This window comes from Streptomyces sp. NPDC090442 (assembly GCF_044769405.1).
Lineage (GTDB): Bacteria > Actinomycetota > Actinomycetes > Streptomycetales > Streptomycetaceae > Streptomyces.
Window position 1 is genome coordinate 115,344 of the sequence record NZ_JBIVXW010000007.1, and the last position, 54,899, is coordinate 170,242.

48 protein-coding genes and 1 tRNA gene (1 of these 49 only partly in view) are annotated in these 54,899 nt (G+C 73.3%); 12 read left to right on the forward strand and 37 right to left on the reverse strand.

What is annotated here, in order from left to right:
* Window positions 1-901, forward strand: the 3' portion of a protein-coding gene (locus ACIQU6_RS07865; protein WP_403480745.1) for an acyl-CoA dehydrogenase family protein. It extends 356 nt beyond the left edge of the window; 901 of the gene's 1,257 nt are visible here — the last part of the coding sequence; its start codon lies off the left edge, out of view; its stop codon occupies window positions 899-901.
* A 57-nt stretch (window positions 902-958) separates the two neighbouring features.
* Here ACIQU6_RS07865 and ACIQU6_RS07870 read toward each other — a convergent pair whose 3' ends face one another.
* The 7 genes from ACIQU6_RS07870 to ACIQU6_RS07900 all read right to left on the reverse strand — a co-directional run bounded on the left by ACIQU6_RS07870 (window position 959) and on the right by ACIQU6_RS07900 (window position 8,205).
* A complete protein-coding gene (locus ACIQU6_RS07870; protein ID WP_403480746.1) occupies window positions 959-1,618 on the reverse strand; it encodes a GAF domain-containing protein in 660 nt (219 codons plus the stop codon).
* On the reverse strand, window positions 1,615-2,238 hold the full coding sequence (locus ACIQU6_RS07875) for a GTP-binding protein (protein WP_403480747.1): 624 nt from the start codon (window positions 2,236-2,238) through the stop codon (window positions 1,615-1,617). Before ACIQU6_RS07875 ends, ACIQU6_RS07870 begins: the two co-directional genes overlap by 4 nt.
* Entirely contained in the window at window positions 2,216-2,629 is a 414-nt protein-coding gene (locus ACIQU6_RS07880) for a DUF742 domain-containing protein (protein ID WP_403480748.1), read from the reverse strand. The genes ACIQU6_RS07875 and ACIQU6_RS07880 overlap by 23 nt, the downstream gene beginning before the upstream one ends.
* The gene (locus ACIQU6_RS07885; RefSeq protein ID WP_403480749.1) at window positions 2,626-3,075 is read right to left on the reverse strand and encodes a roadblock/LC7 domain-containing protein; all 450 of its coding nucleotides are present in this window, start codon (window positions 3,073-3,075) and stop codon (window positions 2,626-2,628) included. Before ACIQU6_RS07885 ends, ACIQU6_RS07880 begins: the two co-directional genes overlap by 4 nt.
* Window positions 3,065-5,026, reverse strand: coding sequence for an ATP-binding protein (locus ACIQU6_RS07890; protein WP_403480750.1), 1,962 nt, complete (start codon window positions 5,024-5,026; stop codon window positions 3,065-3,067). The genes ACIQU6_RS07885 and ACIQU6_RS07890 overlap by 11 nt, the downstream gene beginning before the upstream one ends.
* Window positions 5,027-5,239: 213 nt before the next feature.
* Window positions 5,240-6,448 carry an MBL fold metallo-hydrolase gene (locus ACIQU6_RS07895; RefSeq protein ID WP_403480751.1) on the reverse strand — a complete coding sequence of 403 codons (1,209 nt, stop codon included), beginning with the start codon at window positions 6,446-6,448 and terminating at the stop codon, window positions 5,240-5,242.
* 365 nt (window positions 6,449-6,813) lie between these two features.
* Window positions 6,814-8,205 (reverse strand): NAD(P)/FAD-dependent oxidoreductase, encoded by a 1,392-nt coding sequence (locus tag ACIQU6_RS07900; RefSeq protein WP_403480752.1) that lies wholly within the window; start codon window positions 8,203-8,205, stop codon window positions 6,814-6,816.
* Window positions 8,206-8,600: 395 nt separating this feature from the next.
* Between ACIQU6_RS07900 and ACIQU6_RS07905 the strand changes: the two genes are divergently transcribed.
* Complete coding sequence (locus tag ACIQU6_RS07905; protein WP_403480753.1) at window positions 8,601-9,575, forward strand: carbohydrate kinase family protein; 975 nt, start codon at window positions 8,601-8,603, stop codon at window positions 9,573-9,575.
* 140 nt (window positions 9,576-9,715) lie between these two features.
* Here the strand turns inward: ACIQU6_RS07905 and ACIQU6_RS07910 are convergent, their stop codons facing one another.
* The 3 genes from ACIQU6_RS07910 to ACIQU6_RS07920 are packed head-to-tail and all read right to left on the reverse strand — an operon-like array spanning window position 9,716 to window position 11,766.
* On the reverse strand, window positions 9,716-10,618 hold the full coding sequence (locus ACIQU6_RS07910; protein WP_403480754.1) for an SAM-dependent methyltransferase: 903 nt from the start codon (window positions 10,616-10,618) through the stop codon (window positions 9,716-9,718).
* Window positions 10,619-10,628: 10 nt separating this feature from the next.
* A complete protein-coding gene (locus tag ACIQU6_RS07915; protein WP_274912262.1) occupies window positions 10,629-10,892 on the reverse strand; it encodes a DUF397 domain-containing protein in 264 nt (87 codons plus the stop codon).
* Between the two features lie 7 nt (window positions 10,893-10,899).
* Window positions 10,900-11,766 carry a helix-turn-helix domain-containing protein gene (locus ACIQU6_RS07920; protein ID WP_403480755.1) on the reverse strand — a complete coding sequence of 289 codons (867 nt, stop codon included), beginning with the start codon at window positions 11,764-11,766 and terminating at the stop codon, window positions 10,900-10,902.
* Window positions 11,767-11,902: 136 nt separating this feature from the next.
* Here ACIQU6_RS07920 and ACIQU6_RS07925 point away from each other — a divergent pair, with 136 nt between their 5' ends.
* Window positions 11,903-12,364, forward strand: a complete 462-nt coding sequence (locus tag ACIQU6_RS07925; RefSeq protein WP_403480756.1) for an ATP-binding protein — start codon at window positions 11,903-11,905, stop codon at window positions 12,362-12,364.
* Between the two features lie 52 nt (window positions 12,365-12,416).
* Here ACIQU6_RS07925 and ACIQU6_RS07930 read toward each other — a convergent pair whose 3' ends face one another.
* Window positions 12,417-13,217: an SGNH/GDSL hydrolase family protein gene (locus tag ACIQU6_RS07930; RefSeq protein ID WP_403480757.1), complete on the reverse strand. Its 801-nt coding sequence runs from the start codon at window positions 13,215-13,217 to the stop codon at window positions 12,417-12,419.
* Window positions 13,218-13,493: 276 nt separating this feature from the next.
* Between ACIQU6_RS07930 and ACIQU6_RS07935 the strand changes: the two genes are divergently transcribed.
* The gene (locus tag ACIQU6_RS07935) at window positions 13,494-14,303 is read left to right on the forward strand and encodes a tyrosine-protein phosphatase (protein WP_403480758.1); all 810 of its coding nucleotides are present in this window, start codon (window positions 13,494-13,496) and stop codon (window positions 14,301-14,303) included.
* A 144-nt stretch (window positions 14,304-14,447) separates the two neighbouring features.
* Here the strand turns inward: ACIQU6_RS07935 and ACIQU6_RS07940 are convergent, their stop codons facing one another.
* From ACIQU6_RS07940 to ACIQU6_RS08010, 15 genes are all read right to left on the reverse strand, one after another.
* Window positions 14,448-15,830, reverse strand: a complete 1,383-nt coding sequence (locus tag ACIQU6_RS07940; RefSeq protein WP_403480759.1) for an aspartate aminotransferase family protein — start codon at window positions 15,828-15,830, stop codon at window positions 14,448-14,450.
* Between the two features lie 80 nt (window positions 15,831-15,910).
* Window positions 15,911-16,936 carry an adenosyl-hopene transferase HpnH gene (gene hpnH / locus ACIQU6_RS07945; RefSeq protein ID WP_403480760.1) on the reverse strand — a complete coding sequence of 342 codons (1,026 nt, stop codon included), beginning with the start codon at window positions 16,934-16,936 and terminating at the stop codon, window positions 15,911-15,913.
* 5 nt (window positions 16,937-16,941) lie between these two features.
* Window positions 16,942-17,598, reverse strand: a complete 657-nt coding sequence (locus tag ACIQU6_RS07950; RefSeq protein WP_403480761.1) for a 1-hydroxy-2-methyl-2-butenyl 4-diphosphate reductase — start codon at window positions 17,596-17,598, stop codon at window positions 16,942-16,944.
* On the reverse strand, window positions 17,598-19,655 hold the full coding sequence (shc, locus tag ACIQU6_RS07955; RefSeq protein WP_403480762.1) for a squalene--hopene cyclase: 2,058 nt from the start codon (window positions 19,653-19,655) through the stop codon (window positions 17,598-17,600). Before shc ends, ACIQU6_RS07950 begins: the two co-directional genes overlap by 1 nt.
* A gap of 107 nt (window positions 19,656-19,762) precedes the next feature.
* Window positions 19,763-20,878 (reverse strand): polyprenyl synthetase family protein, encoded by a 1,116-nt coding sequence (locus tag ACIQU6_RS07960; protein WP_403480763.1) that lies wholly within the window; start codon window positions 20,876-20,878, stop codon window positions 19,763-19,765.
* On the reverse strand, window positions 20,875-22,332 hold the full coding sequence (gene hpnE / locus ACIQU6_RS07965; RefSeq protein WP_403480764.1) for a hydroxysqualene dehydroxylase HpnE: 1,458 nt from the start codon (window positions 22,330-22,332) through the stop codon (window positions 20,875-20,877). Before hpnE ends, ACIQU6_RS07960 begins: the two co-directional genes overlap by 4 nt.
* A gap of 100 nt (window positions 22,333-22,432) precedes the next feature.
* Window positions 22,433-23,356, reverse strand: coding sequence for a presqualene diphosphate synthase HpnD (gene hpnD / locus ACIQU6_RS07970; RefSeq protein WP_403480796.1), 924 nt, complete (start codon window positions 23,354-23,356; stop codon window positions 22,433-22,435).
* Window positions 23,357-23,382: 26 nt separating this feature from the next.
* The gene (gene hpnC / locus ACIQU6_RS07975) at window positions 23,383-24,249 is read right to left on the reverse strand and encodes a squalene synthase HpnC (protein ID WP_403480765.1); all 867 of its coding nucleotides are present in this window, start codon (window positions 24,247-24,249) and stop codon (window positions 23,383-23,385) included.
* Between the two features lie 487 nt (window positions 24,250-24,736).
* On the reverse strand, window positions 24,737-25,528 hold the full coding sequence (locus ACIQU6_RS07980; RefSeq protein WP_403480797.1) for an ABC transporter ATP-binding protein: 792 nt from the start codon (window positions 25,526-25,528) through the stop codon (window positions 24,737-24,739).
* Between the two features lie 4 nt (window positions 25,529-25,532).
* Window positions 25,533-26,462 (reverse strand): ABC transporter permease, encoded by a 930-nt coding sequence (locus ACIQU6_RS07985; RefSeq protein ID WP_403480766.1) that lies wholly within the window; start codon window positions 26,460-26,462, stop codon window positions 25,533-25,535.
* Between the two features lie 76 nt (window positions 26,463-26,538).
* On the reverse strand, window positions 26,539-27,438 hold the full coding sequence (locus tag ACIQU6_RS07990; RefSeq protein WP_403480767.1) for a glycosyltransferase family 2 protein: 900 nt from the start codon (window positions 27,436-27,438) through the stop codon (window positions 26,539-26,541).
* Window positions 27,435-28,214 carry a CDP-alcohol phosphatidyltransferase family protein gene (locus tag ACIQU6_RS07995; protein ID WP_403480768.1) on the reverse strand — a complete coding sequence of 260 codons (780 nt, stop codon included), beginning with the start codon at window positions 28,212-28,214 and terminating at the stop codon, window positions 27,435-27,437. The genes ACIQU6_RS07990 and ACIQU6_RS07995 overlap by 4 nt, the downstream gene beginning before the upstream one ends.
* Window positions 28,192-29,253, reverse strand: coding sequence for an iron-containing alcohol dehydrogenase family protein (locus ACIQU6_RS08000; RefSeq protein ID WP_403480769.1), 1,062 nt, complete (start codon window positions 29,251-29,253; stop codon window positions 28,192-28,194). Before ACIQU6_RS08000 ends, ACIQU6_RS07995 begins: the two co-directional genes overlap by 23 nt.
* Window positions 29,241-29,984 (reverse strand): sugar phosphate nucleotidyltransferase, encoded by a 744-nt coding sequence (locus ACIQU6_RS08005; protein ID WP_403480770.1) that lies wholly within the window; start codon window positions 29,982-29,984, stop codon window positions 29,241-29,243. Before ACIQU6_RS08005 ends, ACIQU6_RS08000 begins: the two co-directional genes overlap by 13 nt.
* On the reverse strand, window positions 29,981-31,801 hold the full coding sequence (locus ACIQU6_RS08010) for a DUF5941 domain-containing protein (protein WP_403480798.1): 1,821 nt from the start codon (window positions 31,799-31,801) through the stop codon (window positions 29,981-29,983). Before ACIQU6_RS08010 ends, ACIQU6_RS08005 begins: the two co-directional genes overlap by 4 nt.
* A 407-nt stretch (window positions 31,802-32,208) precedes the next feature.
* Between ACIQU6_RS08010 and idi the strand changes: the two genes are divergently transcribed.
* Window positions 32,209-32,820 (forward strand): isopentenyl-diphosphate Delta-isomerase, encoded by a 612-nt coding sequence (idi, locus tag ACIQU6_RS08015; RefSeq protein WP_274912279.1) that lies wholly within the window; start codon window positions 32,209-32,211, stop codon window positions 32,818-32,820.
* Here idi and ACIQU6_RS08020 read toward each other — a convergent pair.
* The 4 genes from ACIQU6_RS08020 to ACIQU6_RS08035 all read right to left on the reverse strand — a co-directional run bounded on the left by ACIQU6_RS08020 (window position 32,795) and on the right by ACIQU6_RS08035 (window position 36,012).
* On the reverse strand, window positions 32,795-33,286 hold the full coding sequence (locus ACIQU6_RS08020) for an ATP-binding protein (protein ID WP_403480771.1): 492 nt from the start codon (window positions 33,284-33,286) through the stop codon (window positions 32,795-32,797). The genes idi and ACIQU6_RS08020 overlap by 26 nt on opposite strands.
* Window positions 33,287-33,487: 201 nt before the next feature.
* The gene (locus tag ACIQU6_RS08025; RefSeq protein ID WP_403480772.1) at window positions 33,488-34,075 is read right to left on the reverse strand and encodes an HdeD family acid-resistance protein; all 588 of its coding nucleotides are present in this window, start codon (window positions 34,073-34,075) and stop codon (window positions 33,488-33,490) included.
* A 139-nt stretch (window positions 34,076-34,214) separates the two neighbouring features.
* Window positions 34,215-34,288 (reverse strand) — tRNA-Met (locus tag ACIQU6_RS08030).
* 71 nt (window positions 34,289-34,359) lie between these two features.
* Entirely contained in the window at window positions 34,360-36,012 is a 1,653-nt protein-coding gene (locus ACIQU6_RS08035; RefSeq protein WP_403480773.1) for an ABC-F family ATP-binding cassette domain-containing protein, read from the reverse strand.
* Between the two features lie 54 nt (window positions 36,013-36,066).
* Here ACIQU6_RS08035 and ACIQU6_RS08040 point away from each other — a divergent pair, with 54 nt between their 5' ends.
* Window positions 36,067-36,837 (forward strand): enoyl-CoA hydratase/isomerase family protein, encoded by a 771-nt coding sequence (locus ACIQU6_RS08040; protein WP_403480774.1) that lies wholly within the window; start codon window positions 36,067-36,069, stop codon window positions 36,835-36,837.
* 34 nt (window positions 36,838-36,871) lie between these two features.
* Here the strand turns inward: ACIQU6_RS08040 and ACIQU6_RS08045 are convergent, their stop codons facing one another.
* Both ACIQU6_RS08045 and ACIQU6_RS08050 read right to left on the reverse strand, forming a co-directional pair.
* The gene (locus ACIQU6_RS08045; protein ID WP_403480775.1) at window positions 36,872-37,543 is read right to left on the reverse strand and encodes a DJ-1/PfpI family protein; all 672 of its coding nucleotides are present in this window, start codon (window positions 37,541-37,543) and stop codon (window positions 36,872-36,874) included.
* A 56-nt stretch (window positions 37,544-37,599) separates the two neighbouring features.
* Window positions 37,600-38,562, reverse strand: coding sequence for a GlxA family transcriptional regulator (locus ACIQU6_RS08050; RefSeq protein ID WP_403480776.1), 963 nt, complete (start codon window positions 38,560-38,562; stop codon window positions 37,600-37,602).
* Between the two features lie 134 nt (window positions 38,563-38,696).
* Here ACIQU6_RS08050 and ACIQU6_RS08055 point away from each other — a divergent pair, with 134 nt between their 5' ends.
* The 3 genes from ACIQU6_RS08055 (at window position 38,697) to ACIQU6_RS08065 (ending at window position 43,820) form a co-directional block, all read left to right on the forward strand.
* The gene (locus ACIQU6_RS08055; protein ID WP_403480777.1) at window positions 38,697-39,569 is read left to right on the forward strand and encodes a hypothetical protein; all 873 of its coding nucleotides are present in this window, start codon (window positions 38,697-38,699) and stop codon (window positions 39,567-39,569) included.
* Between the two features lie 133 nt (window positions 39,570-39,702).
* Window positions 39,703-42,141, forward strand: a complete 2,439-nt coding sequence (locus tag ACIQU6_RS08060; protein WP_403480778.1) for a Tex family protein — start codon at window positions 39,703-39,705, stop codon at window positions 42,139-42,141.
* Between the two features lie 437 nt (window positions 42,142-42,578).
* Window positions 42,579-43,820 carry a Cmx/CmrA family chloramphenicol efflux MFS transporter gene (locus ACIQU6_RS08065; protein WP_403480779.1) on the forward strand — a complete coding sequence of 414 codons (1,242 nt, stop codon included), beginning with the start codon at window positions 42,579-42,581 and terminating at the stop codon, window positions 43,818-43,820.
* A 127-nt stretch (window positions 43,821-43,947) separates the two neighbouring features.
* On the opposite strand, the gene ACIQU6_RS08070 is transcribed toward ACIQU6_RS08065, so the two are convergent.
* Window positions 43,948-45,891, reverse strand: coding sequence for an FUSC family protein (locus ACIQU6_RS08070; protein WP_403480780.1), 1,944 nt, complete (start codon window positions 45,889-45,891; stop codon window positions 43,948-43,950).
* A 259-nt stretch (window positions 45,892-46,150) separates the two neighbouring features.
* Here ACIQU6_RS08070 and ACIQU6_RS08075 point away from each other — a divergent pair, with 259 nt between their 5' ends.
* Entirely contained in the window at window positions 46,151-47,146 is a 996-nt protein-coding gene (locus ACIQU6_RS08075; protein ID WP_403480781.1) for an FAD-dependent oxidoreductase, read from the forward strand.
* A 13-nt stretch (window positions 47,147-47,159) separates the two neighbouring features.
* Here the strand turns inward: ACIQU6_RS08075 and ACIQU6_RS08080 are convergent, their stop codons facing one another.
* The gene (locus tag ACIQU6_RS08080) at window positions 47,160-48,488 is read right to left on the reverse strand and encodes a M14 family zinc carboxypeptidase (protein ID WP_403480782.1); all 1,329 of its coding nucleotides are present in this window, start codon (window positions 48,486-48,488) and stop codon (window positions 47,160-47,162) included.
* A gap of 85 nt (window positions 48,489-48,573) precedes the next feature.
* Window positions 48,574-50,535, reverse strand: a complete 1,962-nt coding sequence (locus tag ACIQU6_RS08085; protein ID WP_403480783.1) for a Xaa-Pro dipeptidyl-peptidase — start codon at window positions 50,533-50,535, stop codon at window positions 48,574-48,576.
* 164 nt (window positions 50,536-50,699) lie between these two features.
* On the opposite strand from ACIQU6_RS08085, the gene ACIQU6_RS08090 reads away from it, so the two are divergent.
* Window positions 50,700-52,187: a M1 family metallopeptidase gene (locus ACIQU6_RS08090; RefSeq protein WP_403480784.1), complete on the forward strand. Its 1,488-nt coding sequence runs from the start codon at window positions 50,700-50,702 to the stop codon at window positions 52,185-52,187.
* 87 nt (window positions 52,188-52,274) lie between these two features.
* Here the strand turns inward: ACIQU6_RS08090 and ACIQU6_RS08095 are convergent, their stop codons facing one another.
* Both ACIQU6_RS08095 and ACIQU6_RS08100 read right to left on the reverse strand, forming a co-directional pair.
* Entirely contained in the window at window positions 52,275-53,150 is an 876-nt protein-coding gene (locus ACIQU6_RS08095; protein ID WP_403480785.1) for an oxygenase MpaB family protein, read from the reverse strand.
* 11 nt (window positions 53,151-53,161) lie between these two features.
* The gene (locus tag ACIQU6_RS08100; RefSeq protein WP_403480786.1) at window positions 53,162-54,079 is read right to left on the reverse strand and encodes an oxygenase MpaB family protein; all 918 of its coding nucleotides are present in this window, start codon (window positions 54,077-54,079) and stop codon (window positions 53,162-53,164) included.
* A gap of 109 nt (window positions 54,080-54,188) precedes the next feature.
* Here ACIQU6_RS08100 and ACIQU6_RS08105 point away from each other — a divergent pair, with 109 nt between their 5' ends.
* Window positions 54,189-54,809 (forward strand): DUF6230 family protein, encoded by a 621-nt coding sequence (locus tag ACIQU6_RS08105; protein ID WP_403480787.1) that lies wholly within the window; start codon window positions 54,189-54,191, stop codon window positions 54,807-54,809.
* The last annotated feature ends 90 nt before the right edge of the window (window positions 54,810-54,899 follow it).

The window sequence follows — 54,899 nt, forward strand, 5'->3', positions numbered from 1 at the left end:
CCTGCCGACCATCGCGGTCACCGAACCGCACTCCGGCGGCCATGTGTTGGGGATGGCCTCCACCGCGGTCCGCGACGGCGACGACTACGTCCTCAGCGGCCGGAAGACCTACGTCGGCAACAGCCACATCGGCGATCTGCACGGCGTGGTGGTCCGCACCGGCGAGGGCTCCAAGGGCCTGTCGGCGTTCCTCGTCGAGTCCGGCACCCCCGGCTTCCGGGTCGGGCCGCAGCAGCCGGCGATGGGCCTGCACGGCTTCAGCTTCGGCGAGTTGTTCTTCGACGAGTGTCGGGTCCCGGCCGCCAACCTGCTGGGCCGGGAGGGCGACGGACTGTCCGTGGCGTACTCCTCCAGCGTGCTGTACGGGCGGCCGAACCTGACGGCGGTCTCGCTCGGCATCCACCAGGCCGTCCTGGACGAGACCACCGCGTTCTGCACCGAACGTCGCCGCTACGGGGAGCCGCTCGCCGAACTCCCCACCATCAAGCTGAAGTTGGGCCGTATCCAGTCCCGGCTGCTGCTCGCCCGGCTGGCCGCGTACCACGCCGTGCACCTGTTGGACCAGGGGCTGCCGTGCGATGCGGAGCTGATGAACGCCAAGCTGGTGAACGTGGAGTCGGCACTGGAGTCGGCGCGGGACGCGATGGACATCCACGCCGCCTGCGGGCTGTTCACCGACCGGCCGGTGGAGCGCTTCCTGCGCGATGCGCACCACATCTTCGCGCCGGCCGGCACCTCCGACGTCCAACTGCTGCGGCTGGGCGAACTGGCGCTGGGGCAGGGCAAGGGCGAGTGGTCGGACCGGCTGGCGGGACTGCTGCGGACGCCCTCGGACGCTTCCGAGCCCCCCGGGTCGGACGGACTTCCGGGCGGCCGTGGGGCGTTGGCCGGGGTGCTCTGAGGCGCCGGCGGGCGCGGCCCCGACCGGCTCCCGGCCCGGGGCCGCCGGCCCGCCCGGTCAGGGGGCGCCGGTCTCCTGCTGCCGCTGCTCCATCTCGTGGATCTGCTCGACGAGTTCGGCGGCGAACGCCTTGATGGTGTGCAACCCCTCGCGCCCCCAGGGGCGGGGCTCGCGGTCGATGACGCAGACGGTGCCCAGGGTCGTGCCGGTGCGGTCGATCAGCGGGGCCCCGAGGTAGGTGCGGATGCCGAGCTCGTCGACGACGGGGTTGCCGGCGAACCGCGGGTAGTCGCAGACGTCCTCCAGCACCAGTGCCTTGCGCCGCACCACGACGTACGGGCAGTAGCCGTGGTCGCGGGCCATGATCCGCTCCGGGCGGCCGCTGGGCGGCGCCGGGCCCAGCTCGACGGCGGTGTCCAGGTCCGGCGCGTACAGGCCGGCGAAGTACTGCTCCCGCTCGTCGATGAAGTTGACCATCGCGTAGGGGGTGTTGGTGGTCCGGGCCAGCTTGCGGGCGAACGCGTCGAAGGCGGGGAGCGGGTTCTTGCCGATCCCCAGCTCGCGTAGTCGGGTGACCCGGGCCGGCGCCTCGTGGTCCTCCGGCGTGATCAGCAGGCGACGCGTCAGATCCTCGGTGAGATGGGGTAGTTGCGAGGACGGATAGCGCCAGGACGGATAGCGGGAGGGGAACGGGAAGCGTGCGGAGGGGACGTTCATGGCAGCTCCGGGGTGGCGGTGAGGACGGGAAAGGTGAGCAGGTGCGCGACGAGGGACACCAGCACCTGGGTGCCGGACGCGCACTGGCGGGCGTCGCAGGGGACGACGGGGACCTGTGGGTCGAGGTCCAGGGCGGCCCGGATCTCGTCGGGCGCGTAGCGGTGCGACCCGTCGAACTCGTTGACCGCGACGACGAAGTGGATGCCCCGCCCCTCGAAGAAGTCGACCGCGGCGAAGCACTGGTCGAGCCGTCGGGTGTCGGCGAGCACCACCGCGCCGAGCGCGCCGTGGGACAGCTCGTCCCACAGGAACCAGAAGCGGTGCTGCCCCGGCGTGCCGAAGAGGTACAGGACGTGGTCCGGACCGAGGGTGATCCGGCCGAAGTCCATCGCGACGGTCGTGGTGGCCTTGTCCTCGACGCCGGTCAGGTCGTCGGTGGCGGCGCTGATCTGGGTGATGAGCTCTTCGGTGCTGAGCGGTTCGATCTCGCTGACCGCACCGACGAAGGTGGTCTTGCCGACCCCGAACCCGCCCGCGACCAGGACCTTCAGCGCGGTCGGGAAGTGATCGGACGACGGGTCCGCCAAGGTGTGGGGGTCAGAGTCGTTGGCGAAGTCCATGCAGCACCGCCTCCAGCAGGGCGCGGTCGGGACGGGGGGCGGGGGCGGCCGAGACGGCCGAGGGAGTACGCGCGGCGAGCGCCCCGCAGTCGACGAGGTCGGCCAGGAGCACCTTGGTGACGACGGCGGGCAGCCGGATGTGGGCGGCGATCTCGGCGACCGGGACGGTCCGCCCGTCGCACAGCCCCAGGACCCGGTCGTAGTCGGGTCCTTGCAGCCCGGCGGGCCGCCGGCCGGTGGCCCGCACCATGGTCATCAGGTCGAAGTCCGCCGTGGGGTGGGTGCGGCCCCTGCTGACGGTGAACGGGCGGACCAGGGGGCCCGCCACGTCGTCGACCCACGGGGCGTCCGGTCCGAACGGCCGCTGCCGGTGGGGCAGGGCCACGGTCAACGGCCACCCGCCGGACCCAGGGTGCGCGGGGCCGCCGACAGATACGGCCGGACGCTCTTGACCAGCATCCCCATCTCGTAGCCGAGCACGCCCGCGTCGGCCTCGCGGCCGGCGAGCACGGCCAGGCAGGCGCCGGAGCCGGCGGCGGCGACGAACAGGAAGCTCTCCTGCATCTCGACGACCACCTGGAGGATGTCGCTGCCCTCCCCGAAGCGCGAACCGGCGCTCCGGGCAAGGGAGTACAGGCCGGAGGAGAGCGCCGCCATGTGGTCGGCGACGTCCGGTTCGAAGCCGTGGCACGCCTTGACGAGGCCGTCGGCGGACAGGAGGACGGCGCTTCGGGTGTGGGGCACCCGCTGGACGAGTCCGGTCAGCAGCCAGGAAAGGTCGGTGTGCTGATTGCCGCGGAACTCCGCGTGCCGCTGTGCGCGCACATCACTCACCATGGTCGGGTTCGTCTCCTCGGGGGCGGGCCGTCGGGGCGTCGTGGTCAAGGGGAAGGAGCAGATCGGGGTCTACGGCGCGGCCGGTCCCGCCGTCCTGGCCCGGGGTGGTGGCAGGAACGGGGCTGGGACGGCCGGCGGCGGCCAGGCCGGCCGCGTAGCTGGGGTCGCCGCGGCTGAAGCCGCGTTGGTAGGCGGCCATCAGATGGGGGTCGTGGAGTCGTTCGGGGTCGGTGCGCTGCGGCGGCTGGACCGGCGCGTCGCGCAACTGGGGGGCGATGTGGGCCTGCTTGATGCGGCGCGGCAGCCGGGGGCGGTCGAGCTCGTCCAGGGGGAGCGGCGGGGGCGGCAGGACGACCGGGCCCGGGTCGGCGGGGCGGGTGGGGGCCGGGCGGGCGCCGGTGGGGCGTTGGTCGGCGGGGTGGCCGCCGCCCGGCAGCGCGCCGGGCGGGACGCCGGCCGGGCCGGAGGCGTGCTGCGGCGCGGTCGCGGCGGCCTCGACGCTGGCGGCGGTGGTCTGTGCGGGGGTGCGGACGATGCGACGGCGGGTGGGGAGGCCGTCGGATCCGGTGGTGGGCAGCGCCGGCAGGGCCCGGGGCGTGGGCCCGGCGGACGGCTCGCGGCGGTCGAGGGCGTAGTGGAAGCGGTCGCCGTGCGCCCGTTGGCCGCGCGCCGGGGCCGGTGCGGGCTCCTCGTCCTCCATCCCGTCCGGGAACTCCTCGCGGATCTCGGCCGAGTTGGCGCCCAGCAGCTCCGGCGGCACGATCACGACGGCCTGCACGCCGCCGTAGATGTTGCCCTGGAGCCGGACCAGCAGGCCGTGCCGCTGGGCGAGCGCGGAGACGACGTAGAGGCCGATCCGGCCGTCGTCGAGGAGTTCGGTGAGGTCGATCCGCTCGGGGTCGGTGAGCAGCCGGTTCATCTGCTCCTGCTCGCCCCCGGCCATGCCCAGGCCGCGGTCCTCGACCTCGACGGCGAGGCCCGCGGTGACGTGCCGCGCGCGGACCGTGACCGGCGTCTCCGGGTCGGAGAACTCGGTGGCGTTCTCGACGAGTTCGGCGAGCAGGTGGACGACATCGGCGACGGCGTGCCCGCGCAGGGTGCCCTCGAAGGGCGAGACCAGCTTGATCCGGGTGTACTGCTCGACCTCGGCGGTGGAGGAGCGCACCACCTCGGTCATGGTGATCGGGCGGGTCCACTGGCGGCGGGTGATGGCGCCGCCGAGGACGGCGAGGTTCTCGGCGTGCCGGCGGATGCGGGTGGCCAGGTGGTCGATGACGAACAGGCCCTTGAGCAGGTCCGGGTCCTCGACCTGGTACTCCATCTCGTCCAGGGTGAGGATCTGGCGGTGGACGAGGGACTGGAGCCGCCGGGCGAGGTTGACGAAGACCTCCAGCTTCTGCTCGTTGCCGGTGGCGTCGCTGCGGACGATGCCCACCGCCTCGATGAGCGCGGCCTCCGCGGCCCGGCCGGTGACGGCGATGTCGTGGGCGACCTGGCCGAGGGGGTCGCCGCCGGGCTCCGCCAGCGGCTCCCGGTCGTCGCGGGGCCGCAGCCACTCGTCGTGGCGGACCCGGTCGAGGAGGTCGACGAGATCGGCCTGGGCGCGGGCGCACGCCTGGCGCAGCCGCGTGCAGCGGTGCGCCTGGGCGCGCGCCTCGGCGTTCCCGACCAGCGCGCCGATCAGGACGATGACGCAGACCGCGGCGAGGCCGCCGGCCAGCACCGTCCACTCGCGCTCGGTGATCCGCGCGCCACCGCTGCTGACCACGAACGCGGCGACGCCGGCGCAGACGACGGCCACCGACAGGGCGGGGATGGCGGCGAGCCGGACCAGGCGGGACCGCAGCGCCGCATCGGCCACCGGCTCGGGGAACGCCGCCCGGCCGTGCCGGCCCCCAGGGGAACCGGCAGCCTCCTGGGACCTCTCGGTCCTCGGCGTTGCGGTACGCATCGGCGCCCTCCGGATCGGCCGTTGGCAGTTCACGGAGCACGCACGCTAGTTGTTGCGGGGGTGGGGTTCGGACCGTCTTCGGGGTTTCGCTACCCCACGCCACCTACTTGGGTATGCATGGCCCGCACGGGCGCGCGATAAGATCCGAACTCCCGTACAAACAGGGGCGGTTGAGTAGCACACCAGCACCCCAGCCGCCCCAACGGCCCCGCCTCACCGCGGGAGTTCGACGGCGGCGGGGTCCGCCTCTCCCTCCACCGCGACGGCGGCCCGCGCCCCCGGGCCCACCGGCGGCCAGCTCGGCCAACCCTGGACCGGCGGCACCGCGACCGCCCGCCACCACGGCTCCACGACCTGCGCCTCGGCGGGCTCGAACGGCCGGCCCGGCGGCGGCACCGCGACCTCGACCCCGGCCCGGTACGCCGCGGCGACCGTGCGCTCGGCGGGCTCGGCCCACGGGTGCGGGGCGAGGTTGAAGGTGCCCCAGTGGATCGGCAGCAGCACCCCGCGCGGCCGCCCGCCCTGGAGGTCGAGCTGCGCCCGCAGCCCCTCCTCCGGCGTCATGTGCACGTCCGGCCAGAAGTCGGAGTAGGCCCCTATCTGGACCATCGTGGCGTCGAACGGGCCGTGCTCCGCGCCGATTTGGGCGAAACCGGGGAAGTAGCCGGTGTCACCGCTGTGGTAAATGCGGTGCTCGGGGCCGGCGACGACCCACGAGGCCCACAGCGTGTGCTGTGCACCGCGCAGCCCGCGGCCGCAGAAGTGCTGCGCCGGGGTGGCGGTGAGGGTGAGCCCGCCGACCCGGGTCGACTCGTGCCAGTCCAACTCGGTGATCCGGCCCGGGGGCACGCCCCAGAACTCCAGGTCGGCGCCGACGCCCAGCGGCACGACGAAGACCGCGCCGGAGGCCGCCAGTTGCTTGATGGTCGGCATGTCGAGGTGGTCGTAGTGGTCGTGCGAGATCACCACCGCGTCGACCGGCGTCAGCTCCGCCAGCTCCACCGGCACCGGGTGCATCCGCTTGGGCCCGGCCCAGCGCAGCGGCGAGCAGCGCTCGCCCCAGACCGGGTCGAAGAGCACCCGGTGCCCGTCGATCTCGGCGAACACGCTGGAGTGCCCCATCCACGTCAGCCGCAGCCCGGAGGCGGGCGGGCGGACCCAGTCCGCGGCGGTGGGCCGGTGCACCGGGATCCGCCCCACCGGCGCCCTGCGCAGCCGCCCCTCGCGGCTGAGCTGGGTGCGGGCCATCGGCAGCGCGGCGCCGCGGAGCAACTGCCGGGTGGGCGTCGGGTTGCGGAACTGCCCGTCCACGAACTGTGGCGACCTGCGCATCCTCGCCAGCCGCTCCCCCGTCGGCTCGGCGCCGAAGCTGGCGGGGCGCAGCGCGGTCAGTGGTCTCGGGCGGGGACGGGATGCGGTCACGGCACCTCCATGGTCGGGGCAGTCGCGAAGTGAACGGACCGCACGAACGGTGGGTTCCGACGACCGCCCGACCGCCGCACCGCGGCCCCGACTGCGCCACCGGCACCCTCCGTGGGCAACGACCCGGCCGCCCGCCGCATTCCCGAACCGGCGAAGCGACATCTCGACGAGTCGACCGGCGGGCGGGCCGACGGACGGACGAACCCGCAGTCAGGCCCGTACTTCGTCGTACGACGGGGTGAGCGACGGCGCCACGCGGACTCCCCCGATCGAGTGAATCCGGAACGGGGTCGCGGCCCCGGCACGAGCGGCGCACACCCCGTCCCGCCGAACCGCCGACCGCTCCCCTCCCCCTCCTCGCCCCCTCAGGTCGTCTCCACCGTGCCGGGTGGCCTGGGCAGCCCCGGGCGGCGGGGCAGGAAGACCGTGCGCAGGAGGACCCGCGGGGCCATGAGGCGGGCGGGTGGGGCGGTGAGGCAGAAGACGTCCCGGAAGGCGCCGCCGACGACCCGGTCGACGGCGGCGCGGGCGGCCAGCCGGTCGAGGTACCACGACATCAGGCGCTCGCCGGGGCCCGCCTTGGCTTCGGTGCCGTGCGCATAGGGGCGGTCGGCGCCGACCGCCGCCATCCAGGCGGACTCCGCGGCCCGGCCGACCGCCCGCTGTGCCCGGGCGAGGACGCCGGGACCCGGGCCGCCGGCGGCGTCGAGGGTGTCCCGCAGGGCCACCGCGCCGAGCGCGGCCACCGACATGCCCTGGCCGTAGACCGGGTTGAAGGTGCAGTTGGCGTCCCCGAGGACCAGCAGGCCCTCGGGGAGGGCGCCCGGGTGGTCGTAGTGCCGGCGGCGGTTGCGGGTGTCGCGGAAGCCGTGCACCGGCGAGACCGGCTCGGCGCGGGTGAGGAGTTCGTGGACGTAGGGGTCGCCGATGGTGGCGCTGAACGCGGCGAACTCCGCCTCGTCCGTGGGTGGGTGGTGCCCCGTCACCCCGGACAGGGTCAGCAGCCAGTTGCCGCCCTCCACCGGGAGGTAGGCGGCGCCCCGGGGGCACTCCGGCCAGCCGGGGACGTTGACGGCGGTCTCGGGTTCGCCGTCCTCGTCGGTGGGCCGGTACATCCGGGTCGCGTAGGCGAGGCCGGAGTCGACGGTCTCCTCCCGTGGTGCCTCGCGGCCGAGTTCGGCGTACCACTGGGGCGTGCGGGAGCCGCGTCCCGAGGCGTCGACGACCAGGTCGGCGGGGAGCGGGCGAGAGGTGCCGGTGGCGCGGTCGCGGACCGTGACGCCGGCGACCCGCCGGGCGTCGCCGAGGAGGCCGACGGCCTCGGTCGCCTCCAGGACCTCGACGCGGGTGGTCGGTCCGAGGGCACGCAGGGCCCGTTCGCGGACGACGGCGTCGAGCACCGGCCGGGTGACGCTGAGCGTGGGGTGCCGGCGCTCGTCGAAGCGGCGCTGCCAGCCGGTGGGGGTACGGGTGAGCAGGTCGCGCGGGAGGTAGAGGCTGCGAGCCCCGGCGTCGGTGAGCGCGGCGACCGTGCCGGGCAGCAGCCGCTCCAGTGCGCGCTGCCCGCCGCTGAGCAGGATGTGCAGGTGGTGGGCCTGCGGGACGCCCTTGCGGAAGGCGTGGCCGGCCGGATAGCGGTCCCGTTCGACGACCGTGATCGTCTCGACGTGCCCGCGCAGGGCGACGACGGCGAGCATCCCGGCGAGCCCGCCGCCGATCACGACCGCGGTGCGCCCGCGGGCGGTGTGCTCCGGCATGCGTTCTCCTTCTCCGCGCAACGGGCCGGCCCGCCGGTCCGTTGGTCAGCGCCGCCGGGAGCCGATCACTGTCGGGCCTCAGACTCAGGCGCCCGCCGGGCCGGTGTCAACGACCCGTTCCCGGCCGTGACCGGTTCGACGGCCGCTCGACAACTCCCGTCCCGCGCTTCCTCCTGACGCGCGGCGTCCGGCGCCCGGCCCGCCCGTCGGCGCCCCGGCCTCGGGGTGTGAGCAGCGACTTCTCGGCGCCCCTTCCCCCTGCGCGTCACGCCAGTCCCTAACATCCCGATATGAGGCGAGTGTGCGTCTAGACTCCCGTCGGCGGGCGCACCGCGGCCGCGGCCGCTCCCACCAGCACGGGACTCGTCGCACCAGCAAGGGATTCAGGGACGCTTGTGACCTTCCAGCAGGTATCTGAGCCATATGACGTACTCGTCGTCGGCGGATCGGGCGTGGACACCATCGTGCGGGTCAGCGCGCTGCCCGTGCCGTCCGCCGACAGACACCGGGTGCCGCCCATCCACGAGGAGGCCGGGCACACCGGTACCGGTGTCGCGCTCGGCTGCGCGGCGCTGGGACTGACCACGGGGTTCGTGGACTTCCTCGGCGACGACCCACCGGGCGCCCTGGTCCGCGAGCGGCTGGCCGGCAGCGGGGTCGACTTCCGCCCGCTGGCCTCCCCGCACGGCACCCGACGGGCCGTCAACCTCATCTCGCCGGACGGCCGTCGGACGTCCTTCCACGACGCCCGCGAGCCGCTCGATCTGCGCATGCCGCCCGAGCACTACCTCCCCCTGCTGCGCCGCACCCGGCACGTCCATCTGTCGATCACCCACTTCGCCCGGCACCTCTTCGACGACATCGAGGCGCTGGGCCTCCCCGTCTCCACGGACCTGCACGACTGGGACGGCCTGACGGAGCATCATCGCGAGTTCGCGTTCCGCTCGGAGCTGGTCTTCCTCAGCACGGCGGGCGCCGGCGAGCGGATCGGTTCGATCATGCGGGAGATCGTCCACGAGGGGCGCGCCGAGGCCGTGATCGCCACCGCCGGCGCGGGCGGCGCCTATCTCCTCACGCCCGAGGACCGCACCCCTCGACTGGTGCCCGCGGCCGTGCCGCCCCGCCCGGTCGTCGACAACAACGGCGCCGGCGACGCCTTCACCTGCGGCTTCCTCTACGGCCGGCTGACGGGCCAGGACCTGGAGGAGTGCGCCCGACTGGGCGCCGTCGCGGGCGCCCACGCCTGCACGGCCGAGGGCGCGCACACCGCCCTCGCCCGGCCCGACGACCTGCGCGCCGCGCAGACCCCGCCGCCCCCACTGGCTCCGGTGGCCGCCGTCGAGGCCCAGGTCTCCCGCACCGGGGCGTAGCGCTCCGCGCCGAGCCCGCAGGCCCGGGCGACGCCGTCCCGCGCCGCCCGGCCCCGGACGGTCGACCGCCGTCTCAAGTGCCGTGCCACGCACCGGACTTGGCACCGCTTCGCGCCACCGCCCGGGCGGGCGGGTGCGGTTCAGCCCTTGCGGCCCACCGCCCCGTAGAAGATGGTGTTGTTGAGCTCCTCCGGGCCGGGCACGGGCTCGTCCGGCCGCCACAGGGGCACCCTCACGACGCCCGGTTCCAGCGGGGTGAACCGCCCGAGGAGGGCGGCGACCTCGTCCTTGGTGCGCAGGGCGAGCGGGGTGGTGGCGCTCTTGTAGACCTCCTCGACGTGGGCGCGGGCGGCCTCGTCGACCCGGCCCTGCGCGTAGCCCTCGTACGGCTCGTAGGTGCCGTTCGAGAGGATCAGGTGGCTGCCGGCGGCCAGCGCGGCGCCGAACGCGGCGAGCAGCGCGGCGGGGTGGTCCTCGTCGCCGAGGAAGTCGAGCACGCCGCCGACCAGGAGGCCCACCGGCCGTTCGAGGTCGATGAGTTCGCGGACCGTCGGGTCCTCCAGGACCGCCTTGGGGTCGCGGATGTCGCCGAGCGCGAAGGCGGTGCCGGGCGCGTTGGCGAGGCGGGCCCGGGCGTGGGTGGCCACGATCGGGTCGCTGTCCACGTAGACCACCCGGGTCTCGGGGGCGGTCTCGCGGGCCACCTCGTGGGCGTTGGGCGAGGTGGGGATGCCGATGCCGAGGACGAGGAACTGCCGGACCCCGGCGGCCGCCACGGCGCGGACCGCGCGCCGGCGGAAGGCGCCGTTGGCGCGGACGCTGTCGCGCACCTTGGGGTGGAGTTCGATGACGCGGTCCGCGGCGACCCGGTCGACCTCGTAGTTGTCCCAGCCGCCGAGGAAGTAGTCGTACATCCGGGCCGGGTGCGGCCGGCTGGTGTCGATCTCCTCGGCGGCGAAGCCCAGATGGTCCGGGCCGGGCGGGTAGGGCCCGATCGCCCAGGCCCCCGGGTCACAACCGGGAGGACCGTGCTGCTCGTTCATGACTCCCCCCTCAGTGCGCCGGGCACGACGCGGCGGAGAGCAGGAAGTCGGCGTGGCCGGCCTTCGCGCCCTCGATGAAGCTGACCATCTCGCGGTGGGTGTAGATCAGCGCGGGACCGTCCGGGTCGGTGGACTGGCGCAGGGCGACCCGGCCGTCGCGCAGGCGCAGGGCCTCGACGCACTCGCCGCCGTTTCCGCCGCTCCACGGCTTGTGCCAGCCGTCGCTGCCCAGTTCGCTGGCGGGCATCCCGTTGTAGATACGTATGCGGTCCATGGGGGGTTCAGATCTCCTTGCGAAAGCCGCCCAGGATGGCCTCGGTCGCGTGTGCCGGCGCGGCCTGCGCACACATCCGGTCCAGGGCCTCCAGGAACTGCGAGACGTCGTTGCGCTGGTCGAAGTACACGGCTCCGACGAGGCTTTCCGCGTACGCGATGTCCGGGAGCTCCGGGATCGGGAAGCGGAAGATGTGGAACGGCCCGTACATGGCGGGGTGCGGACCCGCGGCGAACGGCATCACCTGGAGCCGGACGTTCGGCATCGAGGCGGCCTCCATCAGCCGGGCGATCTGATCGCGCATCACCTTGGGTCCGCCGATGGGTCGCCGCAGCACGGTCTCGTCCATGACCGACCACAGCATCGGGGCGTTCTCGCGGGTCAACAGCGCCTGGCGTTCCATGCGCAGGGCCACGATGCGGTCGATGTCGGCCGGGGCGGCGTGCGGCATTCCGGCGCGCAGCACGGCGGCGGCGTAGTCCTCGGTCTGCAACAGGCCGGGGACGTAGTGTGGTTGGTAGGAACGGACCAGGTTGGCTTCGCTCTCCAGGCTGACGAAGGCGCTGAACCACTCGGGGAGGACATCGCGGAAGCGGTGCCACCAGCCGGGGCGGTTGGCCTCGCGGGCCAGGGAGACGAAGCCGTCGATCTCCTCCTGGTCGGTGACGCCGTAGGTCGCCAACAGCTTTTCCACGTACGGGAGTTTGAGGCCGACCTCGGCCTTCTCCATGCGCCGTATCGTGGCGTGCGTCACATCGAGCGCGGCGGCGGCGCGCTCGAAGGAGAGCCCCGCCCCCTCCCTCAGGTCCTGCAGTCGCTTGCCGAGCACCACCCGCAGGACGGTCGGTGCACCTGCAGACCGTGGGTCCGCCACGTCCGATCCCCTCCAACCAGCTTCAGTGCTCAGCAGTGTGTCATGCCGTCATCAGCTCGAACAGACTGCACTTTCAATTCTGCAAATTACAGACTGATCCTTGCCAACGGTGAGCAACATCGCACATAGTTAAGTCGTGGCTTCCTACAAAAACGCTCCGTCGTTAGGGCGATGCGGCGGCTTCGCCGCCCCGAGCCCGCAGGACGCGTTCCACTTGCCGGCGCTGCGCACGTCCGTTCCCGAGGCGCGCAGGCGCGTCAGCACGCTGCTGTGCGAGTGGGGCGCGGATCAACAGGTGCGCGACGACGTGGAGTTGGTGGTCACCGAGCTGTTCACCAACGCGGTGCGGCACACCGACAGCGAGAAGGTCGGCTGCGAGATAGCGGTCGTCGGCGCGCACATCCGCATAGAGATCACCGACGAGGGCGGACCGGGCACCTCCGCACCGCACGCCCTGCCCGGCAGTCTCGATCAGGAGGGCGGCCGGGGGCTGTTCCTGGTGGGTGCGCTCTCCGAGAGCTGGGGCACCCGACCCGACGACGGCGGCCGGGGCCAAGTGGTCTGGGCGGACCTGCCGTATCGGGCGACGGCGCACTGAAGGCCCCGTTCCGCCGCGGGGCGGGCACGGGGCCTTCAGCGTGCCGTGGGGGTTACAGCGGAAGCAGGTCGGGCCGCTTGGGCTCGACGTCGTCACCGGAGGAGACGCCGCGCAGCCGGCGCCCGATCCACGGCACCAGGTGCTCGCGCGCCCAGTGGATGTTGTCCCGCCGCGCCTCGGCGGCGGTCCGCTCCGCCTCCTGCGGCCATGCCTGGTCCGGGTCGGCCGGCACCTCAAGTCCCAACACCTGCGCGGCGCGCAGCGCCACCCGGGTGTGCCCGTCGGCCGACAGGTGCAGCCGGTCCTCGCTCCACGCCCGCCGGTCCTGCACGGACTTCAGCGACCACAGGTCGAGCACCGGGCAGTCGTGCCGGTCGGCGATGGCCCGCACATGGGCGGTGTACGTGGCGATCTTGCCGCGCAGGTGCTTGAGGACCGGCATGCCCCGGGTGTCAAAGCCGGTGCACAGCAGCACCGTCGGGACCGTCTCGCGCAGCGCGGCCACGGCCGCCTCGTAGCGCTCGGCCACCGCGTCCGGGTCCGAGCCCGGCCGCAGGATGTCATTGCCGCCGGCGCAGAACGTCACCAGCTCGGGGGCGAGCTGCTGCGCCCGGGGTACCTGCTCCTCGATGATCCGGTCCAGAAGCCGCCCCCGCACAGCGAGGTTCGCATAGCGGAAGTCCCCCTCGTTCCGCTGGTCGGCGAGGAGGACCGCAAGGCGGTCCGCCCAACCGATGTACGCCCCGTCCGGACCGGGATCCCCGACCCCCTCGGTAAAGCTGTCCCCGACGGCTGCGTACGACCCGATGGCGCTGATCGCGCCGTTGCTGATGTTCTTCGAATCGTCTGCCACGTCAGGACATACTTCACCGCGAGAAGTGACCTACGCCACCGTAACCAGGGGTTGACGAGGGGTGATTAATACCACCAAGTCAAATTCTGTCCAAGTGGGAATAATGATCGATCAGGAAGTGCTGCCCCACCGCCATGTATGGGGGATGATGCGCGCCGTTGCACCGGTGTTGCACCCCGTTGCCACCTGATTGCCGCAGGCATCGGTGTCGTATCGTCGGGAGAAGCCCCCGCCTCGCCGACGAGCAGCGTCGGCGACCGACCCCGAGGAGCGCCCGTGACGCAGCAGACGCCGCAGGTCCCCCAGTCCCAGCCGGAACTCGCGGAGGTCCGCAACTTCCGCGACGTGGGCGGGCTGCCGACCGTCGACGGGCGTCGCATCCGACACGGGCGGCTCTTCCGCAGCGGTCACCTCGCGCACGCCACCGAGGCGGACGCCGCGTTCCTCGCCGGCCTCGGGCTGCACACCGTCTTCGACTTCCGCAACGCCGCGGACATCAAGCTGGAGGGCCCCGACGTCGCCCTCCCCGGCGTGCGGAACGTCAACATCCCGCTCACCGACCCCGCCGACGGCGCGGAGTTCTGGGCGATGGTCCGGGACGGCGAGTTGGACCAGCTCCGGATCGCGCTCGGCGACGGCAAGGCCGCGGGCCGGATGGCCAGCACCTACCGCGAGATCATCACCACCCGCACCGAGGACCACAGCCGGCTGCTGCACGCCCTCGCCGAGGACAGCGTCCCGGCGCTGATGCACTGCGCCGCCGGCAAGGACCGCGCCGGTCTGTCCATCGCGGTCACCCTGCTCGCGGTCGGCGTGGAGCGGGACGCCATCGAGGTGGACTACCTCAAGTCCAACGACCCCAGCCGGCGCTACAAGGTCCGCCGCTCGGACAGCTCGGCGGCCGGGATGTCGCCGGAGGTCATGGAGCTGTTGTCGCCGTTGTTCGGCGCGCACATCGACTACCTCACGGCCGCCTTCGAGGCGATCGACGAGACCTGGGGCGGGGTCGAGTCCTACCTCGCCGACGGCCTCAAGCTCTCCCCCGCCACCCGCGAGCAGCTCCGTGAGCGCCTGCTGACGGACTGAGCCCCGCCCCGACGCTGCACCGCTCGGCGACGCTCCCGGCCGCCGTCACCAGCCGCGTCGCGCGGTGCACCGCGAGAAGGCCGAACGGCCGCTCGTGGTGCACCGCGGCGCGCACCGTCGCCCCTGCCGTCCCCCGTGTGCCGGTCAGCGGTTGGCGACCGCCTGTTTGACCAGCGTCCGCCCGAAGTCCCACATCAGGCCGCCGCCGCTGTGGGCGTCGTCCATGACGGCCGTGAACGCCTCGACGAAGCGGTCCACCTCCCGTTCGCCGATGATCAACGGCGGAATCAGCTTGATGACCTCCAGGTGGTCGCCGGAGACCTGGGTCAGGATGCGGTGCCGCTGCAACAGCGGCACCACGACCATCTGCGCGAACAGGCCCTTCCGGGCGGCCTGCAGCATCGTCCAACGGCTGCGCAGCCCCAGCGACTTGGGCCGTCCGAACTCGATGCCGATCATCAGGCCGCGGCCGCGCACCTCGTGCAGCAGCTCGTAGCGGTCGACCAGCCCCGCCAGCCGGGAGCGCAGCAGCTCGCCGGTGTGCCGGGCGTTGGCGACGACCTGCTCGTCCTCCATGACCGAGAGCACCGCCAAACCGGCCGCCATCGCCTGGGCGTTGGCGCCGAAGCTGGCGGAGTGCACCAGCACCCGGTCCATGGACGAGTAGACCTTCTTGAAGATCCAGTCCTTGCCCAGGGTGGCGCTGACCGGGACGTAGCCGCCGGAGAGCGCCTTGGCGACGCAGACCAGGTCCGGCTCCACGCTCTCCTCGTGCTGGAAGGCGAAGAAGTCGCCGGTGCGGCCGAGGCCGGTCTGCACCTCGTCGACGATCAGCAGCGCCTTGTGCCGGTGCAGCAACTCCTGGGCGGCGCGCAGGAATCCGGGCGGCGCGGCGGTGACGCCCTTGCCCTGAACGGGCTCGACGACGAAGGCCGCCACGTCCCCGCGCCGCAACTCCCGCTCCAGCGCGTCCAGATCGCCCAGCTCGACGGCGGTGTCCGGCAGCAGCGGGGCGAAGCCGTCCCGGAAGCCGTCCTCGCCGTTGACGGAGAGCGCGCCGGTGGTCAGGCCGTGGAAGCCGTGCGTGCAGTAGACGACGCGCGGGCGGCCGGTGACGTAGCGGGCGAACTTCAGGGCGGTCTCGACGGCCTCGGTGCCGCTGTTGCCGAAGAACACCCGGTCCAGGTGGGGCGCGTGGCCCAGCAGCTTCTCGGCGAGCAGCCCGGGCAGCGGCGGGCAGTCGAAGCGGGTGAGGTCGGCGAGTTGGGCGTCGAGGACGTCGTGCAGCGCCCGGCGGACGACCGGGTGGTGCCGGCCCAGGCCCATCACGCCGAAGCCGGCGAGCATGTCGAGGTAGTCCCGGCCGTCGGCGTCGTAGAAGTAGGCGCCTTCGGCGCGTTCGTAGACCTTGTCGAAGCCGATGGTGTGCAGCATCCGCGGGAGCTGGTGGTTGAGGTGGCGGCCGTGCAGGTCGTAGCGCTCGCCGCCGCGTTCGGCGAGCAGCTCGGTGAGGTCGAATCCGGTCACGGTGATCTCCTTACGGGCGGGCGGCGAAGACGGGTCGGGGGCGCCGGGGCCCGGTGGCCCCGGCGCCCCCGTTCACCGGGTCACCCGCGGTTGCCCGCGACGGTCTCCTTGGCCGCCCGGAGGGACTCCTTCAGCGAGCCCATGGTGGCCAGCACGGCGGTGGGCTCGTAGCCGCAGTGCGCCATGCAGTTGGCGCACCGCGGGTCCTTGCCGCGGCCGTACTTCTCCCAGTCGGTCTCCTCGATCAGCTCCCGGTACGTCGGGACGTAGCCGTCGCTCATCAGGTAGCAGGGACGCTGCCAGCCGAAGAGCGAGTAGTTGGGGATCGCCCAGGCCGTGCACGGGAAGTCCGCCTTGCCCTCCAGGAAGTCCAGGAAGAGCGGGCTGTGGTTGAGCCGCCAGCGCCGCCGGTTGCCGCCGGCGAACGCCTTGCGGAACAGCTCCCTGGTCTGTTCCACGCCGAGGAAGTGCTCCTGGTCGGGGGCCTTTTCGTAGGCGTAGGCGGGCGAGAGCATCATCTCGTCGACCTTCAGGTCGTCGTTGAGGAAGTTGAGGACCTCGATGATGGTCTGCGGGGTGTCGGTGTTGAAGAAGGTGGAATTGGTGGTGACCCGGAAGCCGCGCCGCTTGGCCTCCTTGATGGCCGCCACCGCCTCGTCGAACACGCCCTCCTTCGCGACGGATTCGTCGTGCCGCTCCCGCATCCCGTCGATGTGCACCGCGAAGGCGAAGTACGGCGAGGGCGTGAACTTCTCCATCTTCTTGCGCAGCAGCATCGCGTTGGTGCACAGGAAGACGTACTTCCGGCGGGCCACCAACTGCCGGACGATCTCGTCGATCTGAGGGTGCATCAGGGGCTCGCCGCCGGCGATGGAGACCATCGGGGCGCCGGATTCCAGCACCGCTCCCACCGCCTGGGCCACCGGCATCCGCTGCTTCAGAACTCCGGCCGGGTGCTGGATCTTTCCGCAGCCCTCGCACTTCAGGTTGCAGGCGAAGAGCGGCTCCAGCTCGACAATGAGCGGGAACTTCTCCCGCTTGCGCAGCACCCTCTGTTCAAACAGATAGGTCCCGACCCGGATGGTTTGGCGAAGCGGCATGGCCATCTGGCTCACCTCCTGGGGAGCGGCAAAGAACGGTGCCAGTCAAAGAGAACGGGGAATACCGAGCGCAGCACACAGAAGGCCGATATTCCCCCGCGTACCGTCCCGATGCGCACGAGTTCGTGTTCCGGGGAGTCCACGACCACCCGGACGGCCGCAACCGCGGGGCTGCCGCACCGCACCGCCGTCCGCAGCGTCGCGGCGGACTCCATGTCCACCGCGATCGCGCCCTCGGCGTGCAACGCGGCCCGCTCCGCACCCCGTACGACGTGGTCGGAGCCGCGCAACAGTCCGGTGTGCACCCGCAGATCGCGCGCCCGCAGGGCGCGCACCAGGGGGCCGTTGTCGCGACACGGCACGTCCGGGACGCCGCTTTGGTGGTCCCGGGTGGCCTCGGCGACGATCACGTCCCCGGGCCGCATTCCCGGGGCCAGCCCCGCGCAGAAGCCGCTGGCCACCACCGGCGAGCCCGCGGTGGGCGCGCCCTCCCCCAGCGCGTTCGCCAGGGCGCGCTCCGCCGCCTGCGGCCCCATGCCGGTCCGCAGCATGACCGCGGGCGCCCCGGCGGGCCCCGGGTCACCGCCCCGCAGCGCGAACCGTTCGATGCCGAGCGCACAGGCGACCAGCAGTGGCGGCTCCGCGTCCTGCGGGGGGCGTCTTGGCATCAGTCCCCCACCGGTGCCCCGGCGGTGGGGCCGGTGGCCGGTCCGCCGTGGACGTAGCGGCCGAGGGCGGTCAGCGGGAAGACCTGGCGGTAGAGGTGGTAGTTGATGGAGAAGTCCCAGGGGAAGCCGGTGCCGGTGAAGTACGGCTCGTCCCAGGAGCCGTCCGGCAGTTGACTCTCCACCAGCCAGCGCACCCCGCTGCGCACCGCCTCGCCGTCCCGCTCGCCGACCGCGAGCAGCGCCATCAGCGCCCAGGCGGTCTGCGAGGCGGTGGAGGCGCCGCGCCCGGCCCAGCCGTCCCGGTCCCGGTACGAGCGCTGGTCCTCGCCCCAGCCGCCGTCCGCGTTCTGCACCCGCTCCAGCCAGCCGACGGCGCGGCGGACAGCGGGGTGCTCGGCGGGGATGCCGACCGCGGCCAGGGCGGGCAGCACCGAGCCGGTGCCGTAGACGTAGTTGGTGCCCCAGCGCCCGAACCAGGCGCCGCACGGCTCCTGTTCGGCCAGCAGCCAGGCGACGCCGCGGCGGGCGCGCGGGTCGTGGCCGCGCCCGACCTCGGCGAACATCTCCACGACGTGCGCGGTGACGTCGGCCGACGGCGGGTCGATCACCTCGCCGAAGTCGCAGAACGGCAGCCGGTTGGGGAACGGGCTGGTGTTGTCGGCGTCGAAGGCGCCCCAGGCGCCGTTCCTCGACTGCATCCCGGCGTTCCAGCGCACCGCCCGGTCGATCGACTCCCGCACCCGCTGCGGGTCGGGGTGCCGCACCCGGCGCAGCGCCAGGACCACCTCGGCGGTGTCGTCGATGTCCGGGTAGTTGCCGTTGTGGAACTCGAACGCCCAACCGCCGGAGGGGAGTTGGGGGCGGCGCACGGACCAGTCGCCGGGCCGGTCGATCTGTTCGCCCAGCATCCAGTCGGCGGCCCTGACCAACTGCGGGTGGTCGGCGGGCACTCCGGCGTCGGCCAGCGCGATGGTGGCCAGGCAGGTGTCCCAGACCGGTGACTGGCAGGCTTCGACCATCCGGACGCCGTCCGCGCGCCAGACCGCGAACCGCTCCAGGGATTCCAGGCCGGCCCGCAGCACGGGGTGGTCGAGGTCGTAGCCGAGCAGGTGCAGGGCGATGAGGGAGTAGACGGCGGGGGGCTGGATGCCGCCCCAGCAGCCGTCGTTCTCCTGCCGCTCGACGATCCAGCGGGCGGCCGAGCGCATCGCCGCGGCCCGCGGCCGGCGCAGGGCGACCTTGTGGTAGAGGTGCAGCGCCTTGTCCAGGCGCTGGAAGAGGCCGTCCCAGCTCGTGGTGCGGGCGAGCGGGCGCGGCGGGTTGGGGACGGCGGGGTCGGTGTGCAGCTCGTCGAGGGCGAACGGCGCCGGACGGACCGGGCGGGTGGCCGAGACGATGGTGAGCGGCACGATGGTCTGCCGGGCCCAGCAGCCGAAGGCGTAGATGCTGAGCGGGAACCACTTGGGGAAGTAGATGAGTTCCGGGGGGAGTTGGGGCAGGTCGTTCCAGTTCCACCAGCCGAAGAGGGCGAGCCAGATCCGGGTGAAGACCCGGGAGGCGGCGATGCCGCCCTGCTCGCGGATCCAGGCGGACGCGGTGGCCATGTGCGGGGCGCCCGGGGCGTCGCCGGCCAGCCGCAGCGCCACGTACGCCTCGATGGTGGTGGAGAGATCGCCGGGCCCGCCGTAGAAGGTGGCCCAGGTGCCGTCCGGGCGCTGCTCGCCGCGGATGTGCCGGGCGGCGGCCTCGGTGAGCTTCGGGTCCTGGATGCCCAGGAACTGACGGAGCAGCAGATCCTCTGCGTCCATCGTGACGTTGGTTTCCAGGTCGCCCTTCCACCAGCCGGCGGGGTCCTGGACGGAGAGCAGGTAGTCGGTGGCGCGGGCGGTCGCCTCGCGCGCGGCGTCCGCCGTGCCCTGCAGCACGGCGGTGCGTTGTCTGCCGGCCGGGTCGGCCTGCTCGGCCGTGTCGGTCACGGTCTTCTCGGTGTCGGCTTCGTTGGCCGAGGGGGCCCCGGGCGCCAGCGCCCCGGTGCTTCCGTCGGTCGTCGCTGTCATGGCTTCCCCTTCGTGCAGTGAACTGTCAATGCGTGACCAGGGATTCCGTCGGCCGGCGCCGGGAGGGCGCCGGCCGGCGACTGCGAGCTAGTTCGTGTTGATGGTCATCATCTCTCTCGTACGACGACGAAGTCCGCGAGCGCGACGAGCTGCGCACGGATCCGTTCGGGCATGTCGATCTCGTCCAGGGCGGCGATGGCGGTGGCGTGCTGACGGCGGGCCTCCTCGGAGGTCCACTCGCGGCCGCCGGCCTCCTCGATCAACGCCGCGCGGGAGGCGAACTCTTCCTCGGTGAAGTCGGCGATCTCGGTCTCGGTCTTCTTGGCGTCGGCGGCCAGGATGCCGGCGAGCCGCTCCGAGGCGGGCCCGCCGGCCGCGAGCGCGGCGACGACGGGCAGCGACTTCTTGCGCTGCCGCAGGTCGCTCCAGGTCTGCTTGCCGGTGGCGTCCGGGTCGCCCCAGATGCCCAACAGGTCGTCGACGGCCTGGAAGGCGAGGCCGAGGTGGTAGCCGTAGCGCTCCAGGATGTCCGCGGTCCGGTCGTCGGCGCCGCCGAGGACGGCACCGATGGAGACCGCGCAGGCCAGCAGCGCGCCGGTCTTGTTGCCCTCCATCTCCAGGCACTCCTCGACGGTGACCCGCTCGCGGTGCTCGTAGGAGATGTCCTGGGCCTGACCGTCGATCAACTTGCGGGTGGCCACGGTGAGTCGACGCGTGGCGCGGCCCGCGTCGACGGTGCCTAGCTCCAGCAGTATTTCGTTGGCCAGCGCGAACAGCGCGTCGCCGACGAGGATGGCCTGGGCCGGACCGTGCACCTTCCAGACGGTGTCGCGGTGCCGGCGCTGCTCGTCGCCGTCCATCAGGTCGTCGTGCAGCAGCGAGAAGTTGTGCACCAGCTCGACGGCGACCGCGCCGGGAACGCCGACCTCGGGGCCCTTGCCCGCGACCTCGGCGGAGAGCAGGGCGAGCGCGGGCCGCACGGCCTTGCCGCTGTCACCGTCGCTGGGGTTGCCCTCCGCGTCGATCCACCCGAAGTGGTAGGCGGCGACGGTGTCCATGGGAGGGGCGAGCCTGGATACGGCGGCACGCAGCACGGGAGTGGCGAGCGTCCGCCCGCGCTCCAGCAGCGCGGTGACGCTCGCGGTGTCGATAGCCGGGGAAGCCACGGTTTCTCCTCTGTTTCCGATGCTTGTGCTCGTGCGGGCACGCAGATGCGTCGTCATGCCGCCTCCTGAGGCAACTGGGCCTGCGGGACGCCGAGTTCGGAGAGTGCCTCACGGGCGGCTGTGGTGCCGCTGCGGATGGCGCCCTCCATGGACGCGGGCCACCCGGTGGCGGTCCACGCACCGGCCAGGAAGAGGCCGGGGGCTTGGGTACGGGCGGACGGGCGGAGCCGGCCGACGCCGGGGACGGGCGCGAAGGTCGCGGTGCGCTCGCGGGTGACGAAGAAGTCGAGGATCCGGGCGCCCCGGGCGGCCGGCAACAGTCGTTCCAACTCGGGGAGGTAGCGGGCGCGGAGCTTGGCGACCGGTTGGTCGATCTCCTCCTGCGCGGCGGACTGCGACAGGGCCAGGTACTGACTGCGTTCGTGGCCTGCGGTGCGGGCCAGCCCCGAGGCGTCGGTGCGGTCGAAGACCCACTGCACCGGCGAGCCGATCGCCGCGAAGAACGGGCGGCGCACCACCTTGCGGTCGTAGATGACGTGGACGTTGAGGATCGGTGCGGTGCCGATGCCCAGCAGCCGGTCCCGCTCGGGCAGCGCGCCGTCCGGCAGCAGGGCGTGCGCCTCGCGCTGCGGCACGGCGAGCACGACCGTGTCCGCGGCGAGCGTCTCGGTGCCGTGCGGGCCGTTCTCCACCGCGACCCGCCAGCCGGCGCCGTCGCGGGTGACGGCCGCGGCCCGGGTGCGCAGGGCGGTGCGGACGCCGGCCTTGTCCAGTGCGGCGGCGGCGCGGGTGTGGTGGAGTTCGCCGAGCGGGGTCCGGGCCCAGCCGATGTCGGCGGCACCGGGGTCGGAGAGCAGTCCGGTCTTGAAGACCTTGGCGGCCAGGCCCAACGAGACGTCCCCGGCGGGGGCGTTGAGGGTGGCGACACCCACGAGGTCCCACAGCGCCTCGATGGCGCGCGGGCTCTGGCCGTGCCGGCGCAGCCAACTGCCGAAGTCGGTGGCATCCAACTCCGGGTCGGCCGGGTCCAGTTGCTGGAGCGCGAGGGTGGCGCGGACCACGCCGGCCCGCTCGGCGAGCGAGAGGTGCGGGTAGAGCGCCAGGCTCTTGGCCAGGTGGAGCGGCACTGGCAGGGCGGTGCGCCGCAGCCGGCCGAGCCGCATCAGGTCGGCGTCCAGGACCGGCACGTCCATGCGTTCCTGGAGCGGTGCCAGGCGCTCGGCGCCGAGCCGCGCCAGATGGTCGCCGTAGGCGGTGCAGCAACGCAGGTAGACGTGCTGGCCGTTGTCGACGGTCAGCGGCCCGACGGCCGAGTCGCGGCGGAAGGAGAAGACCAGCCCGCCGAGCCGCGGCCGGCCCTCGACCAGCGTGACCCGCAGGCCCGCGTCGGCCAGCGCCAACGCCGCGGTGGTGCCCGCGAGTCCGCCCCCGATGACCACCGCGGCCGCCCCTTCGGGACGGCCGGAGGGTCGGATCGGGTCGCGCCCGGGCAGCGTGGCTCCCGCTGTCATGCGTTCTCCCCCCTCACGCCTGTCAAGGACGCCTCCGACCGGCGAAGGGTTGCCCGCCGCACCGATTCCGGATCATGGCCGGGGTGCGCGGTCCGGCACGTCATCCACGCCTCCTGACCGCCTGCCGGCGGCCGATCGCCCGCGCGTCGAGCCCGGAGAGCCCGCGCACCGCGACGAACGCCTTCTCCCGGCCGGGCAGCGAGACCCGGCCGCGCAGCACCGCCTCCGGGTCGTCGGCGATCCGCGTCAGCAGCCGGTGGTAGATCCCGGCCATCGCCGCCACGCAGGCGCCGCTGCGACGGTCGAGCATCGGCAGCAGCCGGAAGCCGTCCGCGAACAGCGCGCGGGCCCGCCGGACCTCGAACTGCACCAGCCCGGTGAAGTCGGCGCCGGGCGGCGGCACCGGACCGTTGAACCCGGCCGAGCAGCCGAACTTGGCGAGGTCCTCGGCCGGGAGGTACGTCCGCCCGTTGCCCGCGTCTTCGCGAACATCCCTGAGGATATTGGTGAGTTGGAGCGCAAGCCCCAGCGTATCGGCGTATTCGGGGGCGTGTTCGGCGTCGGGTGCGCCGGGTACCGTGCCGAACACCCCGAGTGAGAGCCGGCCGATCCCCCCGGCGACGCAGCGGCAGTAGACCTTCAGCTCGTCCCAGGTCTCGTAGGTCTCGCCGCGGACGTCCGCCAGCACCCCGTCGATCAACTCGTCCAACGCGTCGAGCGGAACGGGGAAGCGCCGGGCGGTGTCGGCGAGCGCGACGGCCACCGGATCGGTGTCGTCCTCCTCGATCCGGCCGTCCTTGACACGGCCGAGCAGGGCGCGGGTGTCCGCCAGCCGCCGGCGCTTGGCGTCGAGGTCCAGATCGCCGTCGCCGATGTCGTCGACCCGGCGGGAGAAGGCGTACAGCGCCGACATGGCCTGCCGCTTGTCGGCCGGCAACAGCCGGATCCCGTACGCGAAGTTGCGCGCCTGCTGCCCGGTGACCGTCTCGCAGTAGCGGTACGCAGCGAGCACCGGCGCGGACATCTGTGTGGTGGTCTCCACGGTCCGACTCACCCCTCTCGTCGCAATGTCGCCCCGACCTCGCGCAGCAGGCTGAGCTTGGTCGGCTTGGGCGGTCCGGGGAGCACGTCGTGATCGGCGGCCGCGACCGCCTGGAGCGCGGCGCGCCCGCCGGCGACGAAGCCGGCCAGCAGCAGCCGGAGCCGCCCCTGCACGCTGTTCACCAGCGGCGTGCCCCGGTCCAGCAGTTCCCCGGCGCGCTCGGCCTGGAAGGCGATGAGCGCCCGCACCGACGGTCCGCCGGTCGGCGCGGCCAGATCGTCCTCGGTGACCCCGAAGCTCTTCATGTCGTCGGCGGGGAGGTAGATCCGGTCCCGGCCGAGGTCCTCGGCCACGTCCTGGATGTGCTCGACGATCTGGAGCGCGGTGCAGATGGCGTCCGAGAGGCGGACGCGCTCGGGGCTGGAGGTGCCGGTGACGCCGAGCACGAGCCGGCCGACGGGGTTGGCGGACAGCTCGCAGTAGGCGGCGAGGTCGTCGTAGGTGGCGTAGCGACTGACCCGCTGGTCCTGGCGGTTGGCCTCGATCAGGCCGAGGAACGGCTCGGGGGTCAGCCCGCAGCGGCGGACGGTCGGACCGAGCCGGCGCATCAGCGGGTGCTTGGGGCCGGGCGCGCGGTCGCTGAAGACCCGGTGGAGGTCGGCCTCCAGGGCGTCGAGCAGCGCCGGACGGTCGTCGTACCGGGTGCGCTCCAGGCCGAGCAGGACGGCGTCGCCGCCGCCGGGGGCCAGGTCGCCGTCGCCGATGTCGTCGACGAGGCGGGCGAAGCCGTACAGGGCCATCAGGTCGGCGCGCCAGGCGCGGGGCAGGAAGAACGGCGCGACGGGGAAGTTCTCGTGCGCGGCCTGATCGAGCACGGTGCGCGTGTGGTCCCTCCCGCCACTCACCGCCACCTTCCGGAGGAAGGCGCGACGCGCCTGCTCGTCTCCTCGGCTCACCGGGGGCTACCCGGCGCGTTGTGGAGCCGGAGCGAACCAGTAGCCATTGCCGTCACGTCTCCCGTTCTACACCGCCGAGCCAAAACAACCCATTTCGGACACGCCGCAGCGTGGGGGCGCCTCCCGCTCGATGAGCGTAGCCGAAAGTGGAGGGGCGCCCTCCGATCGAGCTTCATCGCTCGCCGGGGTGAATATTGCCCGACTTGCACCAATTTTTCCGTTCAGTACCCGTACAGCTTACGCCGTACATCTAGGCGTCGATCGATCGGGTACCGAAGCCCCAGGCAACGACCTAACCAACGTCACAGGATGCTCAACCGTTCCCGTATTCACGGGAGTTGACTATTTCTTCACGTTCGAAGGCCCCCGCGAACGGACTCGCGAGGGCCTTGCGCGAAGGGGCGGGCTATTTGCCCGTTTCCTTCTCGTACGCCTTGATGACCTCGTCCGTCGGGCCGTCCATCAGCAGCTCGCCCCGCTCCAGCCACAGCACGCGATCACAGGTGTCCCGGATCGAATTGTTGTTGTGGCTGACCAGGAAGACCGTACCCGCATCCTTGCGGAGCTCGCGGATGCGGGCCTCGGAGCGCTTCTGGAAGGCCCGGTCACCGGTGGCCAGCGCCTCGTCGATGAGCAGCACGTCGTGGTCCTTGGCCGCCGCGATGGAGAACCGCAGCCGGGCCGCCATACCGGACGAATAGGTGCGCATCGGCAGGGAGATGAAGTCGCCCTTCTCGTTGATGCCGGAGAAGTCGACGATGCCGTCGTAGCGCTCGCGGATCTGCTCACGGGACATGCCCATCGCCAGACCGCCGAGGATGACGTTCTTCTCGCCCGTCAGGTCGTTCATCAGGGCCGCGTTCACGCCCAGCAGCGAGGGCTGGCCGTGGGTGTAGACCTTGCCGCGCTCGGCGGGCAGCAGCCCGGCGATCGCCTTGAGGAGCGTCGACTTGCCGGAGCCGTTGGAGCCGATCAGGCCGATCGACTCACCCTTGTACGCGGTGAAGGAGACGCCCTTGACCGCGTGCACCTCGCGCACGCCCATCGACGGTCGGCGCCGGATGATGCGGCTGAGCGCGGCGGTCGCGCTGCCCTTGCCGGCGCCGGTGCCGTAAACCCGGTAGACGATGTGCAGTTCGTCCGCGATCACCGTCGGGACCTGCTCCTGCGCCACCTCGGTCGGCTGGACGCCTTCCATCTGCTCAGCCACGTCCGTACCGCTCCTCAGCCTTCCAGAAGTACACAAAGCCCGCGGCGCCCGCCAGCACCGCCCAGCCGAGCGCGAACGCCCAGACGTGCGGCGGCAACTGGCTCGCCTTGAAGCTGTCGATCAGCGCGAACCGGATCAGGTCGATGTAGACGGCGGCCGGGTTGCCGTAGAGCAGCACCTCGACCCAGTGCGGGACGTGCTTGCCCTTGAGGATCACGCTGATGCTGAACATCACGCCGGACGCGTACATCCACGTCCGCATGATGAAGGGCATCAACTGCGCCAGGTCCGGGGTCTTGCTGCCGAGCCGGGCCATGATCATCGCCAGGCCGGTGTTGAACACGAACTGGAGCAGCAGCGCGGGCAGCACCAGCAGCCAGGACCAGGTCGGCACCTGCCCGAAGGCGAGCAGGATGACCACCAGCACGCCCATGGAGAACAGCAGTTGCTGCAACTGCATCAGGCAGAACGAGATCGGCAGGCAGGCCCGCGGGAAGTGCAGCGCACGCACCAGACCGAGGTTGCCGGAGATCGCCCGGGTGCCGGCCATCACCGAGCTCTGGGTGAAGGTGAAGATGAAGACACCGGTCACCAGGAACGGGACGTAGTCCGGGACGCCCTTACGGGTGCCGATCAGCAGACCGAAGATGAGGTAGTAGACGAGCGCGTTCAGCAGCGGCGTCGCCACCTGCCAGACCTGACCCAGCTTCGCCTGGCTGAACTGCGCGGTCAGCTTGGCGCTGGCGAAGGCGGAGATGAAATGCCGGCGGGCCCAAAGCTGCCGGACGTACTCCACAAGGCTGGGCCGGGCCCCGCTCTGCGCCAGTCCGTACTTCTCGGCCCGCTGGAGGGGGCTGAGACCTTCGTCGGCGGATGGCGGGGCACTCATGGCGACCGCACTGTCGTGCGTAGTCTCGCTCACAGTTGACACTTTCGTCCTCAAGGTGCGCTGCCGGGGACGCCCCGGTTCGCGCCTGATGCTCTCAGATACGAGCTTGTCAGATGATGGGAGGGCGGCCCAGCCGGGTCAGGCGCCACACGGTAGTCCACTTCATGGGACGCCGAGGACCGCAGGCCGTTGACCAGCCCTCTTTGAAGCCGCCCAGCCAGGCCCTGAGTCCGGGCAACGATGGCCGGCGGGCGAGGGTGAGCAGGAACCAGACACCGAGGTAGACCGGCACCAGCGGGGCGGGGAGGTTGCGGCGGGCCAGCCAGACCCGGTTGCGGGCCACCATCCGGTGGTAGACCGCGTGCCGGGCCGGGGCCGTGGTGGGGTGGTGCAGGACCAGGTCCGCCCGGTAGTCGACCAGCCAGCCGGCGTCCAGTGCCCGCCAGGCCAGGTCGGTCTCCTCGTGGGCGTAGAAGAAGTCGTCGGGCAGGCCGCCGACCTCGGTGAACACCGCGGTGCGGACGGCGTTGGCACCGCCGAGGAAGGTGGTCACCCGCGAGGAGCGCATCGGGTCGGAGGCGCGCAGTCGCGGGACGTGCCGGCGCTGGGTCAGCCCGGTGTCCGGGTCCGCGATGCGGAAGCTGATGATGCCCAGCCTCGGGTCGGCGGCGAACGCCTGCCGGCACAGCTCGGCGGTGTCGGTGTTCGGCAACAGTCCGTCGTCGTCCAGGAACAGCAGCGCGTCCACGTCCCGGCCGCCCGGGCCGAACGCCTCGATGCCGACGTTGCGGCCGGCCGGGATGCCGACGTTCTCCGGCAGCTCGACGGTCCGCACGGTGATCCCGGGGACGTCCAGCTCCGGCAGCGGGGCGCCGTTGCCGACCAGCACCACCTCGATCGGATCGCCGTCCTGCTTGGCGACGGACTCCAGCAGCGCACGCAGCTCGACGGGGCGGTTGCCCATGGTGAGGACGACCGCCCCGAGTCGCATGCGGGGTGCCCCGGTCATTTCAGCCTGCTGGACGCGAGGATGGACACGAGGTGCAGCAGGGTCTGGAGCAGCGCGATGCCGGCCAGCACCGCGACGCCGAGCCGGGAGAAGAACAGGTCGCCCCGGACCGCGTCCACGATCGCCAGCACCAGGATGAGCAGGGACGCCTCGATCCCGAGCACCAGTCGGTGGAACTTCAGCGCCGCTGCCGCCTTGCGGGCCAGCGCCAGCCCGGACGAACGCGGCTCGGCCGCCGCCTCCTTGACCGGCGGCAGCCCGCCCTGGTGCCGGGCGACGCCGACGAGGTCGGTCTCCGCCTTGATCAGGATCGCGCCGAGCGCGGCCAGGGTACCCAGGAACGCCCAGAGCCAGTCGATCCGGCCGGGGCCCCACAGGTCGGCGGCGCGCAGGCCGAAGCCGACCAGCACCGCCGCGTCGCACAGGTAGGCGCCGACCCGGTCCAGGTAGACGCCGCCGAGCGAGAACTGCTTCTTCCAACGGGCGACCTCGCCGTCGACGCAGTCGAGCAGCAGGTAGAGCTGGACCATCAGCACGCCGAGCACGGCGCCCCAGACCCCCGGCACCAGCAGCGCCGGGGCGGCGAGGACGCCGAAGACGGTCATCAGGTAGGTCAACTGGTTGGGCGTGACCTTGGTGTTCACCAGGTACCGGTCGCAACGCAGCGAGATTTCCCGCATGTAGAGGCGGCCGGCCCAGTGCTCACCGCTGCGCCGGTCCTTCACGCCCTCGGGGTGAACGACCGGGCGGAGTTCAGCTACTGATGGTTTCGGCATAGTCGGCGTATGCGTCCCTGATCTGGTCGGTGGTCAGGTCCAGGTGCTCCAGAATCGTGTAGCGGCCCGGACGGGTCTTCGGGGCGAACGCGACGGCCTGCACGAACTCGTCGTCGGTGAAGCCGATGTCGCCCGGGGTGACCGGCAGGCCGTGGCGCTGGAGCACCTCCACCATCAGCCCCGCGGTCTCCCGGTCGCCGCGCAGGTGGGTGGCGAAGGCGGCACCGAGGCCGCACTGCTCGCCGTGGCTCGCCGCCCTCTTGGGGAAGAGGAGGTCGAAGGCGTGGTTGATCTCGTGGCAGGCGCCCGAGGCGGGGCGGCTGTCGCCGGCCACCGACATCGAGATCCCGGTGAGGACCAGGCCCTCGGCCAGCACCTGGAGGAAGTTGTCGTCGCCGACGCTCCCGGGGTGGCGCAGCACGGCCTCGCCGGCCTGCCGGGCCATCGCCGCGGCCAGCCCGTCGATGTCCTCGCCGGTCTCCCGGTGCGAGAGCTCCCAGTCCGCGACCGCGGAGATGTTGGAGATCGCGTCACCGATGCCGGAGCGGACGAAGCGGACCGGGGCCTCGCGGATGATGTCGAGGTCGATCACCACGGCGATCGGGTTGGGCACGCCGTACGAGCCGCGGCCCGCGTCGTTGTCGAGGGTGGCGACCGGCGAGCACAGCCCGTCGTGCGACAGGTTGGTCGCGACCGCCACCAGCGGCTTGCCGATGCGCGCCGCGGCGAACTTCGCACAGTCGATGATCTTGCCGCCGCCCAGGCCCACGACCGCGTCGTAGTGGCCCTTCTTCATGGCGTCGGCGAGCTTGATCGCGTCGTCGAGGGTGCCGCCGCCGACCTCGTACCACTCGGCGCCGGGCAGGGCGGGGGCCAGCCGCTGGCGCAGCCGGGCCCCCGAGCCACCGCTGATCGCGATGGCCAGCTTGCCGGAAGCCGAGATGCGCTGGTCGGCCAGCACGCCCGCCAGGTCGTCCAGGGCGCCGGCGCTGATGTCGACGACGACCGGGGACGGAATGAGGCGGGTCAGTACAGGCATGCGATGTCACGGCCCTTCGCGAGGTCGTCGTGGTTGTCGATCTCGACCCACTTGACGTCGCCGATCGGGGCCACGTCGACCTTGAAGCCGCGGTTGACCAGTTCCTGGTAGCCGTCCTCGTAGTAGAGGTCGGGGTCCCGCTCGAAGGTGGTCTTCAGGGCGTCGGCCAGCTCGGCGGCGGCGGAGCCCTCGATGAGGGTGACGCCGATGTACTCGCCGGTCGCCTCGGCCGGGTCCATCAGCTTGGTGATCTTCCTGACGCCCTTGGCGGGGTCCGCGACGACCTTCATCTCCTCGTCGGCGAGCTGCTTGACGGTGTCCAGCGCGAGGATGATCTGCTGGCCGTCGCCGCGCGCGGCGAGCAGGTCCCGCTCGACGGAGACCGGGTGCACGGTGTCGCCGTTGGCGAGGATCACCGAGTCGTGGACCGCGATCACGTCACGGGCGCACCACAGGGAGTAGGCGTTGTTCCACTCCTCGGCCTTGTCGTTGTCGATGAGGGTGATCTTGAGGCCGTACTGCTGCTCCAGGGCCTCCTTGCGCTCGTACACGGCCTCCTTGCGGTAGCCGACGATGATCGCGACCTCGGTGAGACCGATCTCGGCGAAGTTGCCGAGGGTCAGGTCGAGGATGGTCTTCTCGCCGTCGACCGGCACCAGTGCCTTGGGCAGGGTGTCGGTGTAGGGGCGCAGACGCCGTCCGGCGCCGGCGGCCAGCACGAGGCCGATCATGCGGGTTCTCCTTCATCGTGAACGGCGGGTGCGCCGTGCTTGTGAGCGGCCACCCAGAAGCGGATGCTCTCGGCGAGCACCAGCAGCGCCAAGAGCACAGCGAGTGCCGTGAGCGCGACTGCGAAACCTGTGGCGGGCAGCGCGGCGGCCAGGACGGTGACCACGAGGATCCGCCCTTCGTGCCCGCCGGTGGCCCGGACCAGCCACCGCGGTGGGGCGCCGGCGCCACCGCGGATGCGGTAGACCGTGTCGTAGTGATGGTAGGCGACCGCCGCGACCAGCCCGAACGCCGCGGGCAGCGCCGCGTGGGCGTCCGACCGGGCGGCCAGCACCAGCACCGTGAGGTATTCGCCGGCCCGGAAGAAGGGCGGGACGAGCCAGTCCAGGGCGCCCTTGAGCGGGCGGGACAGCGCCGCGGCGGCCAGCAGCGCGGCGCAGACGGCGACGCCGACGGTGAGCCAGGACGCCGGTTGCGGCTGCGAGACCAGCCACACCAGCAGTACCGCGGACGAGAGAAACGCCATAACGGGCGCCAGGAGGGAACCGGTCCGGCCCCGGCCGCGACCGTGGCGGGTGAGCAGTTCGACCAACCGGCCGTAGTCGGCGAGCTCCCCGAGCGCGCGGGCGGCACGGTCGGTGCGCCGGGCGCGCCGGGCCCGGGAGCGCAGCACCCGGCCGGCGGTGGTGTAGCAGGCGGCCAGCGCGCAGCCGACGAGCAGGGCGTAGAAGACGATGCGCGGGGTGGTGAGCGCGGTCAGCACGGCGATCATGGCCCAGCGTTCGCCAATGGGCAGCACGATCATCCGTCGCACCCAGACCGTCCAGCCGACGCTGTCGAGCCGGTCGGAGAGCGCCACCGCGGGGCCGGCGGCCCCGGCGCCGCCCTCGAAGTCGCTACCCTCGTTGAAGGCGAAGTCGACGATGTGCCGGCAGGTCTGGAGGATCATCGCGCCGAGCGCCAGCGCCCAGACGTCGTCCCCGCCGCGGGCCGCGCCGAGGGCGAGCCCGGCGTAGTACGCGTACTCCTTGGCGCGGTCGAAGGTGGCGTCCAGCCAGGCGCCCAGCGTCGAGTACTGGAGCGAGTAGCGGGCCAGTTGCCCGTCGGTGCAGTCCAGGACGAAGGAGAGCAGCAGCAGCACGCCGGCGGCGACGAAGCCGCCGCGGGTGCCGGTGGCCGCGCAGCCCGCCGCGATCAGCGCGGTGAGCAGGGACGCGGTGGTGACCTGGTTGGGGGTCAGGCCGCGGCGCGCGCACCAGCGGGCGAGGTAGCGGGAGTAGGGGCTGATGCAGAAGGTGGTGAAGAAGCCGTCGCGGGACTTCACGGCGGTGCGCAGCCGGACCGCCTCGTCGTCGACGGCGGCGACCGCCTCGCGGGCCTCCTCCCGCTGGGCGGGGGTCAGCGCGAGGGTGGCGACCAGGGTGCCCGGCTCGACGCGGTGCAGTCCGACGTCGGCGCGGTCCAGCGCCTCGGTCAGGGTGTCGGTGAGCACGTCCGTCAGGTGCGCGGTGCCGGCGCCGACCGGGATGCGTCCGGCGGCGCGGTCCAGCGCGGCGCGGGCCGCGGGCTGGACGGTGAGCGCGCCGGGCACGGCGGCGGCCGGGAAGCGGGGGTCGGTCAGGGCGAGCCGCAGGGCGTGCAGGTGCCCGACGAAGCGGGGGTCCACGACGGCCACCCGCTCCTGGGCGGGTGCCTCGGTGAGGAGCGCGGCGGCGCCGGCCGGGTCATCGGCCGCGCGGACCTCGAAACCCAGGGCGCGCAGGTCGGCTTCGAGCGACGACCCGGCGACCGGCGGACCGGTGAGGATGGCGGTCGACAGACGAACTCACTCCTTGGATGCTGACGAGCAGCGCCGGTCGGTCCGCATTCGGCACGAACTACCCGGGCGGCGGGCGTGGCACACCGGGCCGTGGAAGACCGGGGGCACGTCGGCAGAGGCTATCTGATCGCGGGATGCGGCCGTTCACCATGCATTCACCACTCGATCGGGTGACCGACGGCTGCGCCTGCCGCGATCATCATGGTGGATCGGGGCGCGCCGGAACAACTGGCCGGCGGGCCGGGTGCCGGATATGCGGGGGCTGGTCACGGTTGCCAGGGGGCGGCTGTGGCGAGGGCCATGCCGGCGGCGGGCCCGCGACCGTGGCCGCACCGGGCGGCGCTCTGCCGAAGATGGCCGGCCTGGTGGGGCAGACTTGACACCGACGACCGACGACAAGGATGGGCATGCCGATCACACCTCCCAAGGGACAGACCGCCGGAACCTCTGCGGTGGGGGCACCGGACGGCGCCGCCGAGCCGATCATGCTGGAGCTGGTCGACGAGGACGGCAGGACGGTCGGCACCGCGGAGAAGCTGGCGGCGCACCAGCCGCCGGGGCAGTTGCACCGCGCGTTCTCGGTCTTCCTCTTCGACGAGAAGGGACGGCTGCTGCTCCAGCGCCGGGCGCTGTCGAAGTACCACTCCCCCGGCGTGTGGTCCAACACCTGCTGCGGCCACCCGTATCCCGGGGAGACGCCGTTCGCGGCCGCGGCCCGGCGGACCGCGGAAGAGCTCGGAGTGGCCCCGGCGCTGCTCGCCGAGGCCGGGACGGTGCGCTACAACCATCCTGATCCGGACTCCGGTCTGGTGGAGCAGGAGTACAACCACCTGTTCGTGGGGCTGCTGCGCACCGAGCCGGCGCCAGACCCGGAGGAGATCTCCGAGACCGCCTTCGTCACGCCGGCGGAGCTGGCCGAGCGGCATGCCCGGGCGCCGTTCTCGGCGTGGTTCATGACCGTGCTGGACGCGGCGCGTCCGGCGGTCCGCGAGCTCACCGGGCAGTCGGCGGGCTGGTAGCCAGCGGGATCAGCGGCAGCTCGGCCCAGATCGCCTTGCCGCCGCCGGCGGTGAGCTCCACGTCGCACTTGCCGCCCACCTCCGCGGTGAGCACCTTGACCAGCCACAGGCCGCGGCCGCCGATGTCGCCCTCGTCCGCCTCAAGCGCCTTGGGGCGGTAGGGGTGGTCGTCCTCGACCGCGATCCGCAGCCAGCCGGCGCCGAGGGTGAGCTGGACGGCGATCTGCGGGGAGAGCAGCGCCGCGTGCCGGACGGCGTTGGTGACCAGTTCGGAGACGATCAGCAGCAGCCCGTCGAGGACGTCGTCGGCGACGGGCACGCGCTGTTCGGCGAGCAGATCCCGGACCGCGTGGCGCGCCTGGGGCACCGACGACTCCAGTGCCGGGGCGGTGAACCGCCAGACACCTTCGTACGCGAGCGGGGAGGTCAGCTCCTCGGGGGGTTCTGCAGGGGGTCCGGAAGGCATCCTCACAGGACGAGTGTTGAGAATGCGCCGGTCCTGGCCGGCCTCCTGAACACAAGTCAGCGCCTATCGACGGCAATTGGTCGATTCTGGCGGAATTGAGCGGCCTCGTGACACGTCCCGTCGCTTCACTTTCGTATTTTCGGCGCGGCATCGGGGGGCGTTCCCGGCGTCCGGACAAATCCGTCGGCGCCGGGGTAGGGATCAAGCCACTCTGCCGCCCTCGACCATGTCGACCACCCGGCGGCCGCCGAGTCCCATGGCGAGCAGGCCCAGCCCGTCGAAGAGGAGCTCCAGCGAGAAGAAGGTGCCGATGACGTAGAGGCTGCTGTGCGGCCAGTTGGCGAGCACCAGGATGCCGAGCAACAGGCCGATGACGCCCTGGAGGAGCGTCCAGCCGAACTGCGGTCCGCGCACCACGACGGAGCCGACCAGCCGGAACAGTCCGCCGGCCAGGAAGAGCAGGGCGGCGAACATGGTCAGGGCGGCGGCGCTGGCCTCGGGCCGGCGGATCACCACCACGCCGGCCGCGATGTTCAGCGCCGCGACGACCACCGCGAGCCAGAAGAAGTTCGTGCCCCGGGACTGGATCGCCTGCGCCAGCCCCACCAGGCCACCGATCAGCAGCAGCCAGCCGAAGAGCAGCATCGTGGTCAGGGTGGCCACGCCGACGTAGATCAGTCCCACGATCCCGGCCAGCACGAGGATGATCCCGAGCGCCGCGAGCAGTCCGAAGCTGCGCCCCAGCCGGGCCGCCGGGCTGCGCCGGGGGGACTTGGACCTGCCGACCATCGCCGCCTCCTCGATCAAGGACCGTTTTGTCCCGGTATACCGCGTATTACGGGAGGGGGCAGGGTGAGCGGGGAAGCGCGCAGGGTGCGGAAACGACGACAGGCCCGGTGCCTGGGCACCGGGCCTATCGTCTCTTCAGTAGCGGGGACAGGATTTGAACCTGCGACCTCTGGGTTATGAGCCCAGCGAGCTACCGAGCTGCTCCACCCCGCGTCGACTCGGAGTACCTTACGGGGCGGCCGGCGCGGTGACAAATCGAAAGCCGGAACGGTCGCCGGGAACGGTCACACCGCGCGGTCGGTGATCCGTCCGCCGTCGACCTCGATGCGGCGCGTGGTGTGCACCGCCGCCAGCATCCGGCGGTCGTGGGTGACCAGCAGCAGGGTCCCCGGGTACGAGGCGAGCGCGGACTCCAACTGCTCGATGGCCGGCAGGTCGAGGTGGTTGGTGGGCTCGTCGAGCACCAGGAGGTTGACGCCGCGGCCCTGGAGGAGGGCCAGGGCGGCGCGGGTGCGCTCCCCGGGCGAGAGGGTGTGCGCGGGGCGCAGCACATGGGCCGCCTTGAGGCCGAACTTGGCGAGCAGGGTGCGCACGTCGGCGGGGGCCAGGTCCGGCACGGCGGCCCGGAAGGCGTCCAGCAGGGTGGGGTCGCCGCTGCCGTGGAACAGTTGGCCGCGGGCCTGGTCGATCTCGCCGACCACCACGCCGGGGCCGAGCGCGGCCGCGCCGGAGTCCAGCGGCAGCCGGCCCAGGAGGGCGGCGAGCAGGGTGGACTTGCCGGAGCCGTTGGGGCCGGTGATGGCGACCCGGTCCGCCCAGTCGATCTGGAGGTCCACCGGGCCGAGGCGGAAGGCGCCGCGGCGCACCTCGGCCTGCCGGAGGGTGGCGACCACGGCGCCGGCGCGGGGGGCCGCGGCGATCTCCATCCGCAGCTCCCACTCCTTGCGGGGCTCCTCGACGACCTCCAGCCGCTCGATCATCCGCTGGGTCTGCTTGGCCTTGGCGGCCTGCTTCTCGGTGGCCTCGACCCGGCCCTTGCGGCCGAGCTTGTCGTTGTCGGTGGCCTTGCGGCGGGCGTTGCGGACGCCCTTCTCCATCCAGTTGCGCTGGGTGTGCGCCCGGGTCTCCAGGGCGGACCTGGTGTCGGCGTACTCCTCGTAGCGCTCGCGGGCGTGCCGGCGGGCCCACTCGCGCTCCTCCAGGTACGCCGCGTAGCCGCCGCCGTAGGTGTTGACCTGCTGCTGGGCGAGGTCGAGTTCGACGACGCGGGTGACCGTGCGGGCCAGGAACTCGCGGTCGTGGCTGACCAGGACGGTACCGGCGCGCAGCCCGGCGACGAAGGACTCCAGCCGGTCCAGGCCGTCCAGGTCGAGGTCGTTGGTGGGCTCGTCGAGGAGGAAGACGTCGTAGCGGGAGAGCAGCAGGGAGGCGAGCGAGGCACGGGCGGCCTGGCCGCCGGAGAGGGCGGTCATCGGCTGGTCGAGGCTGACGGCCAGGCCGAGTTGGGCGGCGGTCTCCTCGGCGCGGTCGTCGAGGTCGGCGGCGCCCAGGGCCAGCCAGCGCTCCAGGGCGGTGGCGTAGGCGTCGTCGGCGCCGGGGCGCTCGTCGGCCAGGGCCTCGGTGGCGGCGTCCAGGGCGCGTTGGGCCTCGGCCACGCCGGTGCGACGGGCGAGGAAGGCGCGGACCGACTCTCCTAGGCGCCGGTCGGGCTCCTGTGGGAGGTGGCCGATGGTGGCGGTGGGCGGGCTGAGCGCGAGGGCGCCCTCTTCCGGGGGCGTCAGGCCGGCCAGCAGGCGCAGCAGGGTGGACTTGCCCGCCCCGTTGGCGCCGACCAGGCCGATCACGTCGCCGGGGGCGACGACCAGGTCAAGGCCGGAGAACAGGACGCGCTCGCCGTGGCCGGCGGCGAGGTCTTTGGCGACGAGGGTGGCAGACATCAGACCGTCGATCGTATCCGGCGCGGCGCCCCGGAGGCGCCCTAATATCCCGGCATGGAACCGGCTCTGAGGACGCATGTCGACGGCGGCACGGCCACCGTCACCATCAGCAACACCGGCAAGCGCAATGCGATGACTGTCGGGATGTGGCGGGAGCTGCCGCCACTGCTGGCGCGGCTGGCGGCGGACCCCGCGGTGCGGGCGCTGGTGCTGACCGGGGACGGGGGGACGTTCTGCGCGGGGGCGGACATCGGGTCGCTGCGGGACGCGTCGGGCGCCTCGGAGGGACTGGCGGTGGCGGCCGAGGAGGCGCTGGCGGCCTTTCCCCGGCCGACGGTGGCGGCGATACGCGGCTACTGCGTGGGCGGCGGCGCCCAGTTGGCGGCCGCCTGCGATCTGCGGTTCGCGGAGGAGGGGGCACTGTTCGGGGTGACGCCGGCCAAGCTGGGGGTGGCGTATCCGGCGTCGGCGACCCGGCGACTGGTCCGCCTGGTGGGGCCGTCGGCCGCCAAGTACCTGTTGTTCTCGGGGGAGTTGATCGACTGCGCGCGGGCGCTGCGGACCGGGCTGGTGGACGAGGTGCTGGCCGAGGGCGAGTTGGACAAGCGGATCGCGGAGTTCACCGCGGTGCTGGCGAGCCGGTCGCTGCTGACCCAGACCGCGGCGAAGGAACTGGCCGACGGCACCTGGGACGTGCCGGCGGAGGCGGCCGAGGCGCGCGGGGCGCACTGGGCGGCGCAGGCGCGGGAGTGCGGCGAGATCGCGGAGGGGGCGGCGGCCTTCCTGGAGCGCAGGGCACCGCGCTTCCGGTGGCCGGCGGGCTGAGCCGGGGCCGCCGCCCCCTAGGACCGGTGTGCGGTCACTTCCCGTCGGCGACCTGGTCCCGCCACCGCTCGCCGGCCAGGATGGTGCGGCCGTGTTCGCGCAGGCCCGCGACGACGTCGGCGGGGGCCTTGTCCGGGGCGCCCGCGTCGTAGGGCGGCTGCGGGTCGTACTCGATGCCGAGCTGGATCGTCTGCGCGATGTGGTCGCCGGCGATCCGGCCGGCCAGGGCCAGGCCCATGTCGATGCCGGAGGAGACGCCGGCGGCGGTGACGTACTTGCCGTCGAAGACCACCCGCTCCCCCGTCGGTTCGGCGCCGTAGGCGGGCAGTTGGTCCAGCGCGAGCCAGTGGGAGGTGGCCCGGCGGCCCTTGAGGAGACCGGCGGCGGCGAGGATGAGCGAACCGGTGCACACGGAGGTGGTCCAGGTGGTGCCGGCGTCCACGGCCCGGAGCCAGTCGTGCACCGGGCCGTCGTCCATGAGCGCGGCCTGTCCGGGGCCGCCGGGGACGACGACGAGGTCCGGCGCGGTGACGTCGCCCAGCGCGGCGTCCACGGCCACCGCGAGGGAGCCCTTGTCGGTGCGGTGCAGGCCGGTGCGTTCACCGACGAAGACCACCTCGGCGCCCGGGATCAGGCCGAGGGTCTCGTAGGGGCCGATGGCGTCGAGGGCGGTGAAGCGGTCGTAGAGCAGGATGGCGATCTGCATGGGGTCCTCGTTCCTGATGTGGTGGGTGTGGTCGGGTGGTGGTCGGTGGGCCCCCGCTACGGGGGCGGCGGGGCGGGCCGGAAGCGGCGGCGGTACTCGGCCGGGGAGGCGCCGAGGACCCGGACGAAGGCGCGGCGCATCGCCTCGGCGGTGCCGTAGCCGCACTGCCGGGAGATCCGCTCGATGCCGTCCGCGGTGTCCTCCAGGCGCCGGCGGGCCGCCTCCAGGCGGACCCGGTCGACGTAGCGGCCGGGCGTCATCCCGGTCTCGTCGCGGAAGGCGCGGGCGAAGTGCCGTGGGGAGAGCCGGGCGCGGTCGGCCAGCGCCTCGACGGAGAGGTCCGCGGCGGGGTTCTCGGAGATCCACTGCTGGACGTCGCGCAGCGGGCGGCGCTCGGCGGTCTGGGCGGCGAGTTGGGCGCTGAACTGGGTCTGGTTGCCGGGCCGGCGGAGGAAGACGACGAGGTGGCGGGCGACGGTCAGGGCGAGGTCGCGGCCGAGGTCCTCCTCGACCAGGGCCAGCGCCAGGTCGATGCCGGCGGTGACGCCCGCGGAGGTGGCCACGTCGCCGTCGCGGACGTAGATCGGCTCGGGGGCGACGCGGACCGCGGGGTGTTCGGCGGCGAGTCGGTCGCACAGCGCCCAGTGGGTGGTGGCCCGGCGCCCGTCCAACAGGCCGGCCGCGGCCAGCAGGAAGGCGCCGCTGCACACCGAGACCTTGCGGCGGGCGTGCGGGGCCCGCGCCCGCAGCCAGGCGACCAGTCGGGGGTCGGGGGTGCTGGTGCCCTCACCGCCCGGGACGAGGAGGGTGTGCGGGGGCGCGGCGGCGTCCAGCGTGGTGTCCGGGACGAGGGTCAGGCCGCTGGTGGTGCGGACCGGGGCACCGTCCAGGCTCGCGGTGCGGATGCGGTACGCGCCGGGGCTACCGCGCTCGGCACCGCTGAAGACCTCGACCGGTCCGGAGACGTCGAGGCTCTGCACGCCGTCGTAGAGGACGACCAGCACGTCGCGCTGTTCCATGCCCTCCATCCTGGGCAACGGAGGCGATGGCGGCAATGACGAGTTTCCCACCTTTCCTGCCGTGCCCGGGTCCGCGGGCCCCACTGCGGGGAGCTCCCCGCAGCGACATACCAACGGGTCGGTAACCTGCTCGCATGACCTCTTCCAGCGCACTGCCCGAACGGGCCGGACGGCACTGTCACAACGCCCTCAACCCCTTCCACTCCGCGCACTACTTCGCCCCCGAACTCGCCGCCGGGATCGCCGGGTTGGGCGTTCCCGAGGGGCGCGCCGGGTACTTCGCCACCCGGAGCGCAGCGATGGGCGCGGTGGGCCCCGGGACGGTGGCCGCGACCTTCTTCTCCTTCAAGCCCGCGCTGATCGCGGAGCACCTCCCGCAGGTCTGGACGGTGACCACGCCGGCGGCCGTCCTGGACGCCCGGCTGCGCGCGGTGGACGCCTCGCTGCGCCGGCAGCTCGGCGACGCCGTGGTGGAGTCGCCGGAGATGGCGGAGGCGGCCGGGCTGGCGCTGCGCGCCACCGAGGGCTGCGCCCCGCACGCGCGGCCGCTGTACGCCGCGCACGCCGACCTGCCGGTGCCCGACGCCCCGCACCTCGCCTACTGGCACGCCGCGTCGCTGCTGCGCGAACACCGTGGCGACGGCCACCTGATGACGCTGCTGGACGCCGAACTGGACCCGGTGGAGGCGCTGGTCACGCACACCGCCAGCGGGCGCGGGATGAGCTACCGCGGCATCCTGGCGACCCGCGGCTGGACGCCGGAGGAGCTGACCGCCGCACAGGAACGGCTGCGCGTACGGGGCCTGCTGGCCGCCGAGCACGAGCTGACCGAGGCCGGGGTGGCGCTGCGCAAGGACCTGGAGCGGGCGACGGACCGGCTGGACCGGGCGCCGTACGAGCACCTGGGGGCGGCGGGCGTGGCCCGACTGACCGAGCTGGCGGCCGGGTTCACCGCGCGCCTGATGGAGGCCGGGGCGTTCCCGCAGCAGTTGTTCAGCGACGAGTAGTGCGTGGTGAGCGCCGGGGCGCGTGCGACTTCTCACACCCCGGCGCTCCCGGCCGGGCGGTGCGACAGCCCGGGCCGCCAACCGGCACAATGCAGGCTTCAAGGCAAGTCGCTGGAAGGCGGGCAGGATCAACGTGACGGCAGCCACTGAGCCCATCGGGGCGCTCGGGTCCATCGAAGCGAGGATCGCCGACGAGCTCGGCGTCAGGGAGCGGCAGGTGAAGGCCGCGGTCGAACTGCTCGACGGCGGCTCGACCGTCCCGTTCATCGCGCGCTACCGCAAGGAAGCGACCGAGATGCTCGACGACGCGCAGTTGCGCTCCCTGGAGGAGCGGCTGCGCTACCTGCGGGAGTTGGAGGAGCGGCGGAGTGCCGTCCTGGAGTCCGTGCGGTCCCAGGGCAAGCTGGACGCCGCCCTGGAGGCGCAGATCCGCGGGGCGGAGTCCAAGGCCCGGCTTGAGGACATCTACCTGCCGTTCAAGCCCAAGCGGCGCACCAAGGCACAGATCGCCCGCGAGGCGGGGCTCACGCCGCTGGCCGACGGGCTGTTGGACGACCCGTCGGTGGAACCGGCCGCGGCCGCCGCGGCGTTCGTGGACGCGGACAAGGGCGTGGCCGATCCGGCCGCGGCCCTGGAGGGCGCGCGGGCGATCCTCACCGAGCGGTTCAGCGAGGACGCGGACCTGATCGGCGAGTTGCGCGAGCGGATGTGGACGCGCGGCCGGGTCGCGGCGAAGGTGCGGGCCGGCAAGGAGGAGGAGGAGGGCGCCAAGTTCGCCGACTACTTCGACTTCGCCGAGCCGTTCACCGAGTTGCCCTCGCACCGGGTGCTGGCGATGCTGCGCGGCGAGAAGGAGGAGGTCCTCGACCTCAACCTGGAGCCGGAGGACCCGGCGGAGGCCGCCGAGGGCCCCAGCTCCTACGAGCGGTCGATCGCGCACCGCTTCGCCATCGTCGACCGCGGCCGGCCGGCCGACAAGTGGCTCCAGGACACGGTCCGTTGGGCCTGGCGCACCCGCGTCCAGGTACACCTCGGGATCGACCTGCGGCTGCGGCTGCGGCAGGCCGCCGAGGACGAGGCGGTCCGGGTCTTCGCCGCGAACCTGCGCGACCTGCTGCTGGCGGCGCCCGCCGGGACGCGCGCCACGATGGGCCTGGACCCCGGTTTCCGCACGGGCGTGAAGGTCGCCGTGGTGGACGCGACCGGCAAGGTGGCGGCGACCGAGACGATCTACCCGCACGTGCCGCAGCAGAAGTGGGACGCGGCGCTGGCCACCCTGGCGCGGCTGGCCCGGGAGCACCGGGTCGAGCTGATCGCGATCGGCAACGGCACCGCCTCCCGGGAGACCGACAAGCTGGCGACCGAACTGATCGCCGCACAGCCGGAGCTGAAGCTGACGAAGGTGATGGTCTCCGAGGCCGGCGCCTCGGTCTACTCGGCCTCCGCGTTCGCCTCCCAGGAGCTGCCGGACCTGGACGTGTCGCTGCGCGGCGCGGTGTCCATCGCCCGTCGCCTCCAGGACCCGCTGGCCGAACTGGTCAAGATCGACCCCAAGTCGATCGGGGTCGGTCAGTACCAGCACGACCTGGCCGAGACCAAGTTGTCGCGCTCGCTTGACGCGGTGGTCGAGGACTGTGTCAACGGCGTCGGCGTGGACGTCAACACCGCCTCCGCGCCGCTGCTCGCCCGGGTCTCCGGCATCAGCTCGGGCCTGGCCGAGAACATCGTCACCCACCGGGACGGCAACGGCCCGTTCCGCTCCCGCAAGGCGCTCAAGGACGTGCCGCGGCTGGGCCCCAAGGCGTACGAGCAGTGCGCGGGGTTCCTGCGGATCCGGGACGGCGACGACCCGTTGGACGCCTCCAGCGTGCACCCGGAGGCGTATCCGGTGGTGCGGCGGATGGTGAAGTCGGCGGGCAGCGAGGTGGGTTCGCTGATCGGCAACACGACGGTGCTGCGCTCGCTGCGGCCGGACGACTTCGTGGACGACTCCTTCGGCCTGCCGACGGTGACCGACATCCTCCAGGAGCTGGAGAAGCCGGGCCGGGACCCGCGTCCCGAGTTCCGCACCGCGACGTTCAAGGACGGCGTGGAGAAGATCGGCGACCTGCAGTCGGGGATGGTCCTGGAGGGCGTGGTGACCAACGTCGCCGCCTTCGGGGCGTTCGTGGACGTCGGCGTCCACCAGGACGGCCTGGTGCACGTGTCGGCGATGTCGAAGAACTTCGTCAAGGACCCGCGGGACGTGGTCAAGCCCGGCGACATCGTCCGGGTCAAGGTGCTCGACGTCGACATCCCGCGCAAGCGGATCTCGTTGACCCTGCGGCTGGATGACGAGCCCGCCAAGGGCGCGCCGGCCGGTGGCGGCGAGCGGCGCGCCGGCGGTGGCGCCGGCGGCGGGGGCCGGGGACCGCGCGAGGGCGGCCGGGGCGGCGCGCCGCGGCAGCGGCAGGGCGGCGGCCAGCGGGGCGGCGAGCGCCGCGGTGGCGGCCGGGACGCCGGGCCGGTCAACGACGCGATGGCGGACGCGCTGCGGCGGGCCGGGCTGCTGAACGACAAGAAGGGGCGCTGACGTTCGGCGACCTCACCGTGCGGCAGCGGGACGGCCTCCCGCTGCCGCGCGGTGTCGTCGCCGGGCCGGTGCGCGCGTCGCGGCCGTACGCGGAGAAAGCCGTGGACGCGGGCCGGGGCGCGCGGTTAGCCTGCGGATCATGTCCAGCCCCGAGTCCTCAAGACGCTAGCCACCGGGCGTCGTCCGGTGGCTCCTCACGTTGCCGTTCCGCGGCCGCGGTGCCGACCCTTCGGGCTGCCGCCGTGCCGGCGGGCGCCGTTGCGCGCCGCCACGTAGAGGTCCTCACCCACCACCGGGCCGCCCGTACCGGGCAGGTCTTGTCATCGCGGTAGCCGGGGCTGCCGCTTCCCTCACCGGTCGTTCCGCGCACCGTCGGTCCCGCCGACGGTGCCCCGCGGTCCGGGCCGGTCCACGGTGTGGTTGCGGAGATCTTGTCGATGCCATTCGTTCTCTACGTGCTCGCGCTGGCGGTTTTCGCGCAGGGCACGTCCGAGTTCATGCTGTCCGGGCTGATCCCGGACATCGCCGCCGAACTGGCGGTGTCCATCCCGGCCGCGGGCGCGCTGACGTCGGCGTTCGCGGTCGGGATGGTGGTAGGGGCGCCGCTGATGGCGCTGCTGAGCCGGCGCTGGCCGCGGCGGCGCGCGCTGCTGGTCTTCCTGGTCGCCTTCCTGTCGGTCCATGTCGTCGGCGCGGTGACCACCAGCTTCGCGGTGCTGTTGGCCACCCGCGTGGTGGCGGCGCTGGCCAACGCCGGCTTCCTGGCGATGGCGTTGGCGACCGCGGCCGCGGTGGTCGCGCCCGACGCCAAGGGGCGGGCGACCTCCGTCCTGTTGGGCGGCACGACGCTGGCCTGTATCGCGGGCGTTCCGGCGGGTGCCGTGTTGGGGCAGGAGTGGGGCTGGCGCGCCGCGTTCTGGGCGGTGGCCGCGGTGTCGGTGCCGGCGGTCGTCGCGCTGGTGCGGTCGCTGCCGGGCGGGACGGGTGTTCCGGACGGTGCCGACGGTGCGGCCGGATCCGGTGCGGGCGTCGCGGTGCCGGACGCGCGCGGTGAGCTGCGGGCGCTGCGCCGCCCGCGGCTGCTGGTGGCCCTGCTGCTGGGCGCGCTGGTCAACGGCGCCACCTTCTGCACCTTCACCTACCTCGCGCCGCTGGTCACCGACGTCACCGGGTTCGGGGCGGCCGGGGTGCCGGTGGTGCTGGCGCTGTTCGGGCTCGGCTCGTTCGTCGGCGTCACGGCCGGCGGGCGACTGGCGGACCGGCGGCCCCGGCCGGTGCTCGCGGTCGGCGGCGCGGCACTGCTCGCGGGCTGGGCGGCGTTCGCGCTGGCGGCCGGCGATGCGGTGGCCGCGGTCGTGCTGGTCTTCGTCCAGGGGGCGCTGTCGTTCGCGGTCGGCTCCACCCTGATCGCGCGGGTGCTCTACGCGGCGGCCGAAGCGCCCACGCTGGGCGGCGGTTTCGCGACCGCGGCGCTCAACGTGGGCGCGGCGGCCGGCCCCTGGCTGGGCGGCGTCGCGCTCGCCGCGGGCTTCGGCTACCGCGCCCCGCTCTGGGTCAGCGCCCTGCTGGTGACGGCCGCGCTGGCGCTCGGCGGGGCGGCGGAGGCGGTCCGGGCCCGCCGGCGGGCCACCGAGGGCCCGGCCGAGGGCGCAACGGGGGTGTCGGCGGGAACTCCGTAGCCGATCCCGTGAGTCCGCCGACGATCCGGATCCCGTGTGGGAGAGGCCCAACGCCCCTCCCCCGCCGCCCCGTTGGGACGACGTGCGGCCGCCCCGCTCGCCGTACGCGGGGCGGCCGCCCGTCCCCTCAGTGGGCGCCGGCGTACTCCCGGAGCCGTTCCAGTTCGGTGGCGACGGCGGTGAGGGTGGCGCAGTCCGGGATGGGGCGGAGGGCCGGGGGCGGGGTGCCGGACGGGCGGCGGTGCGGGTCCTCCAGCGCGTCGGCCATGGCGGCCAGGGCGCGACCAAGGCGCTCGGCCTCCTCCGGGCTCGGGCGGTGGGCGCCGCGGTCGAGGCGGACCGCGCAGGCGGTGGCGGCGTCGACGATGCGCTCCACGGCGGTGACGATGGCCAGCCAGTCGGGGTCGGCGGCGCGGGCCGTGCGGAACTCCGCGGCGGCGGTCTCGGCGGCCGCCCGGGCCTGGGCCAGCGTCCGGTAGGCGTCCCGGCGCAGCGCCAGCCGCCGGGCGGGATCGGTCTCGTCGGGCCGCGGCTCCAGGACGTGGCGCAGGAAGCGTTCGGTGCTGCGCAGGGCCTCCGTGACGCGTGGGCCGACGCGACGGCGCGGGTCGGCGAGGCGCGGGAGGTGGCCGACGACGAGCACGATCGCGCAGGCGAGGGAGGTGTCGACGATCCGTTCGCCGGCGGCCTGAGGTGCGCCGCCGACGTACACGAAGGACAGCACCATCAGCGTGATCGCGCCGGTCTGGAGCGCGAAGTGCCGGGTGGCGAACGGCAGCAGCGCGCCGGCCGCGCCGGCGATCAGGGCGGGCCACCAGCCGCCGGGGAACAGCAGCCCGGCGGCGGCGAAGACCAGGACGCCGGCCGCGGTGCCGGCGAAGCGGTTGACCGTACGCGAGAACAGCGGGCCGAGGTCCGGCTTGACGAGGAAGGTGACGGTCGCCGGGAGCCAGTACCAGTGCTCGGCGCGGAGCAGCAGGGCCGCGGCGGTGCTGGTGCCGATGCAGAGGGCGACCCGCAGCCCGTAGTCCCGGGCGGCCGGGCCGAGGGCGCGGCGGGCGCGCGCCGGCCGGGCGGGCGGGGCGTCGACGCCGGGCGCGGGCCGCGGCTCCGGCCGTTCCCTGGCGAACGCGACGGCGGCGTCCAGCAGCGCGTGGTCGAAGGCGCCGCGGGCGGCGGAGCTGTTCTCCGGGGCGGAGAGCCGGCCCGGTGGCCGGCCGGTGCGCAGCGCGTCGGCGAACCGGCGAGGGCTCGCGGCGACCCGGGGCGTAAGCGGCCGGGCCTCCCACAGCAGCGCGACGCTGGCCTCGCAGAGCGCGGTGGCGGCGGCGAACCGCTCGGCGAGCAGCAGTTCCTCGGTGCGGGCGGGGCGGCACAGCAGGCGACTGGTGAGGCGGCGCAGCCGCAGGGCCTCGTCGGCGCGGTCCAGGGCGGCGGTGAGGCGGCGCCGGGCCGGCTCCGCACCGGGACCGCCGACCGCCGCCAGGGCGTCGGCGAGCGCGTCGAAGACCGCGGCGACGGCGGCCCGTTCGCCGTTGAGCGGACCGCCGGCGGGGCGCGGTGTCCGCAGCACGAGGCGGAGCAGGAGCAGCCAGAGGCAGCCGGCGAGGACGCACAGCGCCTTCGCCCAGGGCGCCCCGGGCAGCGGCATGCCGGCGCCGAGGACGGTGGCGGCGAGCATCTGCATCCCGGCGGTGGAGCGCACCGGTCCGGCGAGGCTGCCGGCGCCGGAGACGAAGCCGACCACGGCCAGCGCCGGCACCACCCACCACCCCGCGTCGGCCGCCCGGAGCGAGGCCCCCATCAGCATGCCGAGCGCGGAGGCCAGCGCGGGCAGGCCGATGTGGACGATGCCGGTGCGCCGGGTGCCGGGGCGGTCGTTGACGCCGGCCAGCATCGAGCCGAGGGCGGTCAGCACGCCGGGCGCCGGGTGGCCGGTGGCCAGTCCCGCGCCGAGCAGCGGTCCCGCGCAGAGCGCACCCCGGACCACCGCCGCCCACGGCACGGGCAGCCGCTGCCAGCGGAAGGGGTGGGCGAGCCAGGCGGGCAGGGCGCGCCGGTGGCGGGGCATGGGGCTCCTCGGGCGATGGCGGGCGTACGGGATACGGGGCGCGGCCACGGGTGGTCGCGGGCGGATCCGAGGGGCGTCATCGGCCGACGGTGCCGGGGCCCGGCCGGCGGCGCGGCGCGGGCCGGGCCTTCGGGGGCCCTACCAGCGTACTTTCCGTTTCCGTCCGGTTCGCTGCCGGAGGGTTACGTGTACGTCACACCCGGACAAGATCCAGGCGACGGGGGCAGGGCACGGATGCGGAACCCGAGGAGGCGCGGAGATGACCGAGGAGCGGGCGGTGGCCCCGGAGATAAGCGTGGTCGGCGGCGGGGTGATCGGGCTGAGCTCGGCGATCGTGCTCGCCGAGGCCGGCCATCGGGTCCGGGTGCTGGCCCGGGGCGGGGCCGGCGGGACGACCTCGGCGGTGGCCGGCGGCCTGTGCTGGCCGTACCGGATCCGGCCGTACGACGAGGCGGTCCGGTGGTCGCTGCGCTCGCTGGAGGTGTTCACCGGGCTCGCGGGGCGGCCGGCGGAGACCGGGGCGCGGCTGGTGGCGGGGATCCAGGCGGACGCCGGGGGCGACGCCCCCGAGGAGGGCCTGGAAGCCTGGTACGCGGCGGTGCCGGGGCTGCGGCGGGCGCGCGCCGAGGAGCTGCCGCCGGGCTGCGCCGCGGGGTGGCGGGCCCGCACGCCGCTGGTGGAGATGCCGGTGTACCTGCGGTATCTGGAGCGGCGGTTGGCGGCGGCCGGCGGGACGGTGGTGGCGCGGCCGGTGGCGTCGCTGGCGGAGGCGGCCGAGGGCGCCCGGGCGGTGGTGAACTGCTCCGGGCTGGGCGCCCGCGAGCTGGTGCCGGACGCCGAAGTGCACCCGGTCCAGGGCCAGTTGGTGATCGTGGAGAACCCGGGCGTGACGGAGTGGTTCAGCGCCGCCGACGCGGGGTCGGCGGACACCACGTACCTGCTCCCGCACCCCTACGGCCTGGTGCTGGGCGGGACGGCGCGGGAGGGCGCCTGGTCGCGGGAGCCCGACCCGGCGGTGGCGGAGGCGATCGTGGCGCGCTGCGCCCGGTACGTCCCCGAGGTGGCGCGGGCCCGCGTGCTGGCGCACCGGGTGGGGCTGCGGCCGGCCCGCCCGGCGGTGCGGCTGGCGGCCGAACGGCTGCCGGACGGGACGGTGTGCGTGCACAACTACGGGCACGGGGGCGCCGGGGTGACGGTGTCCTGGGGGTGCGCGGACGAGGTGCTGCGGCTGGTGCGCGCGGAGCTGGCGGGCTGAACCCGCCGCCGGCTCAGCGGTCGAGCGGTGTACCGGCCACGAGGTGGCCGTCGGCCCGCCCGTCGAGCAGCAACGGGACCAGCGCGCGCAGGGGTTGGCGCAGCGGCACGGTGACGCCGCCGTCACCGCCGTCCGGTCGCCAGCCCACCCCGTGCGCCGCGAGGACCGCGCGGACCCGGGCGAACTGCGCGGCGTCCAGCCGGTAGGCGCGCGGCGGGCGGGTCAACACCCGGTCCGGGGCCGGGGGTTCGTTGTCGGCGCCGCCGAGGTAGACCGGGCCGCGGTCGGCCAGGCCGGCGGCCCGGGCCGCGGTGGTGGCCGTCTCGATGCGTCCGCGCTCCCGGTCGAGGAAGGCGAACAGGCCCTTCAGGGCGGCGCGTTGGGCGGCCACCCGGCGGCGGTTGCCGCCCGCCGGGTCGGCCGGCCCGACGGTGAGCCGCTGGCCGTCGGCGCGGGTCTCCACGAGCAGCGCGACGGAGCCCTTGATGCCGGCGGTGTTGCGCAGGATGCGCTCCTGGCCGTCGCCGGCGACCTGCTTGACGGGGGCACCGGTCACCGGGTCGGTCCAGATGCCGTAGACGCCGGTGCTGAAGCCGGCCCGTTGGGCGGCGGGGGCGACGAAGTAGCGGGACAGCGTGGTGGAGGCGCGGTGGACGGGGGCCGCGGTGTTGCGGTTGCGCGGCCACAGGGAGAGCAGGTCGCGGTCGTACCAGGGCGGCTTGGGGGTGTATTCGTGCAGGTCGTAGACGGTGTCGGGGCGGTAGTCGCGGAGCACCGCGGCGATCGCCCGGGCCTCGGGGGTGGCCAGTGCGAGGTGGTCGCGGTTGAGGTCGGTGCGGTCGGCGTTGCCGCGGGTGTCGGCGGCCCGGCCGTCGGGGTTGGCGGTGGGGACGACCAGGACGCTGGTGTGCGCGAGGAGGCGGGTGGTGGCCGGGTCGGTGGCGCGGGCGAGGTCGCGGACGGTGCTCAGGCAGGCTTCCCGGCCGGCGGGTTCGTCGCCGTGTTGGGAGCAGACCAGCAGCACGGAGTTGCCGCGGCGGACGGCGGCGGGGTCCTCGGGGGTCGGGGCGCCGATCCGGACGAGCCGTAGCGGGCGGCCCTGGACGGTGCTGCCGATCCGGTCGACGCGGACCCGCGGGGAGGCCCGGTCCACGGCGGCCAGGAACGCGGTCTCCTCCGGACCACTGGTCCAGCGGGCGCCGTGACTGGTCTCGAATCCCGTGCGTGGTAGGGGCGTTGGGGCGGTGGGCGCGGGCGGGAACGGGGCGAACGCGACGGTGCCGGCGGCCGCCAGGGCGCCGAGGGCGAGGCCGCGGGGGCGGGGTGCGCGCAGGGGTGCCACGGGGTGCCTTTCGTGGGTCGGCGGGTGGTGGGGCCGCCCCGTACCCGCGGAGCGGCCCCTGGTCGTGCGATCGCCCTCGGTTTCCCTACGGCAGTCGGCTGAGCGGCGCCGGCGGGGCGATGCCGTCGCCGGGCCGGACCGGGTGGCCGGCCGTCGGAGAGCCCGCGGTGGCCCGGGCGAGGGCCGGGGCGCCGCCGGTCAGCGGGAGGCGGGCGGTGGTGCGGGGCAGGTCGAGGGTGAGGGTGGGCTGGGAGGCGGGCGGGTCGATCAGGTCCTTGTCGGTGCCGGCGACGATGAGCGCGAGCCGGTGGCCGGCGGGCACGATGTGGTCGCTGGCGGCGAGTTGGACGGTGAGGGTGTAGGGCTTGCCGGGGGTGAGCGGGTGGCCGTGCCGCGGGTCGGTGGCGTGGCCGAGGTCGGCCCAGCCGCGGCTGAAGACGGTGAAGCCGACCTTGCGGGTGTCGGCGGCGGTGTCCTTGAAACAGCCGGTGTCGCCGGTGGTGCCGGCGCCCCAGCAGCTCGTGGTGGTGCGGGTGACGATGCCCTCGCCGTCGCCGGCGTAGTTGCGGATGGTGTCCGGGCCGAGGTCGACGAGGACGGCGGAGAGGCGGGCGCTGGTGGTGCTGGGGGTGGCGGTGACGGTCACCGTGCCGGCGCCGGAGAGCCGCAGCGGGGCGGTCAACGGGCCGGTGGTGAAGCCCGTCTTGGCCGGGGTGGCCCGGTCGACGGCGCCGGCCCAGTCGGCCTCGCCCAGCTTGGGGTCGTCGGTGAAGGCGGCGGTCTGGCCGGCCGGGGTGGGGCGGGTGCCGAGCGCGCCGACGCCGGCGGTGGTGCCGTTGCGCGGGTGCAGGGTGACCGCCGCGGTGCCGGCGGCGGGCCAACGGGCGTCCGTGGCCCAGGAGTCGGGGGCGCGCTCGATGTCGGCCACGGGGGCGCGGTCGATGCCGTTGGCGTAGCCCATCAGGTAGTGGTCGAACCACTGGTGGAGGGTGCGCACCCAGTCGGCGCGGCGGTAGTCGAAGGGGTCGACGTGGCCGGTCTGGGAGAGCCAGATCTTGCGCTGGACGCCGTGCCGGGCGAGCGCGTCCCACCACTGGCCGAAGTGCTTGGTGCGGACGTTGAGGTCCTGCATGCCGTGGACGAGGAAGACGCTGGCGCGGACCTTGTCGGCGTTGCGGACGTAGTCCCGCTCGGTCCACAGGTCGGTCCAGTCGCCGTTGCGCGGGGCGCCCTTGACCAGTTTCTGTTGGACGGCGGCGCAGTTCTTGTGGGCGGCGGGGCTCTCGACGGCGCCGGCCAGGCCGTCGGGGCCGGAGTCGTAGAGCGGGGCGCCCTGTTGGAAGTAGTAGTCGTACCAGGAGGAGATGCCGGAGATCGGGACGATGGTCTTCAGGCCCGGGACGCCGGTGGCGGCGACGCCGTTGGCGATGGTGGCGTCCCAACTCTTGCCGATCATCCCGGTGTTGCCGTTGGACCAGTCCGCGGTGACGGCTCTGCCTCCGGAGCGGGCGGTGTAGCCGCGGGCCCGGCCGTTCAACCAGTCGACGACGGCCTTGGCGGACTGGACGTCGGAGCGGCCGCCGACGTCGACGCAGCCGTCGGAGCGGTTGGTGCCGGCCAGGTCGACGAGGACGGTCGCATAGCCGCGGGGCACGAAGTAGTTGTCGTAGAAGAGCGGGAACTGGACCGGACGGCCCTGGGCGTCATAGGTCTTCTTCTGGCTGTCGTTACCGCGCCCGCAGCAGGAGTAGTAGGGGCTGGCATCCATGATCACCGGGACCTTGTGGTCCTGCCTGGCGGGCTCGGAGGGCCGGATGATGTCGGCGGCGACCCGGTCGGGGTGCCCCTTGCCGTCGCCGTCGATGCCGGTGTCCACCCAGACCGTCTCGCGGATGGCGTGGGCGTAGGAGTAGACGGGGGTGCTCTCCCCGGGCGCGCGGGCCGCGGACGCCGCCCCGGGGGCGGCGAGCAGCGCGAGGAGGGCGAGGACGGCGGTCAGGACGAGGGATTTCCAAGGGGGGTGGGGGGTTGCTCTGCGTATCGTCACGGGCGGACGGTAGCGCGGGTCAACTCCCGTGCAGAAGGGGGCGTTACGGGGTGCGTGTCGATGAGATGTCGGTCATGTGTCAGATGTGGCCATGGACATGACGCGGTGCTCGATGCGTACATAAGCTCCGGAAGAGTTCCACCCCCCTACGAGTTGGAGGACTCGTGCGTCACAGACTCCTGGTGCCGGGTGCGGCGGCGCTCAGCCTGATGCTGGCGATCCCGGCGTCGGCGGCCGACTTCACGCCCGGCGCCCCCGGCGTGGGCGACAGCTACTACCCCGAGAGCGGCAACGGCGGGTACCGCGTCTCCCACTACGACCTGCGGCTGAAGTACCAGCCGAAGACGGACCTGTTGGAGGGCACCGCGACCCTGCTCGCCAAGACCACCCAGGACCTCTCCCGCTTCAACCTGGACTTCGGCCTGAAGGTCAGCGAGGTCCGGGTCAACGGCAAGAAGGCCGCCTTCGCCACCTCCGGCAAACACGAGCTGGAGGTCACTCCGCCCGCGGGGCTGGAGAAGGGCAAGGACATCAGCGTGGTGGTCCGCTACGCGGGCAAGCCCTCGGAGTTGAAGATCGACGGCTTCACCGCCTGGGCGCGCACGCCGGACGGCGGGGTGGTGGCACAGGAGCCGGACTCGGCGGTGTGGTGGTTCCCCAGCAACGACCACCCCAGCAACAAGGCGACGTACGACATCTCCATCGCCGTGCCGGACGGCACCCAGGCGCTGAGCAACGGCGTACTGGCGTCCAAGACCTCCAAGTTGGGCTGGACGCGCTACAACTGGCGCTCGGACAAGCCGCAGGCGACGTATCTGACGACGCTGGCGGTCGGCAAGTTCGACATCACCACGGACACCACCGCCGACGGCACCCCGGTGATCAACGCGGTCAGCCCGGACCTGGGCGCCAACCTGGGGTCGGCGCGGGCCAGCATCGAGCGCACCACCGAGGTCACCGAGTGGCTGGAGAGCGTCTTCGGCCCGTACCCGTTCAACTCGGTCGGCGGCTACGTCCCCAACGTCCCCGCGCACTACGCGCTGGAGACCCAGACCCGCCCCTTCTACGGCAAGCAGGCATTCGACAAGGGGACGAACGTCTCGGTCGTGGTGCACGAGTTGGCGCACCAGTGGTACGGCGACAGCGTGTCGCTGAAGGACTGGAAGGACATCTGGATCAACGAGGGCTTCGCCGCGTACAGCCAGTGGCTGTGGTCGGAGAAGGAGGGCGAGGGCACCGCCCAGCAGTTGGCGGACTACGTATACGCCCAACACCCGGCCGACGACCCGTTCTGGACGGTGAAGCCGGGCGACCCGGGCGCGGACAAGCAGTTCGACTCGGCGGTCTACGACCGCGGTGCGCTGGCTCTCCAGGCGCTCCGTGTCAAGCTGGGCGACAAGGTCTTCTTCGGCCTGCTGAAGTCCTGGCCGACCGAGCACCGGTACGGCAACGCCTCCGTCGGCGACTTCGTGAAGTTCGCCGAGCAGAAGTCCGGCAAGCCGCTGGCGGACTTCTTCGACACCTGGCTGTTCCAACCGACCAAGCCGCAAACCGGCGCGGGCGCCCGGGCGTTCGTCGCGCGGGGCCCGGTGGCCCAGCCCAAGTCCTGGAAGCAGATCGCGGCCACCCACGCCGTGCACGACGGTCACTGACGCGGGCGGCGGGCTTCAGTCGGGTGCGGCCCTACTGAAGCCCGGACGCTTCCGGGACCCGGCCGGCCCCGGTCCGTCCGACAGGCCCTAGCGACGGGCCGCCCGGTACTCCCGGCGGGCCCGTCGCGCGGCCGGCAGGAACCGCACCCGCTCCGGCAGCACCGGTACCACCAGCCGCACCACCAGGCCCAGTCGGCGCAGTCGGCGCTCCTGGGCGTCGGTCCACGGCAGGCCGATGGCGTGCCGGGCGTCCGGCGGCATCAGTCCGATGGTCAGGAAGCGGCGGAAGCGGAGGAAGCCCGGCCGGAGCGCCGGCCAGGTCAGCCGGAGCAGCAGCCGCAGCCACCGGGGGCCGCGGTCGGGCACCGGTACCGGCTGGTCGGTGGCGATCAACTCCCGTACCACCACGGTCTGTTCGATCTCGGTGTCGAGGACCTTGCGGTAGTAGGGCCAGAACTCCTCGATGGTCGCCGGCATGTCCCGGTCGTGGATGCCGAGGATCCGGCCGACCCGGAGCCACTCCGCGTAGAGCTGCCGCTCCTGGGCGGGGGTGAAGGGGCGGCCGAGGTAGCGCTGGGCGTGCCGGAAGACGGGGAAGCCAGTGGCGTGCACCCAGGAGAAGTAGGCGGGGGTGAGCGCGTGGTACGGGCGGCCGTGCGCGTCGGTGCCCTGGATGGTCCGGTGCAGCCTCCGCAGCCGCCGCCCCTCCTCGGCCGCGGCCGGACCGCCGTACACCCACAGCTGGTACGAGGCGAGGGACCGTTCGCCGCGGCCCCAGGGGTCGGTGCGGAAGACCGAGTGGTCGTCGACGCCCGCGCCCACCGCGGGGTGGGCGACCTGGAGGGCCAGCGCGGCGGGCAGGGTCAGCAGGGTCCGGACGTCCCCGACGAGCGACCAGAGCACGCCGCCGGGCGGCGGGGGTGCGGGATCGGGGTGTTCGGGCGTCTTTCGTACCGTGTTCATACCGTTACTCATCATACGGCGGCACCCAGCGGCCGGCGGGTCCGTGGGTCGGTGCCGGGCCGGTGGGTGGCCCAGTAGGCCAGGAAGAGCGTGGGGGCGATCCGCAGCGGCGGCGGCACCGGCGCCATCAGGCACCGCACCACCCGGGCGAACCTCCGCAGCCGCCGCCGCTGCCGGTCGCTCCAGGCGAGCCCGAACCGCTCGCGCAGGGCGGGCGGCAGCGTGCCGACGGTGACCAGCAGCGCGTAGTGGGCGGCGAGCGCGGCGAGCGGTCGCCAGAGCGCGGCCGGCACCCACCACACCGGCGGCTTCTGCGGCCGGGCCAGCTCCGCCAGCACGTCGCGCACCGAGTCGTTGAGCTCCAGCCGCTCGGCCACCACGCCGTCGTAGTAGGCGCAGAACGACGCCCAGTCGGGCGGCAGATGGTGGTCCTTGAGGCCCCAGACCCGGCCGACGTCGCGCATCTCGCGGTAGTACTCCTCGGTCTGCGCCGGCGTCAGGCCCCGACCGAAGAGCCCCAGCGCCTCGACCGGGCCGCGGACGAGGGTGGCGTGCACCCAGTGGTACGCCTCCGGGTGCAGTGCGTGGTAGCGGCGGCCCTGTGCGTCGACGCCCTTCATCTCCCGGTGCACGTCGATCAGTCGCCGGGCCTCGGCGGTGGCCGCGGCCTGTCCGCCGTAGATCACCGTGCTCAGCGAGCCGACCGTGCGGAGCAGCCGCTGCCAGGGTTCGGTGCGGAAGTCGGAGTGGTCGGCGACGCCGGCGCCGACGACGGGGTGCGCGACCTGGAGCAACAGGAGTTGAGGCGACGTCAGAAGCGCCCGGATGTCGCCGAAGTGGCGCCAGGCGACGCCGCCGCGGCGGGGCGCCCGGACCCGCGCGGGGACCTGTTCCGTCCGGCGCTCGAAGGGGGTGTCGGCTGTCGTCACGGCGTCCCTCCCGCTCGTTGCTGAATGCGTGTCAGCAGTGTTGACGCGGCCCGTGAAACAAGTCAATAGTCCTTGTAACATTGACTCACTCCATCGGGAGGTTCCCGAAATGGCCGCGAGAGCACGTGAGTTGAGCCCCGAGGGCCGGACGCACTGGAAGCGCACCGCCGTGCTGCTGCTGCCGGGCGTGGCCTGTGTGGGGGCGGTGGTGATCGCCCTGGCGCAGGGGGCGATGGCGGCCTCCTTCGCGGTGTCCGGCAAGAACTTCAAGGTCTCCGCCGACGAGATCACCGGCCGGGGGATCTCCAGCTTCCCCTCGTCGCTCGGCGGCTCGGACGGCACCGGCCACGCGGTGCTGCTGGCCGGCATCAGGTCCGGTACGGCAAGGGGCGTCTGCCTGTCGATGAAGCAGCGACTGCCGCTGGTCGGCGAGGTGTCGCTGCTGGTCCGCTCGGGCGGCGACCGACCCGTGCGCGGCGAGGACCTCGTCGTCAACGCCGACGCGCTGACCAGCAGCGGCGGCCGGGTGACCGGCGTCCAGGCGGGCCGGGACGCGTCAACCCTCACCGGGGCGCCGGGCGTCAGCGGGCCGCGGGGCCTGTTCGGCGTCCAGGCGGGCACCGCGGTGGCCCACGACGTGACGAGCACCGCCTGGGCCTCCAACGGCGGGTCGCTCACCCTCGACAGGGTCGAGATCGAGCTCAGCCACACCGGCAAAGAGTGCTACTAGGGCGCTTCTGACGGATCTCCGTGGAGGAAGGAGCGGCGTCTGGTGCGTGCGATCGCAAGGCGCCGGGATGTCTTCATAGCGGAGCTATGG

Excerpts from the sequence above, each read along its gene's own strand:
- ACIQU6_RS07870 (WP_403480746.1), bottom strand. The coding sequence starts at position 1,618 with ATGAACGTCCCCTCCGCACGCTTCCCGTTCCCCTCCCGCTATCCGTCC.
- ACIQU6_RS07875 (WP_403480747.1), bottom strand. The coding sequence starts at position 2,238 with ATGGACTTCGCCAACGACTCTGACCCCCACACCTTGGCGGACCCGTCG.
- ACIQU6_RS07885 (WP_403480749.1), bottom strand. The coding sequence starts at position 3,075 with ATGGTGAGTGATGTGCGCGCACAGCGGCACGCGGAGTTCCGCGGCAAT.
- ACIQU6_RS07890 (WP_403480750.1), bottom strand. The coding sequence starts at position 5,026 with ATGCGTACCGCAACGCCGAGGACCGAGAGGTCCCAGGAGGCTGCCGGT.
- ACIQU6_RS07900 (WP_403480752.1), bottom strand. The coding sequence starts at position 8,205 with ATGCCGGAGCACACCGCCCGCGGGCGCACCGCGGTCGTGATCGGCGGC.
- ACIQU6_RS07910 (WP_403480754.1), bottom strand. The coding sequence starts at position 10,618 with ATGAACGAGCAGCACGGTCCTCCCGGTTGTGACCCGGGGGCCTGGGCG.
- ACIQU6_RS07915 (WP_274912262.1), bottom strand. The coding sequence starts at position 10,892 with ATGGACCGCATACGTATCTACAACGGGATGCCCGCCAGCGAACTGGGC.
- hpnH (WP_403480760.1), bottom strand. The coding sequence starts at position 16,936 with ATGGCCATGCCGCTTCGCCAAACCATCCGGGTCGGGACCTATCTGTTT.
- ACIQU6_RS07950 (WP_403480761.1), bottom strand. The coding sequence starts at position 17,598 with ATGCCAAGACGCCCCCCGCAGGACGCGGAGCCGCCACTGCTGGTCGCC.
- shc (WP_403480762.1), bottom strand. The coding sequence starts at position 19,655 with ATGACAGCGACGACCGACGGAAGCACCGGGGCGCTGGCGCCCGGGGCC.
- ACIQU6_RS07960 (WP_403480763.1), bottom strand. The coding sequence starts at position 20,878 with ATGACGACGCATCTGCGTGCCCGCACGAGCACAAGCATCGGAAACAGA.
- hpnE (WP_403480764.1), bottom strand. The coding sequence starts at position 22,332 with ATGACAGCGGGAGCCACGCTGCCCGGGCGCGACCCGATCCGACCCTCC.
- hpnD (WP_403480796.1), bottom strand. The coding sequence starts at position 23,356 with ATGTCCGCGCCGGTGCTCGCTGCGTACCGCTACTGCGAGACGGTCACC.
- ACIQU6_RS07980 (WP_403480797.1), bottom strand. The coding sequence starts at position 25,528 with ATGGAAGGCGTCCAGCCGACCGAGGTGGCGCAGGAGCAGGTCCCGACG.
- ACIQU6_RS07990 (WP_403480767.1), bottom strand. The coding sequence starts at position 27,438 with ATGACCGGGGCACCCCGCATGCGACTCGGGGCGGTCGTCCTCACCATG.
- ACIQU6_RS07995 (WP_403480768.1), bottom strand. The coding sequence starts at position 28,214 with ATGCCGAAACCATCAGTAGCTGAACTCCGCCCGGTCGTTCACCCCGAG.
- ACIQU6_RS08000 (WP_403480769.1), bottom strand. The coding sequence starts at position 29,253 with ATGCCTGTACTGACCCGCCTCATTCCGTCCCCGGTCGTCGTCGACATC.
- ACIQU6_RS08005 (WP_403480770.1), bottom strand. The coding sequence starts at position 29,984 with ATGATCGGCCTCGTGCTGGCCGCCGGCGCCGGACGGCGTCTGCGCCCC.
- idi (WP_274912279.1), top strand. The coding sequence starts at position 32,209 with ATGCCGATCACACCTCCCAAGGGACAGACCGCCGGAACCTCTGCGGTG.
- ACIQU6_RS08020 (WP_403480771.1), bottom strand. The coding sequence starts at position 33,286 with ATGCCTTCCGGACCCCCTGCAGAACCCCCCGAGGAGCTGACCTCCCCG.
- ACIQU6_RS08025 (WP_403480772.1), bottom strand. The coding sequence starts at position 34,075 with ATGGTCGGCAGGTCCAAGTCCCCCCGGCGCAGCCCGGCGGCCCGGCTG.
- ACIQU6_RS08035 (WP_403480773.1), bottom strand. The coding sequence starts at position 36,012 with ATGTCTGCCACCCTCGTCGCCAAAGACCTCGCCGCCGGCCACGGCGAG.
- ACIQU6_RS08040 (WP_403480774.1), top strand. The coding sequence starts at position 36,067 with ATGGAACCGGCTCTGAGGACGCATGTCGACGGCGGCACGGCCACCGTC.
- ACIQU6_RS08045 (WP_403480775.1), bottom strand. The coding sequence starts at position 37,543 with ATGCAGATCGCCATCCTGCTCTACGACCGCTTCACCGCCCTCGACGCC.
- ACIQU6_RS08050 (WP_403480776.1), bottom strand. The coding sequence starts at position 38,562 with ATGGAACAGCGCGACGTGCTGGTCGTCCTCTACGACGGCGTGCAGAGC.
- ACIQU6_RS08055 (WP_403480777.1), top strand. The coding sequence starts at position 38,697 with ATGACCTCTTCCAGCGCACTGCCCGAACGGGCCGGACGGCACTGTCAC.
- ACIQU6_RS08065 (WP_403480779.1), top strand. The coding sequence starts at position 42,579 with ATGCCATTCGTTCTCTACGTGCTCGCGCTGGCGGTTTTCGCGCAGGGC.
- ACIQU6_RS08070 (WP_403480780.1), bottom strand. The coding sequence starts at position 45,891 with ATGCCCCGCCACCGGCGCGCCCTGCCCGCCTGGCTCGCCCACCCCTTC.
- ACIQU6_RS08075 (WP_403480781.1), top strand. The coding sequence starts at position 46,151 with ATGACCGAGGAGCGGGCGGTGGCCCCGGAGATAAGCGTGGTCGGCGGC.
- ACIQU6_RS08095 (WP_403480785.1), bottom strand. The coding sequence starts at position 53,150 with ATGAACACGGTACGAAAGACGCCCGAACACCCCGATCCCGCACCCCCG.
- ACIQU6_RS08105 (WP_403480787.1), top strand. The coding sequence starts at position 54,189 with ATGGCCGCGAGAGCACGTGAGTTGAGCCCCGAGGGCCGGACGCACTGG.